The sequence below is a fragment of the Streptomyces sp. PTY087I2 genome, from assembly GCF_001687325.1.
Taxonomy (GTDB): Bacteria; Actinomycetota; Actinomycetes; order Streptomycetales; family Streptomycetaceae; genus Streptomyces.
Genome location: NZ_LZRD01000044.1, coordinates 1 through 41,709 on the forward strand (window position 1 = coordinate 1; position 41,709 = coordinate 41,709).

Here is a 41,709-nt window from a genome sequence, read left to right on the forward strand (position 1 = left end):
GGGCTGGGAGCCCGGCCGCGTGCGACGGTGCCGGGAGCCCGGCCGCGTACGGCAGAGCCGGGAACCCGGCCGGCTGTGTCGATTGCTCAGCCGCGGTCCAGATACGCCAGCACCGCCAGCACCCGCCGGTTGTCGTCGTCCGACGGGGGCAGGTCCAGCTTCCCGAAGATGTTCGACGTGTGCTTGGCCACCGCCCGCTCCGTGATGACCAGCTGCGAGGCGATGGCGGCGTTCGACCTGCCCTGCGCCACCAGCTCCATCACCTCCCGTTCGCGCGGGGTGAGCCCGCCGATCGGCTTGTCCTGCGAACGGCGCGACAGGAGCTGGGAGATGACCTGCGGGTCCATCGCCGTGCCGCCCGCCGCCACCCGCCGTACCGCGTCGATGAACTGGTCCGCGTCGAAGACCCGGTCCTTCAGCAGATAGCCGACCCCGCCATTGCCGTCGGCCAGCAACTCCCGTGCGTACAACTGCTCCACGTGCTGCGAGAGCACCAGCACCGGAAGTCCCGGCCGGGCCCGGCGGGCGGCCAGGGCGCACTGAAGCCCCTCGTCCGTGTGCGACGGCGGGAGCCGGACGTCGACGACGGCGACGTCCGGCTCCAACTCGGCCAGTGCCTTGGTCAGTTCGGGCCCGGTCTCCACAGCCGCGGCGATCTCGAAGTCGTACGCCTCCAGCATGCGCACCAGGCCGTCGCGCAGCAGAAAGAGATCTTCGGCTAGGACAACTCGCAAGGGATCTCCATGGTCACCATGGTGGGACCGCCCGCGGGACTGCTGACGGCCAGGACGCCGTCGAATGTACCCAGTCGCCTCTCGATCCCGCTCAGGCCCGACCCTGATCCGATCGCCGCACCGCCCCTGCCGTCGTCCGTCACGGAGATCCGGAGCATCCCCTCCGCGTGGTGCAGGTCCACGTACACCCGCTCGGCCCCCGCGTGCTTCACCGTGTTCGTCAGGGCCTCGCTCACCGCGAAGTACGCCGCCGACTCCACCGGGGCCTCCGCCCGCCCCGGCAGCTCCACCGTCACCTCGGAGGGGAGGGGCAGCCGCAGTGCCAGCGCCTTGACCGCGTCGCCGAGACCGCGCTCCGCGAGGACCGGCGGGTGGATGCCGCGGACCAGGTCGCGCAGTTCGGTGAGCGCCTCCGCCGACGACTCCCGGGCCATCGCCAGCATCTTCTTCGCCTGCTCCGGGTCCTTCTCGATCAGCGCCTCGATCGTCCCCAGGTTCATGCCCATCGCGACCAGCCGGGCCTGCGCCCCGTCGTGCAGGTCCCGCTCGATGCGGCGGAGTTCGGCGGCGGCGGTGTCCACGGCCTCGTGCCGGGTCTCGGTCAGCCGCTCGACGCGCTGGGCCAGCGCCTCGTCCCGGGTCGGGGCCAGCACGGTACGGGCCAGCAGGAAGTGCGCCCGCAGCAACGGCTCCGAGGCCCGCATTCCCAGGTGGAAGAGCACGACCCCGAGCGCCAGGGCCGCGATGCCCGTCGCCTGGCTGTCGACCGGCACGAACCCGTACCAGTACGGATCGTCCCGGAACACCCGCCACAGCCCCGCCGCCAGGACGAGGCCTTCCACCGGGTAGATCATCAGGCCCGCGGCCAGGAACGCCACCACCGCGCCGGCGGTCATGTCGATCAGCAGCCACTGGAGGTCCCGCCAGGTCGCCGGGTCCTTCAGCATCAGCGTGGTGCGCTCGACCTGACCGGTGACGCCCGACCGCAGATCCTTCGGGAAGGGCCGGTACGGGACCGGGATCCGCACGTCCGACCAGGTCATCGCCCACAGCCGCCGCTGGTTGGCGTGCTTGCGGACCGCCTCCAGCACCACCGGGGTGGTGAACACGCCGATGCCCAGCAGGATGAAGGAGACCGAGAGCACCGCGAGCACGAACAGGGTGATGGACCCCGCGAGGCCGACCACCGAAATCAGCAGCCCCCGCCCCGCCGCCAGCATCGACGGCCGCAGCCGCCCCGAGAACACCTTCATCGCGATCCCTCTCCCCTCACCGGAGCCGGGCCGATCCCCGATCCGGATGCCAGTCTCGCTCGATCCGCCCCCGCCGCGGCAGCCGGTCCACCACCGTCCCGGGGTGTACCTGGCACCACCCCCGCATCGGCCCCCTGTGCCTCCGCGACCGGGGGCTTCGACGGCTGGGGCGGACCGCCGCCGATTCCTAGATTCGAAGCGTCCCGATCCACTCACCTGACGCTTACCTCCGGGGGAGAGACCACATGAGGCGCAACCTCGCCGCACGCATCGGCGTGTGGAGCACACACCACCGCAAGACCGCCGTACTCGGCTGGCTGCTCTTCGTCGTGCTCGCCACGGGCATCGGCGGAGCCACCGGCATGGTCGAGATGACCAACGCGGAGAACGGCGCCGGGGAGTCCGCCCGTGCCGAGCAGATCCTCCTCGACGCCGGACTCGACAAGCCCGCGGGCGAACTCGTCATGGTCTCCGCCCCCGCCGCGGGCGACTGGAAGCCGGCCGCCGACGCCCTCACCACCGCCGTACGGGAGACGGGCGAGGCACAGAACATCGCCCCGCCCGTCCCCTCCGCGAACGGCAAGGACGCCCTGATCACCTTCGAGATGAAGGGCGACGCCGCCACCGCGTCCGACCGGATCCAGCCTGTCCTGGACGCGGTCGCCGCCGTGGGCGACGACCACCCGGACGTCGAGATCCACCAGTTCGGCGAGGCCAGCGCGGGCAAGTGGCTCGGCGACCTGCTGGCCGACGACTTCAAGAAGGCCGAGTTCACCGCCGTACCGCTGGCCCTCGGCATCCTCGTCGTCGCCTTCGGCGCGATCGTCGCCGCCCTGCTCCCGGTCGGGCTCGCCCTCACCGCGTGCATGGCCGCCTTCGGCCTCCTCTCGATCGCCAGCCACCAGCTGCACCTGTTCCAGACCACGTACTCCGTGATGTTCCTGATGGGCTTCGCCGTCGGCGTCGACTACTGCCTCTTCTACCTGCGCCGCGAACGCGACGAACGCGCCGCCGGACGGGACGCCGAGACCGCCCTGCGCATCGCGGCGGCCACCAGCGGCCGGGCGGTCCTCGTCTCCGGCCTCACCGTGATGGTCGCGATGGGCGGCATGTTCCTCTCCGGACTCCTGCTGTTCAAGGGCTTCGCGCTCGCCACGATCATCGTCGTGTTCATCGCCATGCTCGGCTCCGTCACCGTCCTGCCCGCCCTGCTCTCCTGGCTCGGCGACCGCGTCGACGCGGGCCGCATCCCGCTGCTGAACCGCCGCGCCAAGCACGGCCACTCGGGCAGCGGCCGCATCACCGGCCGGCTGCTCGGCCCCGTCCTCGCCCGCCCCCGCACCTTCGCCGTCGCCGCCGTCGTCCTGCTGCTCGCCCTCGCCGCGCCCGCCCTCGGCATGAAGACCGAATCCCTCGGCCTGGAGAAGCAGTTCGGCTCCGACTCGCAGCTCTCGATCGCTCACAGCCGCATCACCGAGAGCTTCCCCGGCGGCCCCGCCCCTGCTCTCGTCGTGGTCACCGCCCCCGACATCACCGCCCCGGCGGTGGGCAAGGCGCTCGACGGCTTCGAGGACGTCACCGTCCACCGCGACCGGAACGTCGCCGAGATCGAGATCCCCCTCCCCGGCGGCACCGCCGACCTCACCGAACTCCGCGAGAAGACCCTGCCCGCCGCCTTCGACGGCACCGGCGCGAAGACCCAGGTCACCGGCGAGACCGCGGGCTCCGTCGACTTCAACGACCAACTGCGGCGCGGCATCGTCCCGGTCTTCGCCTTCATCACGGCGGTCACCTTCCTGCTGATGCTGTTCTGCTTCCGCAGCTACGTCATCGCCGTGACGTCCATCGTCCTCAACCTGCTCTCCGTGGCCGCCTCCTACGGGGTGATGACCGCCGTCTTCCAGCACGGCTGGGGCGCATCCCTCATCGGTTCGGAGGGCGTCGGCGCGATCGAGGCGTGGATGCCGCTGTTCGTCCTCGTCGTCCTGTTCGGCCTCTCCATGGACTACCACGTCTTCGTCGTCTCCCGGATCCGCGAGGCACGCGGCGCCGGCCTGGACAACCGGTCGGCCATCGAGACCGGCATCCGCCGCACGGCCGGGGCGGTCACCGGAGCGGCGGCCATCATGGTCGCGGTGTTCGCGGTGTTCGGAACGCTGTCCATGCAGGACATGCAGCAGATGGGCGTCGGCCTCGCCGTCGCGGTCCTGCTGGACGCCACCGTCGTACGGATGGTGCTGCTGCCCTCCGTGATGCTGCTGCTGGGCGAGCGCAACTGGCGCACCCCGCGCGGGCTTTCCCGGCTGCCGAGCCTGGAGCACGAGGAGCCCGCCGAGCCGGTGCGCGACACCGTACGGGTCTGAGCAGGCGCGTACGAGCACACGGCGGCGGCCCCGGACCACGGTGAGGAGGAACCGTGGTCCGGGGCCGCCGCACGGGCGCGGGTGCCGGTCAGGGCGTGTACTTGTACCCGACGCGGCGGACCGTCTGGATCGAACGGCGGTACTCCGCGCCCAACTTGCGGCGCAGCCGGGCGACATGGACGTCGACGGTGCGCCCGTCGCCCACATGCCCGTAACCCCAGACCGTCGTCACCAACTGGTCGCGGGTGTGCACCCGGTGGGGGTGGGCCACCAGATGGGCCAGCAGCTCGAACTCCAGGTACGTGAGGTCGAGGGCGACGCCGTCGACCGAGGCCGTACGCCGGGTGGCGTCGATCCGGACGGGCCCGGCGGACACCCCCTCGGCGCCGACGGCGGCAGCGGGACCGGAGCCCGCGTCGGGCGCCGGCCGGAGCGGGGCCCCGGCGACGGCCCCCGCCAGTGCGGGCTGCTGATCGGCCGGCACGAGCACCAGGTAACCGATCATCGGCGGCTGGCCGGGCAGCGAGGGCAAGGTGTGCGGCGGGGCCGGCAGCCAGGTGGCCCCGGGCGGGAGGAAGCCCGCCACGTCGGCCGGGGCCGCGACCTCGTCACGGTCGACCGCGCGCAGCCGGTGCCGGTTCGGGTGCGCGGGCAGGGAGCGGGCGGGGACGGAGCGGGCGGTGGGATGGGCCGCAGCGGGCGCCGGGGACGCCGCGGTGGCGGCGGACGCGGCGGAGAAGGTACGGGTGTTCGCCATGAGGGTCAGCTCTTTCGCGCGAGGAGTCGTCAGGGACGGACTTACGTCGTACGCGCGGACCGAAGGCCGGGGTGAGACGGCTTTAGTGGGCCTGCGCGTTCCACGCGCGGCAACACACCCGGTCGAAATCATGGTGCTGACGGGAAGGCCAGAACGGTTCGAGGTCGCTGCGACCCGACGCGATGTACTGGAAGCTGGCCATGTGCTCCATTGAAGCAGACATTGCGGCGGTGCATCAGACTCCTCTCGCTCCTCGATACGGACCCTTCGCGTTACGTTCCTCACGCGACGCCCGCCGGACCCACGCGGGAGGGGCCACGGTGCCCAAGACAGGAGGGCCGAAGGCGCCCACGCAGGAGGGGCCCGCCGGCGAACCGGCGGGCCCCTCGTACGTACGCGGGTGGTGTCGGGATCAGACCTGGTCGGCCTTCTCCAGCGCGGTGCAGCAGGTGTCGACGATCAGCCGCGTGACGACGTACGGGTCGACGTTGGCGTTCGGCCGGCGGTCCTCGATGTACCCCTTGCGGTCCTGCTCGACCTGCCACGGGATACGGACCGAGGCGCCGCGGTTGGAGACGCCGTAGCTGTACTCGTTCCACGGGGCGGTCTCGTGCAGACCGGTGAGCCGGTCGTCGATGCCCGCGCCGTAGTTCTTCACGTGGTCCATCGGCTTGGAGCCCTCACCCAGCGACTCGCACGCGGTGATGATCGCGTCGTAGCCCTCGCGCATCGCCTTGGTGGAGAAGTTGGTGTGCGCGCCCGCGCCGTTCCAGTCGCCCTTGACCGGCTTCGGGTCCAGGGTCGCGGAGACGTCGAAGTCCTCGGCGGTGCGGTAGAGCAGCCAACGGGCCACCCACAGCTGGTCGGAGACGTCCAGCGGGGACAGCGGGCCCACCTGGAACTCCCACTGGCCGGGCATGACCTCGGCGTTGATGCCGGAGATCCCGAGCCCCGCCGCCAGGCAGTTGTCGAGGTGCTTCTCCACGATCTCGCGGCCGAAGATCTCGTCCGCGCCGACACCGCAGTAGTAGCCGCCCTGCGCGGCGGGGAAGCCGCCCTCGGGGAAGCCGAGCGGCCGGTGGCCGTCGAAGAAGGTGTACTCCTGCTCGATGCCGAAGATCGGGGCCTGGTCGGCGAACTGCTCGGCGACCGGACGCAGCACGGCCCGCGTGTTGGACTCGTGCGGGGTCATGTCGATGTTGAAGACCTCGCACAGGACGAGGACGTCGTCACCGCCGCGGATCGGGTCCGGACAGGTGAAGACGGGCTTCAGCACCCGGTCGGACGCGTGGCCCTCGGCCTGGTTGGTGCTGGAGCCGTCGAACCCCCAGATGGGCAGATCCGCCACGGCGCCCGACGGCGTGCCGTCCATGATCTTCGTCTTGGAGCGAAGCTTGGCGGTCGGCTCGGTGCCGTCGATCCAGATGTACTCAGCCTTGAACGTCACGGACGCCATCCTTTGCGGGTGCAGCGGTCTATGCAGCGCAGCTTGGCAAGACGCGATTTCCCGTCCGTTGCCCGAGTGTGAACCCCGTGTTACCGAGGTTTCCTGCGGTTTTCCGTGGGGCGTGGGAGGTCTCGGAGGCTGCGTTTCAGACGCTGCTCCTGAGCAGGGCGGAGAACCCGGCCGCCCGCATCCGGCGCACCAGCTCCTCCCGGCTCGACCCCAGCGCGGCGGCCGCCCGGTTCAGCTCCCAGCCGGCCCCGGCCACGGTCCGCAGCAGATGGCCCCGGCGGATCTGGGCATCCGAGAGCCGGAACGTCTTGAGGTAGGCGACCCGCCCCTTGTGGTCGGTGATCGTCTCCCCGATGTGCTGCCCGCCCCCGTCCCGGACGAACGGCGGCAGAAAGCGCCACAGGGTGAAGGACTTCATCCGGTACACCCGGTCGAACGCGTACGAGGAGTCCAGCAGCTCCCGCGCGAACAGGGTGTCGTGCGCCTCGGCCCACGCCCGCTCCTGTGCCCGCGCGGCCGACCGCAGCTCGCCGAGGTCCCGGATGTGCTCCTCGCCCCCGATCCGCACCGGAGTCTCGGCCACCGGGGCCCCGTACAGCGCGTACTGGTGCACCAGCTCCCCGTAGAGGTCCTCCACCAGCGAGGCGTGCAGGAGGCGGTAGTCGTCCGGGTGCGGCACGACGAACGCGGCGGCGAGCGCGTCGGAGACGTACACCATCACGCCGCACTGGCCCGGGTGGATCTCGAAGATCCGCAGCGCGTCCGCGAGCCCGCGCACCGACCGCCCGAGGTAGGCGTCCTCGGCGCGCGGCGAGAGCCCGTCGCACAGGGCCGTACGCGACCACTCCTCCCAGGCGGTCGACGGACCGCCGAAGTGCAGCGCGAGATATCCCTCCAGCGCCAGGTGCAGCGGCAGGAACCGCAGCCGGTCGCCGGGCCGCCGCTTGGCCATCCGGTGGTGCGGCACCGCGGGCAGCACGACGGTCCGGGGCGCGCCGCCCTCGCCGAACTGGGTGCCGTACGCGGCCGACTGCCGGCCAGCCCCGTGGTCCCGGCCGTCCTCCCCGCCCGACCAGTCGGCGACCAGCCCGTGCGGAATGTACGAGGTGTAGTGGCCCCGGGGCCCGAGCTCGACGACCCCCGCGCCGAGGCCGTCGTACACCTCGCGATGCAGCCGCAGCCCTTCCACCGGCGCGTCACGGACCAGCGGGACGAGCCGGACGCCGCCCCACACCTGCGACGGCCGGGTGGTGAACCCGGTCAGCTCCAGCCGGTTCACAGGCCCACCTCTTCCGCTCGACTCTTTCCTTCTCCTTCTGCTCCTCCGGTGCCTTCTTTGGCGCCTTCTTTCGTGAACCGGGCCACTTGCCGGTCCAGATACGCGTACAGCTCCGCAGGCCCCGTGCGCCCCTCCGCGAACCGGGCGATCTCCACCAGGGCGGGCAGATCCTCCGCGTCCCGGATCCCGGCCGTCGCCACCCCCGCCGCCAGCCGCCGCACGTCGAAACCCTCCGCGTCGTATACGGGGTTGACGTGCACCACAGCGGTCCGCCGCCCCGGATCCAGCCGAGTTCGCCACACCCGCAGCACCTCGCCCGCGAGCCCCGCCGGGGCGTTGTCCCAGCCGTCCGAGACGATCACCAGCCGGTCCGGGGCCGCCCCTCCCGGCCCCGGCTTCAGCGCGTCCAGGATCCGCATCCCCAGCGGGGTCGGCCCCCACGCACGTACGAGCAGGTCATCCCGCGCCCCCGAGGTCCACAGCCCCCGGTACGCTCCCGGCGCGGCCAGCACCTCCAGCAGGTAATGGCAGGCCAGCGCCACGGCGAGCGGCCGACGCCGCTTCTGCCCCGAACCGGACGAGGAGAAGCTGTCATCCAGCACCGCGTGCACCCGCCCCCAGCTCCCCGCGTGCGCCCCGGCCGCCCGCCGGGCCGCCGCGCGCAGGGCGCCGGTCAGCTCGGCCCGGCGCTCGGAGCGCTGCTCGAAGCCGAGCGACAGCACGTACAGCGCGAGCCGGGTCAGCGGCATCACGGTCAGATCGACGTCCGGCCGGCGGCCGACCGCCGCCCGCTGCTCCTGGGTACGCAGCCGCTCCAGCCGGGTCATCCGGGGCGCGGCCCGCTTCAGGAACACCTCGCGCTTCATCCCGTGCTGGGCGGCGAACCCCTCCGCCACGGTGAACGGCAGCTCGGCCACGGCCCCCTGCTCGTAGTGGGCGCGCCGCCAGGCGTCCAGCAGCGGGTGCTCGTACCGCGGCAGCCTGCCCGGCCGGAACAGGAACGCACCGATCTCGGCGAGCGGCGCGGCCCCCTCTGGGCAGGGCAGATGGATGTGCCGGGCGGCGGTCTTCAGCCCGGCCCGGTACTTCACGGCGTCATGGCCCAGATCCGGCCGGGCCGCCAGCCAGTCCCGCATGATCGCCCGGGTGCGCCGGTTGTTGACCTTGGCGCGGCGCAGCTCGCCGAAGAGCCGGTAGACGCGCGGCGGCGGCAGCGCCGCCAGCCGGGCCGCGATGAGCCGGCCCTCGGTGCGCCGCTCCTCGGGGGACGCCTCGTCCGCGGTCTCCAGCAGCCGGCGCACGATGAGCGCCGCGTTGTGGTGGTTGATGTCCAGCGCCAGCGAAGCCGCGTACACCCGGCGGTAGTTGACCCGTACGTAGGTGTGCAGGAAGTCCAGGGAGAGCTGCTGGTCGACGGCCCGGGACCGGAACTCGCGCTGCCCGGTCGCGGTGATCGCCGCGTTCATGAAGAGGAGAACGTCCTCGGCGGCGACGAGGTCGGCGCGGCTGTCGGGCGTGGTCATCATGGTCGTCCCCCGGGTGGCTGAAGTGCCGGCCGGGGAATGGGGGCGCGAACGACGAAATCATCGCTTCACAGGCAAGTCTCGGAAGTCGCACCGGAGTCCCGCGGCCGGCTCGGGAAACGTAACGGGGCGGGGCGGCTCGGCGCCACCGCATTCGGGGTCCGGGTGCCTTCCGGGCCCGACAGGTGAACGCCCCCGCCCCCTGCCCGACCGCCCGCCGCACCCGGCACACTGGCACGCATGACGAATGCAGGCACCACCCCTCTGCGCATCGGCCTCCTCGGCACCGGCCCCTGGGCCCGTAACACCCAGGCCCCCGCGCTCGCCGCCCACCCCGGCGTCGAGCTGAGCGGGGTGTGGGGCCGCAGGGCCGAGGCGGCGGACGCTCTCGCCGCCGCCCACGGGACCCGGGCGTACAGCGGTGAGGAGGGCATCGACGCGCTCCTGGAGGCGAGCGACGCGGTGGCCTTCGCGCTGCCGCCGGACGTCCAGGCCCCGCTCGCGGTCCGGGCGGCGGAGGCGGGCTGCCACCTGCTGATGGACAAGCCGGTGGCCACGACGGTCGCCGGGGCCCGCGCGGTGGCCGAGGCGGCGGAGAAGGCGTCGGTGGCCTCGGTCGTCTTCTGCACGCTGCGCTTCGCGCCCGAGACCGCCGCCTGGATCGCCGAACAGGCCGCGGTGGACGGCTGGTTCACGGCACGCGCCCAGTGGCTGGGCTCGCTGTACGCCGCCGGTTCGGCCAGCGAGTACGCGGACTCCCCGTGGCGGCGCGAGAAGGGCGGCCTGTGGGACGTCGGCCCGCACGCGCTCTCCGTGCTGATCCCGGTCCTGGGCGACGTCGAGCACCTGACCGCCGCACGGGGCCCGGCCGACACCACGCACCTGATCCTGCGCCACACCTCCGGCGCGTCCAGCACGCTGACCCTCGGGCTGAGCGCCCCGCCCGGCGCGGCGGGCGTCGAGATGGAGTTGCGGGGTGAGCGGGGTACGGCGTCGATCCCGGGCTGGGCCGGCGCGGAGACCGCGTTCCGGGGTGCGGTAGACGCCCTGGCCGAAGCGGTACGTACGGGAGTGCCGCACGCCTGCGACGTACGCTTCGGCCTCCACCTCACGGAGCTGCTGGCGGCTGCGGAGGAGCAGGCGCAGGCGAGGGACTGACCGGCGGCAGGGAGCGGCACAGGGCGCCCAGCGCCTCCGGGTAGGCGGATTCGGCGGGGGTCGCGTACCCGACGACGAGCCCGTCGCGGTGGGGGACGAGGGAGGCAGCGGCGGTGCGGTGCTCCGCCCCCGGGTGCAGATAGTCACCCAGGCCCTCCACCGCGAGCCCCTGCCAGGCCGCCGCCCGGACCGCCGACCGCTCGGTGCCGGGCGGCAGTTCCAGCACCGCGTGCAGGCCGGCCGCGATCCCGGTGACCCGGACGTGCGGGGCCCGTGCGTGCAGGGCGGCCACCAGCTGGTCCCGGCGGCGGCGGTGGCGCTGCCGCATCCGGCGTACCTGCCGGTCGTACGCCCCCGACTCCACGAAGTCCGCGAGCGTCAACTGCTCGGTGGCGCTGGAGAACTGCTCGCGCTCGCCCTTGGCGGCGACGACGGGGGCGACCAGCCGCTGGGGCAGAACCATCCACCCGATCCGCAGAGCGGGGGAGAGACTCTTGCTCACGGACCCCACCAGCACCACATGCTCGGGGTCGAGCCCCTGGACGGCCCCCACGGGCTGCCGGTCGTAGCGGAACTCCCCGTCGTAGTCGTCCTCGACGACGAGCCCGCCGGTGGCCCGGGCCCAGTCGACGACGGCCGCCCGCCGCGCGGGGTGCAGCGGTCCGCCGGTGGGGAACTGGTGGGCGGGCGTGAGGAGTACGGCCCGGTCGCGGCGGGTGAGTCCGTCGACCCGGGCGCCGTCCGCGTCCACGCCGAGCGGCCGGGTGCCGACGCCGTGGGAGGCGAGCAGCTCGCGGTGGAAGGGCAGTCCGTACTCCTCCGCCGCCCACGGCCCGCCCACCACCTCCGCGAGCAGCCGCAGCCCGTGCGCGGCCCCTGAGCACAGGACGATGCGCTCCGGCGAGGCCCGCACCCCGCGCACCCGGGCGAGATAGCCGGCCAGGGCTCGCCGCAGCTCGGGCCGCCCGTGCGGATCGCCGGGCCCGAACGCGTCGTCGGGGGCGGCGGCCAGCGCACGCCGGGCCGAGGCCAGCCAGGCGGTGCGCGGGAAGACGGAGGGGTCCGGCTGCCCCTGGACCAGGTCATGGACCGGGCGGGCGGCGCGCTCGGGCGTACGCGGCCGATGCACCGGGGTCACCGGGGCGGCCCGCTCGGCGACCCGGGTACCCGACCCCTGCCGGGCGGCCAGCCATCCTTCCGCGACCAGCTCCGCGTACGCGTCGGCGACGGTGTTACGGGCCAGGCCCAGGTCGGCGGCGAGGGAACGGTACGGCGGCAGCCGGGTCCCCGGGGCGAGCCGCCCGCTGCGCACGGCCTCGCGCAGCGCGTCCATCAGCAGGGCCCGGCGGTTACCGGTGCCGGAGAGCTCCAGGGGCAGATCGCTGCCCAGGATCTCCGCCGAATTGACCCATGAATCCATCACCAAAATGCACCCCACACCCAGTCGCTTGCCGCCCTAGATTCGTACCCATGACGACGACGGAGATCAAGACGAACGACCGCACCGCCACCGAGGCCACCACCGTCCGGCCCAACACGACCACGACCGCGACCACCTCCCGGCTGAACTTCGCGAAGGCGGCCCCGAAGGCGTTCCGGGCGGTGATCGGCCTGGACGCGGCGGCCCGCGAGGGCCTGGACCCGGCCCTGGTCGAACTGGTCCAGATCCGCGCCTCGCACCTGAACCGCTGCGCGTACTGCCTGCACATGCACACCACGGACGCACGCAAGGCGGGCGAGAGCGAGGAGCGCCTGCACATGGTCGCGGTGTGGCAGGAGGCGGACCACTTCTTCACGGACCGGGAACAGTCCGCCCTGGCCCTGACGGACGCGGTCACCCGGATCGGCGACGCGGGGGTGCCGGACGAGGTCTACGACCGGGCGGCGACCCATTTCCCCGAGGAGGAGCTGGCCCACCTGCTGGCCCTGATCTTCACGATCAACACCTGGAACCGCATCGCCCTGTCCACGGCCAAGCGAGCGGGCACGGACGAACGCTGAGGCGGTACGGCACGGGCCCCGGATCCTCACCCGAGACCCGAGACCCGAGACCCGAGCCCAAGGCGTACGGGCTCAAGTGCCCACGGACCCAAGGACTCACGGGCTCAGGCGCCACGCCCCAGCGCGTCCCGCACGGCCTCCTCGCTCCGCGCGACCACGGCCGTGCCGTCCTCGGCGGTGATGATCGGCCGCTGGATCAGCTTGGGATGCTCGGACAGCGCGGTGATCCACCGCTCCCGCGAACCGGCGTCGCGAGGCCACTCCTTGAGCCCCAGCTCCTTCGCCACCGCCTCCTGCGTCCGCGTGATGTCCCACGGCTCCAGCCCGAGCCGGTCCAGGACGGCCCGGATCTCCTCGGGCGAGGGCACGTCCTCCAGGTAGCGGCGGACGGTGTAATCAGCTCCTTCGGCGTCCAGCAGAGACACCGCGCTGCGGCACTTGGAACAGGCGGGATTGATCCAGATCTCCATGGGGCCAAGGGTACGCGAGGGACTGCCGAAAACGCCTCTGGCCAGGGGCGATTGTCAGTGGGGGGCAGTAAAATGGAGGGAGTTCGTGAGGGTTCCACCACGCTGCCAGGAGGATGCCGATGGCCGTTGCCACCGCCACGACCGAGCCGCTCGACCGACAGCTCCCGATGCCCTTCCACCCGCCGCTTCCCACGCCGCCCGCGAAGAAGCGGCTGCCCGCGGGCCGCCCCCGCGAGTGGTACGTCTCCCACAACCGCCGCCTCAAGGCCATGCGCCTGGCGATCGCCCTGCTCGACAGCGGGGTCTACCAGCCCTCCAGCGCCGGCAACCACCGGATACGGATCACCGCCGAGCGCCTGGGCATCCACCCGCCGTCCGACACGACCTGCCGCATGGTCCGCGCCCTGATCCGCTACGGCCGCTGACCGGACCGGCCACCGCCCCGCCCCCTGCCCCCGGACCGTCGAGCGACGTGTCCGGGGGCACCCGGCTGCCGGGCTCCACCCGTACGGGACCATGTCCCCGACCGCACAAGGACACGGGCGAAGGGGCATCACCATGGCTGCCGATCTATGGACGTCGGTCGTCTCGCTCACCGGAGTCGCCCTGGGCGGCGGCCTGACGGCTCTCGCCCAGCGCGCCACGCAGCGCTCGGCGGAACGTGTCGAGGAGCGCCGTCAGGCGGTGGCGACGACGGAGAGCCGCCGGGCCGAACAGATCGACGTACTCAAGGAGTTCGTCTCCTGTGCCCAGGCCGCGGAACGGGCCGCCTACCGCCGCCCCGACCCCTGGGGCGACGACGAGGACGGCTGGATGACGGAGACGGGCCCGGTCATGACCGCGCTGTGGACCGCGTCCGGCAATGTCACGCTCCTGTGCGACGAGGCCCTGCGTGAGCCGGTGAGGACGTACGGCCACGCGCTGAACGCTGCCGTGTGGCGCGACATCGGGGACGTCGAGGTGAACGAGCACTTGGAGGAGGCCAAGACGGCGTTCATGAACGCGGCCCGGGCGAGCCTCGCGGGCGCCTGACCAGTAGAACGACGACAGGTAGGATCCCACCCCCATGAAGGCACTCATCTCGGTCGACATGGAAGGCATCTCGGGAATCGTCCACCCCTCCGAGACGAACCCCGAGCGTTACGACTACCAGCGCGGCCGGGAGCTGATGACGGCCGACGCGAACGCGGTGATCGCGGGCGTCCTGGACGCCGAGCCCACGGCCGACGTCCTGGTGGCGGACGCGCACGGCACCTTCCGCAATCTCCTGCCCGAGCAACTCGACCGCCGCGCCCGCCTGGTCCGGGGCAAGCCGCGCACGCTGAACATGCTCGCCGGGCTCGACGAGGAGACCGACGCGGTGCTGCTCGTCGGCTACCACGTGCGGGCGGGGGAGGGCCCGGGCGTGCTGGCGCACACGATGAACGGCGAGATCCTCGACGTACGGATGGCGGGCCGTTCGCTGGGCGAGGAGGTGCGGGGCACCGGCCGCGCGCCGGGCGAAGACGTACGGGGCACCGGCCGCTCCCTGGGCGAGATCGGGCTCAACGCCGCCATGGCCGGCCACCTCGGCGTACCGGTCGTCTTGCTCAGCGGCGACGACGCGGCCTGCGCCGAGGCGGCCGACTTGATCCCCGAGGCGGTCACCGTCCCGGTCAAGGAGGCGCTGGGCGCGGCGGCCGCGGTGACCCTGCACCCGGAGGAGGCCCGGGACCGGCTGCGCCGGGCGGCGGCCGACGCGGTCACCCGCCGCACGGAGATCCCGCCCCTGGCCCTCACCGGTCCGCTGGACGTGGAGGTCGACCTCGCGGGCGCGCACACGGTCGACCTGGCGACCCTCGTCCCGGGCGTCTCGCGCGCGGCGGGCGCCCGTACGGTCGCGTTCACGGCCCCCGACTACGCGACGGCGTACCGCTTGATCCTGCTGCTAGCGCAGCTCGCCACGATCAAGCCCGCGTAGGCCGCGCGCGGCGGAGCCCCCGAAAACGCCTCGAACACCGCACGCTTTGCCCCTACCGTGTCCGGGTGACAACCCAGGTGATCGTGCTGAACGGCGGCTCCAGCTCCGGCAAGTCCGGCATCGCCCGCTGCCTCCAGGCGGAGCTGCCGACCCCGTGGCTCACCGCCGCGATCGACACGTTCGTGGACTCCCTGCCCGCGTCCCTGCGCACGACGGACGCGGGCATCGCGTTCGCCGCCGACGGCGGGGTGACCATCGGCGAGGAGTTCCGCAGACTGGAGGCGGCCTGGCGCGAGGGAGTGGCCGCGACGGCCCGGGCGGGCGCCCACGTATTCATCGACGACGTGTTCCTCGGCGGCCCGGCCTCCCAGGAACCGTGGCGGAAGGCGCTGACGGGCCTGAACGTCCTGTGGGTGGGCGTCCACTGCGATCTCGCGGTCGCGGAGGCCCGCGAGATCGCCCGGGGCGACCGCCCGAGGGGCATGGCGGCGGCGCAGGCGGAGAGGGTGCACCGAGGGGTGTCGTACGACGTGGAAGTCGACACGACACACATGGAGTCCCTGGCCTGCGCGAGGACGATCAGGCCCCACGTAACCTGACCGACTGCCCGACCTGCCTTTACCCTCTCACCATCCGGCTGGAGCGAGATGACCGACTTGTGGACCGGCGAGAGAGTACGCCTGCGAGGCATCGAACCCCAGGACTGGGAGGGCTTCCGGGCCCTGGCCCTGCACACCGTGGACGCCCGCAACGCCGACGTGGTCGAACCTCCGCGCTCGGACGAGAGCTTCCGCGCCTGGGCTACCGAGCGCGCCAGCCGCACCCCGAACCCGTCCTCGTACCAACTGGTCATCGAGACCCGCTTCGAGCACGCCTTCGTCGGCGCGGTGTCGGTGGGCGAGACGGACACCCGGGCGGGCCGCTTCCGTACGGGCATCGAGGTCACCCGCGAACACCGCCGCCAGGGCTACGCCTTCGAGGCCACGGAACTGATCCTCACCTACATGTTCGCCGAACAGCGCTGCCACAAGTGCGAGGTGGAGGTCTACGCCTTCAACGACGCCTCCCTGGCCCTCTACCGCAAACTCGGCTTCGTGGAGGAGGGCCGCCTGCGCCAGCACGAGTACTTCGCGGGCACGTACCACGACGTGGTCCTGCTGGGCATCACGGCGGACGAGTACTGGGCGGGGCGGGCGCGGCCTTCGTTGCGGTGAGGAGGTGTGGCCACGCCTCCTATCCCTCGCCGGACGCGGTGTCGGCGTCTCGGACACCGGAGTCACGGTCTACGGCGGATTGCTCATCGCACGTCCTGAGGGCGGGCATGGCGTCGGGGGCTCCATTGCGCAGCTCGTTCCGTACCCGCCGCCAGGCGCGGATGATCTGAGGCAGCTTCGCCAGGACCTCGCTCACCTGCGTCAGCAGGAGCGTGAGGCAACCGAAGGCGGCAAGGATGACCAGGCTGAGGTTGTCCCAATTCATGTCGGTCCTTCGAGATTCATGTCGGTCCTTCGGGCCGACCCGGTCGTACTGAGGGCGACTGACTAGCCCAGCGGCGTGTGCCGGGAAATCCACTCGAGGGCGTCCACGCCCAGGCGGTCCGGAGCTTCGAGCAGAGCAGTCTCCACGGACGTGAGGTCCGCCAGCGCCTCGGGTGCGTTCGACCTGTCCAGTTCGGCGAGACGCTCCGCCACGGAGGCGACCGTGGTGGGCCACCGAGGCATACCGAAGTGAGCGGAAGCCTTGACCGCGGCCGAAAGGGCTCGGTGCAACAGCGCCGCGCGCCAGCCTTGTTCGCGCATCACCCTGGCCGTAAACCGGACCCGGTCGTCAACCTGCTGAACGAACTCGGCCACGGGTTTCGACACCGTACGCAATGCGAATGAGGAACCGCCGGCCCACGGTAGGTCCACGTCCGAGGCGACAGCGACGAAGGCGAGCAGTGCCTCCGGCCCGTTCTCCCGTGCGGCCGTCAGCGCGGCGCGGGCCCTGCGGTACAGATCAACACTCTGCGCGAAGATCTCACCGTCGCTGGGTCCGTCGGCGGCGGCGTGGATCGCGTCCAGCGGACCTTTACGCCAGGTGTCGACGACCAGGCCGACCGCCGCCGCGCTCAGGAGGGCGTCGGCGTCGTCCGCGTCGACGCCGAAATGCTTCAGGACAGCAGGGGCCTGCTCCTCCATGCCTGGAAACGGGGGACGCTCCGCCTTCGCCTCGTTCTCCCCCGGGAGGTCAGTGAGCCGGGGTGACAAGGGTTCGTGCTCCGGTTGCTCCACGATGATCCCGTGCTCCGCCAGATCCTCGTAGACGGCGTCCGGCCCGCAGTCGATGTGCGAGGAGTCATGGCGCCCGGTGCAGCCCTCGGGGCACTCGAACTCCTCGCACATCTCCGGTGCCTCGGTCTGCGCCTCGTTGATCAGGTGGTAAGCGAGCCGCTCCGCCACCGCCTCCCGTGCCGCGACCATGCCCAGGGCGAGCCGGAACCGCGTGTCCTTCAACTCGGGGTCCCCACTTCCCACGGACGCGGGAGGCTCCGGTGTCTCGGGCACCCAGGTGTACGCGGACTCCAGTGAGATCAGCAGCCACGCCACCTGCAGCGCCTTGACGCTTTCGTCCTGGGCCAACCCTGTTACTGCCTCCGCCGCCTCCCGCACCCCGTCGAGCCGAGCGAGATGGGCCTCGCGCAACGGCAGCCAGGCGGCGGACTCTACCCGGGCCCGCTCGGCGTCCCGCTGAAGTGCGGCGTCGCGGGTGCGTCGCGCCCGGGTCACCAGCCGGGTCAGACAGGGGCAGCAGCCGAACAGTCCTGAGGTCGGCGTCGGGCCGAGCGGTATGGCTGCCAGGTCCTCGCCGAACGACTCGTCGCACAGGCAGCAGTCCCTGCCCTCCACGTGGCGATACGTAGGCATGCCGGGCAGGGCGGCGCGGATCATGGCATGGGCGTAGGCAGGGATGTGCACAGGGCAGGGCTCCTCGAGTGGTGGCGCTCCGTCGGCGCCGCTTTTATGCTCACCTCACCGCTCGGGCGCGAGTCACCGTTTGGCAGGCCTGAGCAGAGATTGGACGAAAGTTGGGTCGCCTCTGGACTGCGACTTCTAGGGTGTTGACAGAACTTGACACCGCAAAGCGAGGAGCCGAAGTGTCCGACGCCACCCTGTCCCCGTCGGCAGGACCGCAACAGGAGTTGGTGAAAGCCCTCCAGGAACTGCACCGCGCGGCAGGGCTGCTGAGCTTCCGCAAGGTGAGCGAGCAGATCGGGAACCGCGACGACCTGCTGTCGGCAGCCAGCCACGAGACGGTGCGCTCCGCCCTCAAAGGGATACGCATGCCGCGCTGGGAGACCGTTCGCGACATCGTCGTGGTGCTGGCCGGACTGTGCAGTCCGCCGCGCGACGAGGAAGCCGAGACCGCCAGATTTCTGCCGCTGTGGCGCGCGACCCGTGAAGGGGAGTCGGGTGCCATGAAGTCGTTCCAGGAACTCCTGAACGGCGGCTGGGGAGGTGAGGACGGCAAATGGACGCCGGAGCTCGTCATGGGGGCCATGCTCAACCCCTTCAACGCCATCCGGATCCATCCGTCGCTCGCAGCACCGCACGAGCCGCTGATATCGGAGGACGACTGGGTCCAGCTGATGCAAATAGAGATCGAGGAGCGGGGCGCCGAACATGTGCTGCGGGTCCTGCTGCACATGCTGAAGGGGGACTATGTCGGGGCGGAGAGAGGCGCTCCCTACGGCTACCACAACGCTGACCGGGAGGCCATGGAGGCATACGCGGCCTTCCGGTACGGATGCCAGGAAATCCTCCGACGGCTGCGGGCCGAGCCGAACCTTCTCGCGGAGTCGATCCGGGCCATGCGTGCCGACGAGACGATGGACCGGGACGATCGGGCGGAACTGCTGGAGAGCGAGTCGGATCCGAGCCTGTTGCGCGAGGTGATGATCGTGACTCCGGACACGTGGGACGAGGCGTCGGAGGAGGCGCACCACATGGTCTTCGGATATCTGATCAAACAGATCAGCCCGGTGGGCCGGGCGGGACTTCCCGACGAGGAGCGGTTCCGGATCACCTGGCGCGTACCAGTGCCGGCTGCGGTGTAGCCGCGATATTCGCGGAGAGCGTCGGCTCACAGGGCAAGTACGCGGGAGGATTTCTAGGCTGGCACGCGTGAATAGGCGGGGGAGGAGCTAACGATACGTTGGACCGCCTGACCAACGCTGCTAGCGTTCCCTCACGTGAACGACAGCGTGTACGTGGGCAACGCGGGCAAGGACGCCGCACTGGACCGAGGATGGCTCCTCGGGCACTTCAAGGACGTCGGCGACCCACGCTACAGCGAGGCCGTAGAGATCAAATGGGGCGTGCACCCCCGTGCCGACGTGCGAGCGCAGTGGGTGAGGGGCGAGGAACGCACGGCTCTCCTGGTTCTCATCAGTGGCCGCTTCCGCGTCGAGCTGCCGGACCGTGACGTCCTGCTGGAGGAACAGGGCGACTACATCGTGTGGGGGCGCGGAGTCGATCACTCATGGTTCGCGGAGGAAGAGTCGGTGGTCCTGACGGTTCGCTGGCCGTCCGTGCCGGGCTATGCCGTTACTGAGAGGGACCAGGGGCACGGGTAGGCCTGACGCACGGCCGACCGTCTCGGTCGGCGCTTTCCGGCCACAGGCTCTCCGTACTTTTGCCCCGACCCGGCCGAGCGAGAGATCGTCGTGCAAGGCGATGCGATCGCCAACGGGTCCCCCCCCGACGATGAGCTGTAGTCCGTGGACGGCGCGGACTGCTCGCCCTGCGACAACAAGGTGCCGGGCACCCATTGACCCAGCCGTGGGGAAGACAGACCGCCAGTCCAACGCCGCACAGAGGAAACCCTGTTGCCCGCACAGCACGACATCGACGCCGAACGTGAACTCTGGGACACCTACGCCGAGAGCGCCTTCAAGCCGGACAGAGAACCCTCCGTCTGCTGGACCTAGTACGCCGGCCACGGCCCGGGTCCCGAGCTCCTCGGCGTGCCCGTCACGGTCCCGGAACTCGGCTGTGGCACCGGCCGCGCCCTGGCGTATCTCGCCGAGCGCGGCATCAGGGCCTCGGGCGTCGACCTGTTCCCGGTCATGGTGGACAAGAACCGAGATCACTGGAAGGAGACCGGGCTCGGTTCGAGTGCGCCGAAGTCCTCGCATTCCTGGCCGAGTACAACGACACCTACGACGCGATCTCCCCCTCTCGTCGCCCAGCGCCTCAACCCGGCGGCTTCTTCGCGTTCTCCCACCCGCCTGCGATTCCCGGTGCCTACGGGTCCCAGGGCATGTACAAGGGCGGGTTCGCCGGGCTCGCCCTGTTCGCCTACCGCTACAGGTGCACGCCTCGCCGATGGCGGGACCTCCTCGGCAGGTTCGGGCATCTGCCGGCAGAAGCCTGCGTCCTCGACGCCCCGGGAACGGGACACATCTGCACCCTGATCGTGTGAGCCAGACGCCGAGCGCGTACGAGGGACTGAGCGTGACTGAGCCCCGCTGGAGAATGACAGGGCTCTCTTTCGGGGACGGCTGCAAGAAGCTTCTGCGGAAGGCCCGGTTCTTCCATCCTGGGAACCTACTCGGCTGACAGCACTACCGTGGGCCGCCACCTCCGGTAAGACGTGGCGGCCCTCGATGCCTCCGGCACTCGTGAGTGCGACCTGCGGCTTGTGCGCTGGAGCGTGTCCGCGCAGGGACCTCAACTGTGCTGATTGACCGAGGTTGATGGGCGGGGCGTGTATCAGGTGCCCACCTGTCGGGAGGCAGCAGCCGAATAGGGAGAGCGGGGCGGCTGCAGCCAGGGCTAGGAGCTGTGGTCCAGTGTGTAGACAGCGCGTTCGTCCACGCCGATGGCACGCATCAGCTCGATGGTGGGCACCCTGTACCGGTTTCCGATCCGCAGGACCTTGCAAGGGAAGGCATCCTGTCGGGCCAACCGGTATGCGGTGGTCAGGCAGATACCCAGAGCTCGGGCGGCGGTCGGCACGTCCACTGTGACCGGGAGGTCGAACGCCTCCACGAAACTAAGCGGGATATGTTTTCGGGTGCTCATCAGCGCCCTGCCCTGATGCTGCGGGAATCGCTGGGGGCCCGATGCTCACGACTCGTGTCATGCTTCCGGCAGATGACTGCTCTGCGTTCGGCTGGCTCCATGAGCGCAGCCAACGCCCGTCGGCCCATGCTCTCGGGGGACACAGTGAAGCGCAGCTGCGCCCGCAGCTCGCCAACCCGCTCGTGTCGGGTCACTTCGACCTGATGAGATCGGATGGACCCGGCACCTTGTGCCTCGTCGCACAGTAGGCCGCGGCTGTCCGCGAGGCGCTCTACCGTGTCGTCGGCGAATTCACGTGCCCCGGACCGAGCGAGGCGCCACGCTCGACTGCGCACCGCCTTCAGCAGGCCGTCCACAGAGTCGGCTGTCAGGCGCTCGTCGCTCTGAAGACCTTCCAGCAGAGCCAGAACCATCTCCGCCTCCACGTCGGCCCGATCGGCGCGCAGTCGACGGCAGATGCGGAACGTGGTTCCAGTCAGCCTCGGAAGGGCCAGCCAGATCAGCAACAGCCGCCAGGTGTCGGCGGATCCGTGCTCTGCCGCCGCAGCTTGCACGACGGCCTGCCAGATAGGGGTGACGAGGCTGGGGTCGAGGCCCGGCCCGTAGAGGGCGTCCCGTGCTTGGGCGGGCGTCAGCAGAACGGGCGCCGCGTTGTCCGTGACGATGGGCAGCCGTACCACCTCCGCCATTTGTGGGTAGTCGAAATGTCGTGCTACGGCAGCGAACACGCTGCTGGTGCCAGTAGGAGTCAAGGCGCAGTCCTCTCTTGCCGTCCGCTGAAGGCGGAACTTTCGTCGAGTGGTATTGCGTGCCACGCAGTGGTATCTCGTTGCGGCCCGTGAACTCGGAGGGCTGGAACGGCAGGAAGGACGAAAGGTCCTCCCGGAGGGGTGCCCCGCTCATGGAGGGGCACCCCGATGCGGTCGGCGTTGGAGACTTCAGGCCTCAGACGGCGACGGGTTGTCCGAGGTGGTGTCGGGCGGGGTCTCCGACGTCGACGGCAGTTCCTTCGCGCGGGCCCAGCGCTTCACGCCCGGCGGGAAGCCGCCGGAGGTGCGCTTCATGCGCCCCCCTCGGCGGACGGGCAGACGGTTGCTCATGTTCGTGTCCTTCCTCGTTCTGGCAGTTCGTCGTCACTGCCCTGTTCGGCGAACGACTGATGCCATGGTGCCCAGCGGGCCGACACCACGACGGCAACAGAACTGAGGAATATCTGAGCCGGATCTGAGGGGGCGCGAAGTAGTGCAGCGGTGTAAATCGATGCCCGGATACGCACAGATCTCTGTGGTGTCAGCGTTCCGGCCCCGAAGGGGTGCCGTGAAAGCGAAAGGGAGCGGACGTGGATGGACGCGTGCTCGGGGTGGTAACTGTCAGACCGACGGGCGCGTTCGTCGGCCCGATAGCGACAGGAACCACGAAGCCGGCCGCCCTGTTCGCGCTGCTGGTCACCTCGCAGGAGGGACGGTGCCCCTTGCGTGAGGTGTTCGACTGTCTCTGGCCTGGATTGGAGTTCGATCGGGGCCGGCTTGACCAGGTGATGCGGGTGCTGCGGCAGGCTCTGGGAAACAAGGACTTCCTGATCACGGAATCCGGAGTCTGCTCCCTCCGTCCGCCGAGGGAGCAGATCGATCTCTACCGCTTTCGCGACCTGCTGCGGAGCGCGGAGACACGGCTGGGGAAGGACAGGTTCGAAGCCGTCTCCGCCGCGCTGGCACAGTGGCCGCATGACCTGGTCCCGTTGAGCGGTCTGGCGGGCCAGTGGGCCGCGGTACGCCGTGAAGAGCTGAGGCGAGAAAGAGCAGAGGCGCTGCGAGCTCAGTTCGAAGCCGCTCTGCGGGCCGGCCTGAACGAGTGGCTGCACATCGAGTCGGAGCGTTGGTACCGCGCCCTGCCGGAGGAACCCTGGCTGTTCCGGTACTACCTCATGCACCACGGAGGCACACTGTCGCCGTCGAAATTGAAGAGCGCAATCAGCCGATGGACCAAGCGGTTCCGGCAGCCGGACGACGAACTGCAAGCAGTCATCGACCGACTGCACGGGAAGGCGCCCAGCTCGCGTGGCCCTGTCCTGGCGCACATACCCAATCAGCTGCCGCCCCTCGGACGCCCGGTGCTGGGCCGGGAAGCGCCGCTCCATGAGGTGGTGGAGACAGTACGTCAGCGGCAGGAGTCCTGCCGTCCCACCGTGGTGGTGATCAGCGGCTTGCCCGGAATCGGGAAGAGCCTGCTGGCGAACCACGCCGCGCACCAGTTGCGGGAAGCGTTCCCGGACGGGGTGCTTTTCGCGGAACTCGGCGGATTCGCGGGGCCGGGGACGCGGCCCGCTGATCCGGAGAGCGTCATCGACGGATTCCTGGCGGAGTTCCCGGTCCCCACTTCGCCCGTCGGTCTGGCGCAGAAGACCACGGCGCTGCGGTCGGTGCTGGCGAACAGGTCCGTCCTCATGGTGCTCGACGACGCATGGGACGACCAGCAGGTGTTGCCGCTGCTGCCCGGCACGGGAGCCAGCGCGGTGCTGATCACCAGCCGTCGGCGCCTGGAGGTGCTTCGAACCGACCCTCAGGTGAAGGAAGTGCTCCTGGGAGAGCTGGATGAGGAGGCGTCCACCGCGTTGTTGCAGGAACGCATTCCCCAGGCCCACCGTGGCAAGACCGCGCGAGAGGTCAAGGCCATCGTCGAGTTCTGCCGTGGTCACCCCTTGGCTCTCTCGGTGACCGTTCGGAGGTTCGACGGCCATGCCTTCGCGGCAATCCATCATCTGCACCGACAGCTCAAGGAGGAGGAGAATCGCCTCGACGCCTTGGATCACCAGCCGTCCCAGCTGTCCGTCACGGCAGCGCTGGCTTGCTCGGTGGACGCACTGTCAGAGCAGGCACGCTGCCTGCTCTGGCAGCTTGCAGTGCATCCAGGGCCTTCGATCAGCTGGTCGGCGGTGTTGGACCTCGGCCTAGCTGCCGAGGAGATGCACGCCGACCGGGCGGCCGAGGAACTTCGGACGGCGAATCTCGTGGAGCTGTGGTCGGACCGGTACCGCCTGCATGATCTGGTGCGGACTTTCGCCCGTCAGCGGGTGCGGCCTGAAGTTCTGGACTCGAGGGTCGACTTTGAGGAGACGACGATCCGGCAGATCTTGGAACACCAGCTGCAGAATGTCTGGGCCTGTGACCAGTGGCTCGACGGCCAGCGGTCGCTGCCCGTCGGCGAACCGCATGAGATCACGGTGGACCGGCCCGAGGGGTTGGAAGACGCTCTGGCCATGCTCGATGACCTGTACGACGTAGCCGTCCGCGGTATCGAGTTGTCGACCGAACGAGGCAGCCGACGCCACACCTGGCTGCTGCCGATGGCTCTGGTCACCTACCAGTGGCGCCGCCACCGCTTCAAGGATGCCCAACGGTTTCTCGTCCTGGCCCGTGAAGCCGCGGAGCAGAGCGGGGTGCCGCTGGTGGAGCAGGCCATGACCCACAGGATGCTTGCGGGCACCTACTGGCACCAAGGGAACTTCGACCTGGCGGCCAACCAGCTGGTCCGGGCTGTGTGGCTGAGTGAGCAGGACAGTAGTTCGCGAGGCCGACTGAGCCTGGCGAGGTCGCGGCACACACTGGCGCTCACTCGTCGTAAGCAGGGGCGTGAAGCGGAAGCGGAGCAGGACCATCGGTCGGCACTGCATGTGTACCGGGAGCTGTCCGATGCCGCAGGGGCAGCAGCGGCGCTCAACGGTCTGGGAACGATCCACCATGATCGCGGTGAGGACGACGATGCCCTCACGCTCTGCACCGAGGCGCTCGACTTGGTCCGGGGGACGACGGACCGCAGGGGCTTGGCCGACGTGCTGCGCACCGTGGCCGGTATCCGTTTCGCCATGGGGGACAGAGAGCCGGCGCTGGAGCAGTTCCGACAGGCGGTTGTGATCTACCGCGAGCTGGGCTCGTGGATCGAAGAGGACCGGGCGCTGTGCCTACACGCCGACGCCCTGGTGGTGGCGGGTCGGAAGGCCGATGCGGTGGCTGCACTGGAACGAGTGATGGCCCTACGCGAGTTGATGGGCGGTACGGATCTCGCTGGGGTGCGTGACCAGCTGGAATCGCTGCGGTGACGGCTCTCTTACCATCTGGGGGGACAGGTCCGGTAGTACTCGGTCGGGTCGGCGGGCCGCAGTGGCTTGTCCGGACGGGGCGCCCCCACCGAGGGCAGGTGAGGCCGGAGGCGGTCGAACACCGCGCGCACCGAGCTCGGACGTTTCTTCGCCGAGAGTTCGACCATGGACAGGGCGAGTGTCGCGAACTCCTCGGGCATCTCAGCGAGTCGGTCGGCGGACAGGACTACCGGAGTGTCGGCCATGAGTCCGGCTCTCGACCCGCTGTAGGGGAGCTGCATGACGGTCAGCTCCAGAAGCAGACAGCCGAGAGCGAAGATGTCGGCCTGTGCGATCACCCCGTCGGGGTTCGCTTCGAGCTGCTCGAGCGGCGCGTATCCGATGGTGCCGCACCCGAACGGGGTGCCTTGGCGGGCTCGCACGGCGAGTCCGAGGTCGAGCAGGCGTACTCGCCCGGAGTACTCCACCATGACGTTCTCGGGCTTCAGATCACGGTGGACGAAGCCCTTGCGATGGATGCCGTCCAAGATCTCGCAGAGCTGTCCGATGATCGAGGCCACGGTGCCCGCATCCTTCATCGGCCGGAACTCCTTCATGAGGTCGTACAGCAGGACGCCGTCGACGTACTCCAGAACGATGCAGCGTCGACCGCGGTAGTCACCCAGCCCGAACAACTTCAGCGTTCCGCCGAGATCCTCGGAAACCAGGTGGCTGTAAGCCCCTTCTCTGGTGAGTTCACGCGCCAGCTCGGCGAAACGTTGCTCGGATTCGAACCCCCGCTCCTGCTGCATCTTGATGGCCACCAGCTCGTCGCTCTCCAGGCCTTGGCCGAGGTAGAGGTCTCCTTGCGCGCCTCCGCCGATGTACCCGATCAGTTCGTAGTGGGTCTCGATGTCGCCGAATCGCTTGATGCGCCGCGCCATGGACGCCTCTCTTTCCCTTTGTCGGTCTCATACCAGCTGACATCTGGATCTGTCAGCGGGAAGTCGTTCTTCTACAGATATGGAGCAACAATGCCTGACTCTTGGCTTCCCCCGGATGGGGTCCGCCGCGCTTCCAACGTCATCAAAGTGTCGGTCGGCATGTTCAAGGCCGGGGACTTTCGCTGTCCTGCGGCTGATGCGCTCAAGGCGCGCGGTTACGAGCCGGTGCGTGGCGGTCGCCGACGTCAGGAGCGTCTGGAGCAGTTCTCCTTCGGCCCCTTCATGGCCGCATGTGACACCCGCTACCGGGCCGTAAGCAGCTCTACCGAGAAGCCTCGCCCCAGGAAACCGATGCATGACGGACTGCGCCGGTGGACGGCACACGCGCTGGAGAGCTACGCCGCCGCCTTCCCGGACAAGCCTGATCTTCTGCTGTCGGAGGTGGAAACCCCCTGGCGGTACAGCCACTTGGTGGCCGGCGCAGGCACTTCTGGCGGGGATGAATATCACCTGACCGTTTGGGGCCGGTGTCTCCGATCCCGAGATGGTGCGGTGCGCGAACTGCGCCTTCCGGTCAACAGACTGGGACGGCAACCGCCGCCCGAGAGCTTCGTCGGCGCGGCAGCTCTGGTGCTTGCTGAAGGTACCCCCGGGCCCCGGCCCGAGCGAGTACGGATCATCGAGTTTGCGGTGCTGGACGGCAGGGTCCGCCTGCTCTTCGACGGTACGCGAGAGGAGGCGGTGGCCCTCTACCGAAAGAATGGCCGCGCCGCGCTGACCGCGCTGCTGGACAGCCAGGAGTACCGGCCGGGGGCCGGGTGCGCGGACTGCGTATATGCGTCCGTCTGCCCAGTGCTGCGGCGCGCTCCCGGCCTGCTCGAGGTCGATGAGCCGGGGTGGACCAGACGCTGGTGGTCAGTCACCAATGGGCGTAACTACCAGATTTGTCCGGCCCGTGACCAGATGCGTAGGCTCCACCTCCCGACCGCAGACGAGGTCGAGCACGCGCCGGCGGTTGAGCGAGGTCGGGCCCTGCACGCCTACCTCGCCGAGCGTCACGGATCCGGCTCGCCCCGACCATGCACGGTGAAGGTCCCCGCGCAGTGGGTGCCGGAAGGGTTCGAACTACCGGAAGCCGAGCGCGCGCTGGGCGCGAAGCTGCTGCGCGGCCATGCCGCAGTCTGCCCCATGCGGCTGGTCCGGGACGCCGCCGACGTCCGCAACGAGCCGCGGGTGGTGCGCCACGACACCGCGGCCGAGGTGGTGGTGGTCGCCAGGCCCGATCTGCTCTACCGGGACGGCGGCGCGTGGGTATGGCGCGAGACAAAGACGGCGGCTCATGACAGAATCTACGACCGCCCGCTGTTGGGGCGGTACCCGCAACTGGCACTGGCTGTGCTGCTGCTCGCCCGAGGTGATTTGGGCGGTACGCCGGGCCATGCCCGGATCGAGTTCGAAGTGCTGCGGCCGGGAGGCGCGGACTTGGAGATCCTCGACCCGTTCGTCCCGGAAGTGAGGACCGCGGCCGGAGGGATTGTGCGCGAGCTCGTCGGCCTTTGGCTCCGAGACGAGAACTACGCGCCGCGACCGGGGCATGCATGCGACCGGTGCGAGACGGCGCGTTGGTGTGCCAGCGGGCCTGCGCTCCAGGTGGTTCGATGACCTTGGATGCGGGTGCATTGGTCAGTGAAATCGCGGAAGCGATTTCGGAGCTGGGTGAGGAAATTGATCTCAGGTCTTTTCTGCTGCCCTACCCAGATGCCGCACAGCGAGCGCTGGACCGAATGGTGTTGCACTGCATCGATCTCGGTCTGGAACCCCCGAAAGGTCTGCCCGAGCTGATCGAGTGGTGCCGTCACCGGTCGGTTGGCGACCGGGCCTTCGACATCCCGCCTGCACTGATCCTCTCCGAAGCGACCCTGGTCCATCCCGAGGGACTGCTGCCCACTCGCACCTGCCTGGAGCTGGCCTCCGCCGGAACGGGCGGAGGCATGGAAGGAGAGGCTCGCAAGCTGCTGGCCGAGCTGGCAGACCGATGCGGATCGGAGGAACGTTTTCACCGCAGTCGGCAATTCCTGGCGCTCAATCCGGTGGTACGAGGGGGAGAGCGCTTCGGGCGACGCCCGGCCAAGGGGACCTGGAGCAGGGAGGTCTGGTCCCAGGTCAGGGATCTCTATCGCCCTCTGCCGAGATTTCTGGCGATTGAGGGCACTCTGCTGCTCTGCGCCACCTGCCGGCTGCCAGCCCTGCTGGGCGGCCGTCGCGTGCCGGATCGCAGAACCGCGGTGTCCGGGCCGAAGACCTGGTGCGAGCGCGAGATATGCCCGTACGGGTTGCCGATGGACCTGATCCGTCCGACGGACGGCGTCCTGCTGCTGGCCAAGCCGCTGCGGATTTTCCTTTCGCTCCCGTTGCCGTTGGAACAGGCGGCTCTGGCCGAGCTGAACCGTGCGGCGGTCGGCCACCATCCCCTGCCGGGTGAGCTGGGCACGTACCGGCTCCAAGGAGACGGCCTGGCTGTCCACCGGCTGTACATCCACGACCGGGTCCAACCCGTGCTGTTGTCCCACCGGTTTGTCAGTGCCGAGGGACCGGTGGCGGTGGTGGTGCCGGAGGAACTTGCTCGGTCTGCCCGGTACCGGACTGCCTTCTTCCAAGCCCTTCCTGACCCGGATCAGGTCTTGTTGACCGGGCCGGTCGATCTGGTCGCCCGCCTCCGCGATGCACGAACCGTCGGCGGAGACGTCCTCAACGAGACAGAGAATGAGAGGCGAGGCCGATGCGCCATCTGATGCCCGTTCTGCATGAGACGGTCCGAGACCTCCAGAGGTATGCTCGGCCACAATTGACGAGTCCCGCGGCGGAGTTCCTCTGCCAGGTCGAACTCGGTCTGTACCTTCAGCGTCGGCTGATGCCCAACGCCCCGGCGGGCGAGGCCTGGGTGCTGTTCAGCGGATACGGATTCGCCAAGGCATACCAGGTGCCGTTGCCGCCGGACGCTGACCGCACTCTCAAGATCGCCAGATACTCGCTTTGGACCCTGGCGCGGCGCAGAGCCTGGCGGGAGGCGCTGGAGCGCTATCAGCGGCTGGATCCGGCGCTGCGTGGTTACGACGTGGAACACGTCGACACCGCAGCGGCTCTCCGGGAGGTATCGGTGGGCACGGAGCGCTGGCAAGCGTACGACCGGCTTCTCGCACAGGCACCACCGTTGGCGAGTCCGAGGCTTCCGGCTGCCGGCTCAGGGCCGCATGCCTTTACGGTCGGCCGTTCGCTAGCAGTGGTCGACCTCCCGGAGGTCTCCCCGGCCCCGATGGTTGCTCACGACATGGACCTGGTCCCGGCAGGCGGGGGCGAACCGTTGACTTTCCGGCTGAAAGACCTGGCGCGTACCGCGGCGACCATGGACGCTGTGGACCGGCGTCACGGCAGGATGGGGCGCTTGACCTGGGTCGACCGGCTACAGGCATTCGAAATGTCCACGGCACAGCTCGGCACCTTCCAAAGGTCCGACGAGTTCACCGTGGACGGAATGCAGCACCTGCTCGGCATCGTAGGGGCGGGCAAGAGCACGATGCGGGACATCATCGCGGTCCACCTGGCCAGGAGGCAGAGGCGGGTCACCGTCGTGGTCTCCGACGTGGCCGAGGTTCTGAAGGTGGTGGAGACCTACAATCGGTACACCGATGGCGCGGCGGCCCCGGTGCTCGGCGCGTCTGGCCGGGAGCGCCACGCACAGCGGCTCCATCGCCGCCTGGCCGGCCGTGGCGAACACCGGCTGTTGGCGCATGACGACCCCGCTTTTGCTTACCTGGGGACGTCCTGCGTGCTCAACCTCAAGCTGCGCGGCGGCAGCGGCGAATCACTCGCCTTCGGTGAAGCGCCATGTACTCGGCTGCGCGCACCGAGCGATCCACAGCGACGGGCCAAGCCCGCTCGGACGCCGGAGTGGCAGAAGCAGAACCTGGCCTGCCCCTACTGGTCTGCCTGCCCGCGGCACCACGGTTCACGGGCCTTGGTCGGGGCGGCCGTCTGGGTTGCCACGCTGCCCAGTCTGATCGACTCCGCGCCACCGTACTCGCAGAACGGGGAACGCATTCGCTACCTTGAGCTCGCTTGCCGGCGTAGCGATCTGATGATCGTCGATGAGGCCGACCGAGTCCAGATGCACCTCGATCAGACCTTTGCTCCTGCAGTGCTGCTGGCGGCGGACGAGGAGCGGGGACTGATCGACTGGCTGAGTCGGCACAAGATCCGTGAACTCGCTGTGAGCGGTCGAACGCAGCTGTCCGACCGGGACGTGGCGATCTTCTCAGCGGCGCTCAACACCGTAGTGGCGGCGACCGACCGGTTGCACGCCATGCTGGTGGCCCAGTACCCATTACGTCGCTGGGTGGGGCGTGGCTATTTCAGCGCCTGGACGCTTCAGATGGGCATCCTTGACGAGCGTTTTCCTCTGCCTGAGGACGAGGTGGCGAATCATCCTCATCGTGCCCAGGTGGAAGAGTTGCAGAAACTTCTCGAGTCATTCCGCGACAATCCGTTCGGCGATCGCGCCCGGCGCACCGAAGTGGACTTCTCGCACCTCACGGTGCTACTGAACGAACTGCTGCACACAGGGAACCCAGAGCGGACCCGGGACCGGCTGCTGGGCGTCCTGACCTCCCTACTTCAGCTCGACGAGGCCTTTATGGCCGAGAAGGAGAAGGAGTACCAGGAACGGCTGGCCGTGTGGCAATCGAAGGAAGAGGCACGTCGACGTACTGGCAAACAGGCTGCCAAGGAGACCCCGCCGCCCCAAACTCCCGCGCAATGGCGTGACAGCCTGGCCGACCGGCTGGAACTCACTCTTCTGCTCAGCGCCCTGGAACCACGCCTGGCCCTGATCAACGCCATGTGGCCGCGGGTCGAATCCGCACTCAGCCTGGGGTTCAGCGAGATGTACCGACGACCGAACGACTATGCCCCCATGGTTCCTGAGGCACCCATGGGCAACGTACTCGGCTTCCAGTTTCTGGTGCACGGTAAGGACGGCGAGGGAATTCGCAGTGGAGAGCTGACCTTCTTCCGGTGCAGCGGAGTCGGTCGTGAACTGCTCCGGGCCATGCCCAACCTGACTGCGGTGGACGGTCGGCCCGGCGCCCATGTGCTGCTCATGTCCGGCAGTAGTTGGGCCGGGAAGTCCAGCCGCTACCACATTCAGGTCCCGGTCGGTGTGGTGATCGAGCCGCTGTCGAAGGTGATGAAGCGGATCGCCGCCGAGAGCGAGATGCGCTTTGAGTTCATCGATGACGGACAGGAGAAGCTGCGGGTGTCAGGCAGTGCCCCGGATGTCCGGCCGGCCAAACTGCGACACATCGTGACCTGGCTCGGTGCCGGCGCGGATGACGTCGAGGACGGCGGCCCCTTGGAGCGGGAACTCCTTTCGCTGCCGCAAGGGCGTGACCAGATCCTCCTGCTGGTGGGCAGCTACCAGGAAGCGCGCGTGGTGGCGGATACCCTGCACAACCTCAACAAGCGCTGGCGTGGCAAAGTGCTTTGCCTCGTCTCGGACGACGAGGAGATCGAAGACGACGAGGAAGCCCCGTCGGCACAGCGAGCCCGGACGCTGCGCCGCGGCGATGTCGAACGCCTGCGGGACCTCCAGGCGGACATTCTGGTGGCCCCTCTGCTTTCGGTGGAACGTGGGCACAATATCCTCAACCGCCAGAATGAAGCGGCCATCGGGACGGTCTATTTCCTCGCTCGTCCGAACCCGCACCCCGACGATCTGTCGCTGGCGGTTCACGCCGTCAACGACTGGATCGTACGGGCTGAGGAGGACGGCGCGTTCGCCGACTGGGTCCGGAGCGGAAGCAGTCTCGAAGAGGGTGCGGAGGCCGTCCGCCGGGAAGCGCGGTCGTGCTGGTATCGCGTGCTGCAGAGGTCCATGGCATGGAGCCGACTCGGCGGCGACCGTGAGCAGGTCACCTGGGACATCCTGGTGCTGATGTGGCAGGTCATCGGTCGGCTCGTGCGCGGCGGCGTCCCGGCTCGGGTGGTCTTTGTGGATGCCGCGTTCGCCCCGAACCGTGCGTCGAGTCCACCGACCGCGGACACGATGAAGTCCAGCCTCCTGCAGAGCATCCTCGCGGTCCTCGATCCGTACTTCCGGGACGGCGCGAAACCTGCCGACCAGGAGTTCATCGTCCGCGCTCTCTACCAGCCGCTGTGGCTCATGCTCGGCCGCTGCCTTGCCCAGCCGCTACCGGCCGCCTGACACGGCGGCAACCGCCGAGTCCCGTTCTGGTGAGGAGTACTGCCATATACCGTTCCATCCGCACGCTGGCCTACGAACCGGACCCCGATGAAGGACCCTGGCAGGAAGATCTGCATGTTCTGCGGCTCGGCGAGGGGCTGCATCAGGAGCTGATGCGCCGCCAGGAGCGATCGCGCAGCGGTCAGCCCTACCTCCCCTTGTCCCAACTCCATTCACTGCTCCGCGCCTGGGCGCCGGGAGTGCTGGCCACCAGCAGTAACGCCGGGACCGACGGTCAACTGCCCTGGCTCTACGCGCGGGAGCCCGTACCGCTGGAGGTTCTCGCGCCGCTCATCGGCACCTGGGCCGACACTCTTGCCGCCGATCAGGATGAAGTCGATCTGGAGGAGGAGCTGTGGTCCGAGGACGAGGCGGCGCCGCTGGCCCTGCCGGGATGGGAGACCGAGCGGATCGATCTCACCGAGACAATCGTGTCTCCCGGCGGAACGGCGGAACCCTTGTCCAGGCTCTACCGTCTGCTCCCCGAAGCGGTCGCCTTCCGGTTGGCGGGCGCGCCGTTCCGTACTGAGGGCGGTAGCCTCCACTTCCGTGTCGTCAGCTCCGGAACCGGCGGAGTCCACCTGGTGTCCTGGCCACCGCTGCGGTATGAGCGCCGGAAGCAGACGTGGTACTACTCGGCTCTCCTGACCGTCACCGTCCACACGGTGTCGTTCGCCCCACGGTTCCGGGTTCATGTGGCCACCGGGGTGCGCCGCTGGGCCAGCGTGTTGGACATCCCTCGCTGGAAGCTGGGTGGAGCGACCGTGCTGCTCGATACCCCCCTGCCGTGGCCGGAGGGCCGGGACGAGGGCTATCGGTTGATGGTCAACGCCCTCGGCTACGACTGGAGTTCCAAGGAAGTCACGTGGAAGCGACGCAGCCCCGCCTTGCTCCTGCCCGACGTGGACATCACCCGCCGGTTCCCGGAGCCGGAGGACCTGTTCACCTCGCCCGAGAAGTGGCTCAACGGCCGTCAGGACGTTGCTGCCGGGATCGTCTACCACCCGGTGCTCGGACCACACGAGGTCGGTGCAGGCCTGATGCCACGTGAACGGGCTGGACTGGATACCTGGATCGAACAACGGCTCAGCCCTGTGCTGCGCCGGGTGGCGGACCTGAGCCGGGTCACTCGGCGAAACACCCCTTCCCTGCTGCCCCGCTCCGCGAGGTGGAGCGAGCCCGGCAGCAGGGAAGCACAACAGGCTCTGGCGCGCCGGAGCGCCTTGAAACGCGCTCTTGGCGGACGCCCCCTGGAGGTGGAGATCCGTTGGCAATCACCGCAAACCCGAGATGCCCTTCTCGCCGCGCTTCCCAAGATGATCGGTCTCGCGCCTGGTAGCCGGACCGACGAGGACGGTGCGATCAGCTGGACTGCTGACGGCGTCCGGATCGTGGTCCGGGCCAGGCCGGCCGGAGCGCTGGCAAGTGCTCTGCGGGTCCCCACCGACCGTAAACGCCGTCTTGCTGTCCGCCTGGCCGATGCCGTGGCGGAGCGTTGCGACCTGGTGGCGGAGGCGGACGATGGCACACACGGCGGGGTCAGTCTGGTGATCGTGGAGATTGCCGGGAAGGCGCACTTCGCTTCGGTGCCCGATTCCGACCCCAAACACGCACTGCGCCTGGCCCACGGGAGGCAGGGAAGGCTCACGCAGTTCATCAACCTGCCCGAATCTGGGACGGCGCCCTTGGAACACCGGGCCAACTGGACCTGGCTGGACGTATTTCGGCAACTCGGTGCGATCAGCCCGCCCGCTCACCGGGCGGGTGCCGGCATTCCGGGGAATCTGCAGTACGCGGCGCTCTGGCTGGTGCGCCATACGAAGGACGGCCCCACTCGGAGTGCGGGCCGTCGCCTGGTCGCGGTGCGGGTACGCGCCGACAGCGACTCGGGCTCTATCGAGGGTTGGGACGTGGGACGGTCCGAGTGGGTGTCCTACCCCGACCTTTTGTTGTCCCTGGCGAAGACCGACACCATGGTCTCAACCGATCTGGAGCGTGAGATCCGCACTGTGCTCTTCCAGCTCCGAGATCGCCCGACCTTGTTGCTAGTGAACTCGGGAAACTTGCGGCAATGCTGGCCACGCCTGCGCAACGGCGCGCTGACACCTGACATGCTCGCCTTCGGCGCCGGTCCGCAACAGCGCCTTGCGGCATATGGAAACGATCTGCGGATGGTCTTGCTGCGCGACGAGAACGGGCGGGGAGAAGTGCCTGAGTGGTACGCCCATGACGAGGCGGGTGGGGTCGGCTTCTCGGAAGGTGTCTGGGCACTCTCGGACGATCCCCGTAACCGCGTTTTCGCCAGCACGGGCAGTACCCCGCCGACCGCAGCGAGGCCGAGAGGACTGAGGAAACTCGCCCCGGTAAAGGGCAGCCGGACCGCCCCCGGGACAACGGCCTGGAACCCTCGGCTTCTCGAAGTGACGGTGCTCGGCTGCGGTTCCTCGGAACCTTCAGCTGATCGCCCCGTCGACTGGGCTACTTTGACTCACCAACTCCGTTACCACGACGACTACCCGCCGCTGGCCTACCCCCTCCCGCTGCATCTCGCGCAACTGGCGAAGGAGTATGTTCTCCCGCTTGCCCCGAGGGAGGGCCGAGGGGCCCGGCTCGGGGCGTCTGCGCCGGATGCTTTGGCGTAGTGGGGGACAAAAACGGCCGTCGGCCGTACCCCCGGAGAGGTACGGCCGACGGCCCACAGACGGCCCAGGTGAGAGGAGAATCCCTCTGACCTGAGGCAGTCCTAGATGTCGAAGTACAGCTCGAACTCGTGCGGGTGCGGCCGCAGCTGGATCGGGGCGATCTCGTTCGTGCGCTTGTAGTCGATCCAGGTCTCGATCAGGTCCGCCGTGAAGACGCCGCCCGCCTGGAGGTACTCGTTGTCCGCTTCCAGGGCGTCGAGGACGGCCGGGAGGGACGTCGGGACCTGCTGGACGTTGGCGTGCTCCTCGGGAGCCAGCTCGTAGAGGTCCTTGTCGATCGGCTCGGCCGGCTCGATCTTGTTCTTCACGCCGTCCAGGCCCGCCATCAGCAGCGCGGAGAAGGCCAGGTACGGGTTGGAGGACGGGTCCGGGGCGCGGAACTCGACGCGCTTGGCCTTCGGGTTCGAGCCGGTGATCGGGATGCGCATCGCGGCGGAGCGGTTGCGCTGCGAGTACACCATGTTGACCGGGGCCTCGAAGCCGGGGACCAGGCGGTGGTAGGAGTTCACCGTCGGGTTGGTGAACGCCAGCAGCGACGGGGCGTGCTTCAGGATGCCGCCGATGTAGTAGCGGGCGGTGTCCGACAGGCCGGCGTAACCCTGCTCGTCGTAGAAGAGCGGCGAGCCGCCCTGCCACAGCGACTGGTGCACGTGCATGCCCGAGCCGTTGTCGCCGAAGATCGGCTTCGGCATGAAGGTCGCGGTCTTGCCGTTGCGCCAGGCGACGTTCTTCACGATGTACTTGAAGAGCATCAGGTCGTCGGCCGCGGCGAGCAGCGTGTTGAACTTGTAGTTGATCTCCGCCTGGCCGGCCGTGCCGACCTCGTGGTGCTGGCGCTCGACCTGGAGGCCGTTCTTGTCCAGCTCCAGGGAGATCTCGGCCCGCAGGTCGGCGAAGTGGTCCACCGGCGGGGCCGGGAAGTAGCCGCCCTTGTAGCGGACCTTGTAGCCCCGGTTGTTCTCGACCGCACCGGTGTTCCAGGCGCCGGCCTCGGAGTCGATGTGGTAGAAGCTCTCGTTCGCCGACGTCTGGAAGCGGACGTTGTCGAAGACGTAGAACTCGGCCTCCGGGCCGAAGTACGCGGTGTCCGCGATGCCGGTCGAGGCCAGGTACGCCTCGGCCTTCTTGGCGATGTTGCGCGGGTCACGGCTGTACTGCTCGCCCGTGATCGGGTCGTGGATGAAGAAGTTGATGTTGATGGTCTTGTCGCGGCGGAAGGGGTCCACCCGAGCCGTCGACAGGTCAGCGCGCAGCGCCATGTCCGACTCGTGGATGGCCTGGAAGCCGCGGATCGACGAACCGTCGAAGGCCAGTTCCTCGGCCGGGTCGAAGGACGCTGCCGGGATCGTGAAGTGCTGCATCACCCCGGGCAGGTCGCAGAACCGGACATCGATGAACTTGACGTCGTTGTCCGCTACGTACTTCTGCACTTCGTCGGCGTTCTGGAACATCCAACTCCTCCTCCTCCCGACCCGGGAGGGGCGGGGGTTGTGTAGCTCGTGGTGCGGCCAGTGCGGTGGCGCACGCTGGACCCGACCATAGGCAGGCTCGATTTCTCAAGCGTGACCCATTTGTTTCGCCCAAGTTAACCGGGGCGGTGGTGGGCGGCATCTCAGCGGCTGTCTCCGCGCGGCTGTTTCCGTGCCCCGCCCGGCCGGGCCCAAACCCGGGCGCAGTACCGTGGACGGGTGGACAACAGGCAAGCAATCGGATCGTGGCTCTCGGGGCCCCGTGCGGCCGCCGAGGAGATGGGCGCCGACTTCGGCTACCGGGGCAAGGGCCTCGGGCTGCCCGAGGAAGGGCCCGGCTCGATCGCGCCGCTCGGCCGGCGCTTCGGAGCCATCTTCATCGACTGGACCCTCTGCATGCTGATCGCATACGGGCTGTTCGCTCGCGGTGACCAGCAGGCGGCGGGCAACTGGGCCCTCGGGATCTTCCTCGTGATGAGCCTGCTGACCGTCGGCACCATCGGGTGCACGCCGGGCAAGCGGCTGCTGGGCGTGCGCGTCGTCGCCGACGACGGCGGGCGGCTCGGGTTCGTGCGCGTGGCCGTGCGGACCGTGCTGCTCCTGCTCGTCATCCCCGCGCTCGTCTGGGACCGCGACGGGCGCGGCCTCCACGACCGGCTGTCGCGATCCGTTCAGGTCCGGATGTGACCTCGACCGTACGGACACGAGGGCCTCTCCCGTACGGACATGAGAAACGACATGAGAAACGGGGCGCCCCGGGCCGGTGAAGGTCCCGGGGCGCCCCGTCGTGTACGTACGTCGGCCGCCGCCGTCAGCGCATCTTTCCGCCGCGCGGCATCCGCATGCCCTTCGGCATCGGGCCCTTCGGCAGCGGCATGTTGCTCATCAGGTCGCCCATCGCGCGCAGCCGGTCGTTGGTGGTGGTCACCTGCGGGCCGGTCAGGACGCGGGGGAGCTTCAGCATCTTGGTGCGGACCTTCTTCAGGGGCACCTGGCCCTCGCCGTTGCCGACGATGATGTCGTGCACCGGCACATCCACCACGATGCGGGCCATCTTCTTCTTCTCGGCCGCCAGCAGGCTCTTCACCCGGTTCGGGTTGCCCTCGGCGACCAGGACGATGCCGGCCTTGCCGACCGACCGGTGGACGACGTCCTGGCTGCGGTTCATCGCCACCGCGGGGGTGGTCGTCCAGCCGCGTCCGATCCGGTCCAGGACGGCGGCCGCCGCTCCGGGCTGGCCCTCCATCTGACCGAAGGCCGCCCGCTCGGCGCGCCGGCCGAAGACGATCGCCATCGCGAGGACGGCCAGGACGAAGCCCAGGATGCCCAGATAGACCGGGTGGCCGATCGCGAAGCCGATGCCGAGGAGGACACCGAACGTGACGATTCCGACACCCGCGACGACAAGACCGATCTTGCTGTCGGTCCGCCTGGTCATCTTGTAGGTCAGGGCGATCTGCTTGAGTCGCCCCGCGTTCTCGGCGCTGTCCGCGCCTTCAGTTTTTGCCTTCCTCGCCATGTACTGAAGTTTACGTGGCGAGGGAGCGACCCAGGAACGTGGGAGCGACCCAGGAACGTGGGAGCGGTCCAGGTACGTGTGAGCGGTACGGGGACGGGGAAGCGCGCCCTAGGAGCGGTGGCCGGCCACCGCGTCCAGCACGTGCTGGGCCTCCACCCGGTCCTTGGCGCGGCGGCGGTCCTCCAGGACGGCCGTCCAGGCGTTGCGGCGGGCGGTGCGCTGGCCGCCGCTCAGCAGCAGCGACTCGACGGCGCGCAGGGCGGTGGTGACGGACGGAAGGGCGTGGGCGCGGACCGGTGCGGCCTGCATCGTGGTGTTCCCCCTCGGAATGGATGCGCCCGGTGGCGCGGATGAGTGCGGGAAGCGGTGACGGCGGCGGCCGACGGAGTCGCTGCCGCACGTGTACCTAGGGTCACTGCTTGGTGTTACCAGCGCGTGACCGGGCGGTCAAACACCAATGAAGCCTTGATTCCGGTGGGGCGCACGCCGAAGCGGTCCGTACGCGTCCCCTCACCTGCGGGGAGCGTTCGGACCGCTTCGGTCACGCGGTTACGGCGTGGTGGCCGCTCGTGAGCGGATTCACACGGCCGGTGCGGCCTGGACGGTCCCGGCGGCAGCGGCGCCGCGCGCCTCCATCGCCTGCTGGAAGAGCCGGCCCGCGCGGTACGAGGACCGCACCAGCGGGCCCGACATCACGCCGGAGTAGCCGATCGCGTCGGCCTCGTCCTTCAGCTCGACGAACTCCATCGGCTTCACCCAGCGCTCGACCGGGTGGTGCCGTACGGAGGGGCGGAGGTACTGCGTAATCGTGATGAGCTCGCAACCCGCGTCGTACAGGTCCTGGAGCGCCTCGCTGACTTCCTCGCGGGTCTCGCCCATGCCGAGGATCAGGTTCGACTTGGTCACCAGACCGGCTTCGCGGGCCCGGGTGATGACCTCCAGGGAACGCTCGTAACGGAAGCCGGGGCGGATCCGCTTGAAGATCCGCGGCACCGTCTCCACGTTGTGCGCGAGCACCTCGGGGCGCGAGGAGAAGACCTCGGCGAGCTGCTCGGGCTCCGCGTTGAAGTCGGGGATCAGCAGCTCGACCTTGGTCGCGCCGGCCTCCCGCTCCGCGGTGAGCGTGTGGATCTGGCGGACGGTCTCCGCGTACAGCCAGGCGCCGCCGTCCTCCAGGTCGTCGCGGGCGACGCCGGTGATGGTGGCGTAGTTCAGGTCCATCGTGACGACGGACTCGCCGACGCGGCGGGGCTCGTCACGGTCCAGCGCCTGCGGCTTGCCCGTGTCGATCTGGCAGAAGTCGCAGCGCCGGGTGCACTGGTCGCCGCCGATGAGGAAGGTGGCCTCGCGGTCCTCCCAGCACTCGAAGATGTTGGGGCAGCCCGCCTCCTGGCAGACCGTGTGCAGGCCCTCACCCTTCACCAGCTGCTGGAGCTGCTTGTACTCGGGGCCCATCTTCGCCCGCGTTTTGATCCACTCGGGCTTGCGCTCGATGGGGGTCTGGCTGTTCCGGACCTCCAGGCGCAGCATCTTGCGCCCGTCGGGTGCGACAGCGGACACTCCGGCTCCCCTTTGCTCTCTGCTGCGTTGGATTCGCGTCGGGTTCGCGTGGGATGCGCGAGCGATGCGCGAGGGATTCACTTTCGATTCTTCGGCGAACACCAGGGTACGCCCCTACATCGAACGGCCTTACGTCTGGCCAACCTGCGGCCGACGGGGCCTATTCCCCGGCCGATGGCGACGGCCGGGCTGCCGGCCGGGCTACTGGTCGGTACGGCCCGTGGGTCCCCTGGCCGGCACCGGCCGTGGCCCCTCAGGCCGGGACCGAAGCCTGCGGCCGTTCGATCTCGCGCGGTGCGAGGTCCGCGTTCTCCAGGATGTCCCGCAGGTGCTTCTCGACGACCGGCAGCACCTCCTCGACCGTGACCTCCCGGCCCAGCTCGTTGGAGAGGGACGTGACGCCCGCGTCGCGGATGCCGCACGGCACGATCCGGTCGAACCAGGTGTTGTCCGGGTTCACGTTGAGCGAGAAGCCGTGCATCGTGACGCCCTTGGCGACCCGGATGCCGATCGCGGCCAGCTTGCGGTCCTCGCGGCGCTGGCCCGCGTTGGACGGGGCGTACTCCGGACCGTTCAGCCGGGCGTCGAACTCCTCGTCCTGGAGCCTCGGGTCGAAGTCCAGCGAGAGCCCGCCCAGCAGCGGCCGCTGCTCGACCGGGTCACCGAGCACCCAGACCCCGCTGCGGCCCTCGACCCGGGTGGTCTCCACGCCGAAGTCGGCGGCCGTGCGGATCAGCGCGTCCTCCAGCCGGCGGACGTGCGCCACGACGTCGACCGGGCGCGGCAGCTTCTGGATCGGGTAGCCGACGAGCTGGCCCGGGCCGTGCCAGGTGATCTTCCCGCCCCGGTCCACGTCGATGACCGGAGTGCCGTCCAGCGGACGCTCGCTGTCCGCCGTGCGGCGTCCCGCGGTGTAGACGGGCGGGTGTTCCAGCAGCAGACAGGTGTCCGGCACCCGGTCCTCGAACCGGTCCGCGTGCACCTCGCGCTGCTTCTGCCAGGCCTCCGTGTATTCGACGGCCTGTTCGCCGAAGCCCAGACGGACGAACCGCAGCTCGCTCACCGATGCCTCCCTCTGTGGGCCCCGCAGGCCCGGAGGGGTGTCCCCGGGATGACGGTGCCCTGCACTGATCGCGCCCGCATCCACTGTACGACCGTCGCCCGAACGGCCCCCCGGCAGGTGGAACGGCCGCCTCACGGGCCCGCCGGTCGCGCACTGCGGTCCCGCCGGTCGCGCGCACTCATGTGTCGGGCGTATCCGTCAGCTCCGTCCGGAATCCTCACACGATCGGATGAACGTGGAGCAAAGGGTGGCAGTGACCGCCCCGGTGGCCGCTAAATTCGCGCCGTTCCCATGAGGGCTGCCCGTCCGGCCCCGAAGGCAGGAGACCGTACAGCTGATGTCGGAACGACCCTCGCAGCGCACGCCCAACCGCCGACTCGCCTCACTCATCGCGGAAGCCGGGTTCTCCCACGCGGGCCTGGCCCGCCGGGTCGATCAGCTCGGCCTCGAACACGGCCTCGACCTGCGGTACGACAAAACCTCGGTCACCCGCTGGCTGCGGGGACAGCAGCCGCGCGGCACCACCCCCGCGCTGATCGCCGAGGTCTTCACCCGGCGGCTCGGACGGCGGCTCTCCGCGCAGGACCTCGGGCTCGACGCCTGCGCGCCCGTCTACGCGGGGCTGGAGTTCGCGGCGACCCCCGCCGAGGCGGTCGACATCGTCAGCGGCCTGTGGCGCAAGGACTCCGGTACGCACACGGAGCTGCGCAAGATCGCCTTCACGCCCGCCGGGCTCGTCGTCCCCAGCCGCGACTGGCTGATCGGCCGGGCCGACGAATGGGTGGCCCGGGACGGCGGCGCCGCCCGCCGCGCCGGGGGAGAGGCCGGGCCGCCCGGGCCGGGGCGCCTGGACCCGGGGCGCGTGGACGCGGGGCGTACCGGCTCCGGACGGGCGGACTCCGGACGCGCGGACTCCGGGCGTACGGACTCCGGGCGTACGGACGGGGCGCCGCGCACCGAGGCCCGCGGCCTGTCGCGCCCGCCCGCCGGACCGCAGCGGCCCACGCCGTCGGGGCCCGCCGCCACGCACCCGCCCACGACGCACCCGCCCGCCGCCGGG

35 protein-coding genes and 2 pseudogenes are annotated in these 41,709 nt (G+C 69.6%); 18 read left to right on the plus strand and 19 right to left on the minus strand.

Annotated features, from left to right (window positions below; translation table 11 throughout):
* Nucleotides 1-86: 86 nt before the first annotated feature.
* A complete protein-coding gene (locus tag A3Q37_RS32180; RefSeq protein ID WP_065490152.1) occupies nucleotides 87-734 on the minus strand; it encodes a response regulator transcription factor in 648 nt (215 codons plus the stop codon).
* The gene (locus tag A3Q37_RS32185) at nucleotides 719-1,987 is read right to left on the minus strand and encodes a histidine kinase (RefSeq protein WP_065490154.1); all 1,269 of its coding nucleotides are present in this window, start codon (nucleotides 1,985-1,987) and stop codon (nucleotides 719-721) included. The genes A3Q37_RS32180 and A3Q37_RS32185 overlap by 16 nt, the downstream gene beginning before the upstream one ends.
* Nucleotides 1,988-2,232: 245 nt before the next feature.
* Between A3Q37_RS32185 and A3Q37_RS32190 the strand changes: the two genes are divergently transcribed.
* Nucleotides 2,233-4,350, plus strand: coding sequence for an MMPL family transporter (locus A3Q37_RS32190; protein ID WP_176711552.1), 2,118 nt, complete (start codon nucleotides 2,233-2,235; stop codon nucleotides 4,348-4,350).
* A gap of 88 nt (nucleotides 4,351-4,438) precedes the next feature.
* Here A3Q37_RS32190 and A3Q37_RS32195 read toward each other — a convergent pair whose 3' ends face one another.
* The 4 genes from A3Q37_RS32195 to A3Q37_RS32210 all read right to left on the minus strand — a co-directional run bounded on the left by A3Q37_RS32195 (nucleotide 4,439) and on the right by A3Q37_RS32210 (nucleotide 9,365).
* Complete coding sequence (locus tag A3Q37_RS32195) at nucleotides 4,439-5,107, minus strand: winged helix-turn-helix domain-containing protein (protein ID WP_065490157.1); 669 nt, start codon at nucleotides 5,105-5,107, stop codon at nucleotides 4,439-4,441.
* A 412-nt stretch (nucleotides 5,108-5,519) separates the two neighbouring features.
* A complete protein-coding gene (glnII, locus tag A3Q37_RS32200) occupies nucleotides 5,520-6,554 on the minus strand; it encodes a glutamine synthetase (protein WP_065490159.1) in 1,035 nt (344 codons plus the stop codon).
* A gap of 145 nt (nucleotides 6,555-6,699) precedes the next feature.
* Nucleotides 6,700-7,842 (minus strand): ARPP-2 domain-containing protein, encoded by a 1,143-nt coding sequence (locus tag A3Q37_RS32205; RefSeq protein WP_065490163.1) that lies wholly within the window; start codon nucleotides 7,840-7,842, stop codon nucleotides 6,700-6,702.
* The gene (locus A3Q37_RS32210; protein WP_065490166.1) at nucleotides 7,839-9,365 is read right to left on the minus strand and encodes a hypothetical protein; all 1,527 of its coding nucleotides are present in this window, start codon (nucleotides 9,363-9,365) and stop codon (nucleotides 7,839-7,841) included. The genes A3Q37_RS32205 and A3Q37_RS32210 overlap by 4 nt, the downstream gene beginning before the upstream one ends.
* Before the next feature lie 240 nt (nucleotides 9,366-9,605).
* Between A3Q37_RS32210 and A3Q37_RS32215 the strand changes: the two genes are divergently transcribed.
* Entirely contained in the window at nucleotides 9,606-10,523 is a 918-nt protein-coding gene (locus tag A3Q37_RS32215; protein ID WP_065490168.1) for a Gfo/Idh/MocA family protein, read from the plus strand.
* On the opposite strand, the gene A3Q37_RS32220 is transcribed toward A3Q37_RS32215, so the two are convergent.
* A complete protein-coding gene (locus A3Q37_RS32220; protein WP_065490170.1) occupies nucleotides 10,474-11,943 on the minus strand; it encodes a PLP-dependent aminotransferase family protein in 1,470 nt (489 codons plus the stop codon). The genes A3Q37_RS32215 and A3Q37_RS32220 overlap by 50 nt on opposite strands.
* 50 nt (nucleotides 11,944-11,993) lie before the next feature.
* Between A3Q37_RS32220 and A3Q37_RS32225 the strand changes: the two genes are divergently transcribed.
* Nucleotides 11,994-12,524 carry a carboxymuconolactone decarboxylase family protein gene (locus A3Q37_RS32225; protein ID WP_065490172.1) on the plus strand — a complete coding sequence of 177 codons (531 nt, stop codon included), beginning with the start codon at nucleotides 11,994-11,996 and terminating at the stop codon, nucleotides 12,522-12,524.
* Between the two features lie 104 nt (nucleotides 12,525-12,628).
* On the opposite strand, the gene A3Q37_RS32230 is transcribed toward A3Q37_RS32225, so the two are convergent.
* Nucleotides 12,629-12,994 carry an arsenate reductase family protein gene (locus A3Q37_RS32230; protein WP_065490174.1) on the minus strand — a complete coding sequence of 122 codons (366 nt, stop codon included), beginning with the start codon at nucleotides 12,992-12,994 and terminating at the stop codon, nucleotides 12,629-12,631.
* A 119-nt stretch (nucleotides 12,995-13,113) separates the two neighbouring features.
* Here A3Q37_RS32230 and A3Q37_RS32235 point away from each other — a divergent pair, with 119 nt between their 5' ends.
* The 5 genes from A3Q37_RS32235 (at nucleotide 13,114) to A3Q37_RS32255 (ending at nucleotide 16,168) form a co-directional block, all read left to right on the plus strand.
* The gene (locus tag A3Q37_RS32235) at nucleotides 13,114-13,419 is read left to right on the plus strand and encodes a hypothetical protein (protein WP_065490177.1); all 306 of its coding nucleotides are present in this window, start codon (nucleotides 13,114-13,116) and stop codon (nucleotides 13,417-13,419) included.
* Between the two features lie 133 nt (nucleotides 13,420-13,552).
* On the plus strand, nucleotides 13,553-14,026 hold the full coding sequence (locus tag A3Q37_RS32240; protein ID WP_065490178.1) for a hypothetical protein: 474 nt from the start codon (nucleotides 13,553-13,555) through the stop codon (nucleotides 14,024-14,026).
* A gap of 34 nt (nucleotides 14,027-14,060) precedes the next feature.
* Nucleotides 14,061-14,954: a M55 family metallopeptidase gene (locus A3Q37_RS32245; RefSeq protein ID WP_065490179.1), complete on the plus strand. Its 894-nt coding sequence runs from the start codon at nucleotides 14,061-14,063 to the stop codon at nucleotides 14,952-14,954.
* A 65-nt stretch (nucleotides 14,955-15,019) separates the two neighbouring features.
* A complete protein-coding gene (gene cpt, locus A3Q37_RS32250) occupies nucleotides 15,020-15,553 on the plus strand; it encodes a chloramphenicol phosphotransferase CPT (RefSeq protein ID WP_079138084.1) in 534 nt (177 codons plus the stop codon).
* A gap of 48 nt (nucleotides 15,554-15,601) precedes the next feature.
* Entirely contained in the window at nucleotides 15,602-16,168 is a 567-nt protein-coding gene (locus tag A3Q37_RS32255; protein ID WP_065490184.1) for a GNAT family N-acetyltransferase, read from the plus strand.
* Between the two features lie 19 nt (nucleotides 16,169-16,187).
* On the opposite strand, the gene A3Q37_RS32260 is transcribed toward A3Q37_RS32255, so the two are convergent.
* Together A3Q37_RS32260 and A3Q37_RS32265 are read right to left on the minus strand one after the other, a co-directional pair.
* Nucleotides 16,188-16,433 carry a hypothetical protein gene (locus A3Q37_RS32260; RefSeq protein WP_065490186.1) on the minus strand — a complete coding sequence of 82 codons (246 nt, stop codon included), beginning with the start codon at nucleotides 16,431-16,433 and terminating at the stop codon, nucleotides 16,188-16,190.
* 62 nt (nucleotides 16,434-16,495) lie between these two features.
* Entirely contained in the window at nucleotides 16,496-17,911 is a 1,416-nt protein-coding gene (locus tag A3Q37_RS32265) for a hypothetical protein (RefSeq protein WP_065490187.1), read from the minus strand.
* A gap of 179 nt (nucleotides 17,912-18,090) precedes the next feature.
* On the opposite strand from A3Q37_RS32265, the gene A3Q37_RS32270 reads away from it, so the two are divergent.
* The 3 genes and pseudogenes from A3Q37_RS32270 (at nucleotide 18,091) to A3Q37_RS32280 (ending at nucleotide 20,417) form a co-directional block, all read left to right on the plus strand.
* Nucleotides 18,091-19,050: a hypothetical protein gene (locus A3Q37_RS32270; RefSeq protein WP_107471627.1), complete on the plus strand. Its 960-nt coding sequence runs from the start codon at nucleotides 18,091-18,093 to the stop codon at nucleotides 19,048-19,050.
* 135 nt (nucleotides 19,051-19,185) lie between these two features.
* Nucleotides 19,186-19,569 (plus strand): signal peptidase I, encoded by a 384-nt coding sequence (locus tag A3Q37_RS32275; RefSeq protein ID WP_065490188.1) that lies wholly within the window; start codon nucleotides 19,186-19,188, stop codon nucleotides 19,567-19,569.
* Nucleotides 19,570-19,821: 252 nt separating this feature from the next.
* Nucleotides 19,822-20,417 (plus strand): annotated as a pseudogene (locus A3Q37_RS32280) (class I SAM-dependent methyltransferase).
* A 353-nt stretch (nucleotides 20,418-20,770) separates the two neighbouring features.
* Here the strand turns inward: A3Q37_RS32280 and A3Q37_RS32285 are convergent.
* From A3Q37_RS32285 to A3Q37_RS38160, 3 genes are all read right to left on the minus strand, one after another.
* Complete coding sequence (locus tag A3Q37_RS32285) at nucleotides 20,771-21,019, minus strand: helix-turn-helix domain-containing protein (protein ID WP_065490191.1); 249 nt, start codon at nucleotides 21,017-21,019, stop codon at nucleotides 20,771-20,773.
* Nucleotides 21,019-21,708, minus strand: a complete 690-nt coding sequence (locus tag A3Q37_RS32290; RefSeq protein WP_065490193.1) for a hypothetical protein — start codon at nucleotides 21,706-21,708, stop codon at nucleotides 21,019-21,021. Before A3Q37_RS32290 ends, A3Q37_RS32285 begins: the two co-directional genes overlap by 1 nt.
* Before the next feature lie 249 nt (nucleotides 21,709-21,957).
* A complete protein-coding gene (locus A3Q37_RS38160; RefSeq protein ID WP_255312012.1) occupies nucleotides 21,958-22,083 on the minus strand; it encodes a hypothetical protein in 126 nt (41 codons plus the stop codon).
* Between the two features lie 275 nt (nucleotides 22,084-22,358).
* On the opposite strand from A3Q37_RS38160, the gene A3Q37_RS32295 reads away from it, so the two are divergent.
* Nucleotides 22,359-25,115: a tetratricopeptide repeat protein gene (locus A3Q37_RS32295; RefSeq protein WP_141693630.1), complete on the plus strand. Its 2,757-nt coding sequence runs from the start codon at nucleotides 22,359-22,361 to the stop codon at nucleotides 25,113-25,115.
* A gap of 8 nt (nucleotides 25,116-25,123) precedes the next feature.
* Here the strand turns inward: A3Q37_RS32295 and A3Q37_RS32300 are convergent, their stop codons facing one another.
* Nucleotides 25,124-26,038 carry a serine/threonine-protein kinase gene (locus tag A3Q37_RS32300; RefSeq protein ID WP_065490197.1) on the minus strand — a complete coding sequence of 305 codons (915 nt, stop codon included), beginning with the start codon at nucleotides 26,036-26,038 and terminating at the stop codon, nucleotides 25,124-25,126.
* A gap of 90 nt (nucleotides 26,039-26,128) precedes the next feature.
* Here A3Q37_RS32300 and A3Q37_RS32305 point away from each other — a divergent pair, with 90 nt between their 5' ends.
* Genes A3Q37_RS32305 through A3Q37_RS32320 form a run of 4 tightly spaced genes read left to right on the plus strand, consistent with a single transcriptional unit; the run spans nucleotide 26,129 to nucleotide 34,978 of the window.
* A complete protein-coding gene (locus A3Q37_RS32305) occupies nucleotides 26,129-27,700 on the plus strand; it encodes a PD-(D/E)XK nuclease family protein (protein ID WP_065490198.1) in 1,572 nt (523 codons plus the stop codon).
* Nucleotides 27,697-28,830: an HU-CCDC81 and SPOR domain-containing protein gene (locus tag A3Q37_RS32310; protein ID WP_065490203.1), complete on the plus strand. Its 1,134-nt coding sequence runs from the start codon at nucleotides 27,697-27,699 to the stop codon at nucleotides 28,828-28,830. The genes A3Q37_RS32305 and A3Q37_RS32310 overlap by 4 nt, the downstream gene beginning before the upstream one ends.
* Complete coding sequence (locus tag A3Q37_RS32315; RefSeq protein ID WP_107471628.1) at nucleotides 28,830-32,297, plus strand: hypothetical protein; 3,468 nt, start codon at nucleotides 28,830-28,832, stop codon at nucleotides 32,295-32,297. The genes A3Q37_RS32310 and A3Q37_RS32315 overlap by 1 nt, the downstream gene beginning before the upstream one ends.
* Before the next feature lie 29 nt (nucleotides 32,298-32,326).
* Entirely contained in the window at nucleotides 32,327-34,978 is a 2,652-nt protein-coding gene (locus A3Q37_RS32320; RefSeq protein WP_255312013.1) for a pPIWI_RE module domain-containing protein, read from the plus strand.
* A gap of 101 nt (nucleotides 34,979-35,079) precedes the next feature.
* On the opposite strand, the gene glnA is transcribed toward A3Q37_RS32320, so the two are convergent.
* The gene (glnA, locus tag A3Q37_RS32325) at nucleotides 35,080-36,489 is read right to left on the minus strand and encodes a type I glutamate--ammonia ligase (RefSeq protein ID WP_065490207.1); all 1,410 of its coding nucleotides are present in this window, start codon (nucleotides 36,487-36,489) and stop codon (nucleotides 35,080-35,082) included.
* Between the two features lie 297 nt (nucleotides 36,490-36,786).
* On the opposite strand from glnA, the gene A3Q37_RS32330 reads away from it, so the two are divergent.
* Nucleotides 36,787-37,194: an RDD family protein gene (locus A3Q37_RS32330; protein WP_010070475.1), complete on the plus strand. Its 408-nt coding sequence runs from the start codon at nucleotides 36,787-36,789 to the stop codon at nucleotides 37,192-37,194.
* A 124-nt stretch (nucleotides 37,195-37,318) separates the two neighbouring features.
* On the opposite strand, the gene A3Q37_RS32335 is transcribed toward A3Q37_RS32330, so the two are convergent.
* From A3Q37_RS32335 to lipB, 4 genes are all read right to left on the minus strand, one after another.
* Nucleotides 37,319-38,026 carry a DUF4191 domain-containing protein gene (locus A3Q37_RS32335; RefSeq protein ID WP_065490209.1) on the minus strand — a complete coding sequence of 236 codons (708 nt, stop codon included), beginning with the start codon at nucleotides 38,024-38,026 and terminating at the stop codon, nucleotides 37,319-37,321.
* Nucleotides 38,027-38,134: 108 nt separating this feature from the next.
* Nucleotides 38,135-38,335, minus strand: a complete 201-nt coding sequence (locus tag A3Q37_RS32340; protein ID WP_065490211.1) for a hypothetical protein — start codon at nucleotides 38,333-38,335, stop codon at nucleotides 38,135-38,137.
* A gap of 270 nt (nucleotides 38,336-38,605) precedes the next feature.
* A complete protein-coding gene (gene lipA, locus A3Q37_RS32345) occupies nucleotides 38,606-39,586 on the minus strand; it encodes a lipoyl synthase (RefSeq protein WP_065490213.1) in 981 nt (326 codons plus the stop codon).
* Between the two features lie 253 nt (nucleotides 39,587-39,839).
* Nucleotides 39,840-40,649: a lipoyl(octanoyl) transferase LipB gene (gene lipB / locus A3Q37_RS32350; RefSeq protein WP_065490214.1), complete on the minus strand. Its 810-nt coding sequence runs from the start codon at nucleotides 40,647-40,649 to the stop codon at nucleotides 39,840-39,842.
* A gap of 337 nt (nucleotides 40,650-40,986) precedes the next feature.
* On the opposite strand from lipB, the pseudogene A3Q37_RS38165 reads away from it, so the two are divergent.
* Nucleotides 40,987-41,709, plus strand: a pseudogene (locus A3Q37_RS38165) (regulator); the annotation flags it as partial.

Bases quoted from the DNA above. Each gene is read 5' to 3' on its own strand.
- A3Q37_RS32185 (WP_065490154.1), bottom strand. From the start codon at position 1,987: ATGAAGGTGTTCTCGGGGCGGCTGCGGCCGTCGATGCTGGCGGCGGGG.
- A3Q37_RS32190 (WP_176711552.1), top strand. From the start codon at position 2,233: ATGAGGCGCAACCTCGCCGCACGCATCGGCGTGTGGAGCACACACCAC.
- A3Q37_RS32195 (WP_065490157.1), bottom strand. From the start codon at position 5,107: ATGGCGAACACCCGTACCTTCTCCGCCGCGTCCGCCGCCACCGCGGCG.
- A3Q37_RS32210 (WP_065490166.1), bottom strand. From the start codon at position 9,365: ATGACCACGCCCGACAGCCGCGCCGACCTCGTCGCCGCCGAGGACGTT.
- A3Q37_RS32215 (WP_065490168.1), top strand. From the start codon at position 9,606: ATGACGAATGCAGGCACCACCCCTCTGCGCATCGGCCTCCTCGGCACC.
- A3Q37_RS32220 (WP_065490170.1), bottom strand. From the start codon at position 11,943: ATGGATTCATGGGTCAATTCGGCGGAGATCCTGGGCAGCGATCTGCCC.
- A3Q37_RS32225 (WP_065490172.1), top strand. From the start codon at position 11,994: ATGACGACGACGGAGATCAAGACGAACGACCGCACCGCCACCGAGGCC.
- A3Q37_RS32230 (WP_065490174.1), bottom strand. From the start codon at position 12,994: ATGGAGATCTGGATCAATCCCGCCTGTTCCAAGTGCCGCAGCGCGGTG.
- A3Q37_RS32235 (WP_065490177.1), top strand. From the start codon at position 13,114: ATGGCCGTTGCCACCGCCACGACCGAGCCGCTCGACCGACAGCTCCCG.
- A3Q37_RS32240 (WP_065490178.1), top strand. From the start codon at position 13,553: ATGGCTGCCGATCTATGGACGTCGGTCGTCTCGCTCACCGGAGTCGCC.
- A3Q37_RS32245 (WP_065490179.1), top strand. From the start codon at position 14,061: ATGAAGGCACTCATCTCGGTCGACATGGAAGGCATCTCGGGAATCGTC.
- A3Q37_RS32255 (WP_065490184.1), top strand. From the start codon at position 15,602: ATGACCGACTTGTGGACCGGCGAGAGAGTACGCCTGCGAGGCATCGAA.
- A3Q37_RS32260 (WP_065490186.1), bottom strand. From the start codon at position 16,433: ATGAATTGGGACAACCTCAGCCTGGTCATCCTTGCCGCCTTCGGTTGC.
- A3Q37_RS32285 (WP_065490191.1), bottom strand. From the start codon at position 21,019: ATGAGCACCCGAAAACATATCCCGCTTAGTTTCGTGGAGGCGTTCGAC.
- A3Q37_RS32290 (WP_065490193.1), bottom strand. From the start codon at position 21,708: ATGGCGGAGGTGGTACGGCTGCCCATCGTCACGGACAACGCGGCGCCC.
- A3Q37_RS38160 (WP_255312012.1), bottom strand. From the start codon at position 22,083: ATGAAGCGCACCTCCGGCGGCTTCCCGCCGGGCGTGAAGCGCTGGGCC.
- A3Q37_RS32300 (WP_065490197.1), bottom strand. From the start codon at position 26,038: ATGGCGCGGCGCATCAAGCGATTCGGCGACATCGAGACCCACTACGAA.
- A3Q37_RS32305 (WP_065490198.1), top strand. From the start codon at position 26,129: ATGCCTGACTCTTGGCTTCCCCCGGATGGGGTCCGCCGCGCTTCCAAC.
- A3Q37_RS32310 (WP_065490203.1), top strand. From the start codon at position 27,697: ATGACCTTGGATGCGGGTGCATTGGTCAGTGAAATCGCGGAAGCGATT.
- A3Q37_RS32315 (WP_107471628.1), top strand. From the start codon at position 28,830: ATGCCCGTTCTGCATGAGACGGTCCGAGACCTCCAGAGGTATGCTCGG.
- glnA (WP_065490207.1), bottom strand. From the start codon at position 36,489: ATGTTCCAGAACGCCGACGAAGTGCAGAAGTACGTAGCGGACAACGAC.
- A3Q37_RS32330 (WP_010070475.1), top strand. From the start codon at position 36,787: ATGGGCGCCGACTTCGGCTACCGGGGCAAGGGCCTCGGGCTGCCCGAG.
- A3Q37_RS32335 (WP_065490209.1), bottom strand. From the start codon at position 38,026: ATGGCGAGGAAGGCAAAAACTGAAGGCGCGGACAGCGCCGAGAACGCG.
- A3Q37_RS32340 (WP_065490211.1), bottom strand. From the start codon at position 38,335: ATGCAGGCCGCACCGGTCCGCGCCCACGCCCTTCCGTCCGTCACCACC.